Genomic DNA, 57,671 nt, shown 5'->3' with positions numbered 1-57,671 from the left:
GAAGGCGTCAGGTTCGGGTTCTTCATACCCGTAATTTTGCCGGAAGAACGGGCGCGATGGTGAGACAGCGGAGCAAAATCACGGTATTTCGGATTGGCTGAGTTTCGGAATGGCGTTGACATCGCACAGTGGTGTGATGTCGACGAGCGTCGCAAACCGCTTGCTTAGCACTACTGAGATATCGGACTAGACCGGCTCTCGCGTCTTCTCGAGGCCGAGTGCCATTTCGGGAGTGAGTAATTGGAAGTCGGATTCTCCGCGCCGGCGGATCCACACCGGATCGGATGTGTTCCATCGTTCGGCGCTCTGCGTTCGAGTGACCACCTTGAACGTCGCCGTTCTCGGGAACTCACTGCACACGCGGATCAAGGTCGGTTTCTGCTTCGGCCCGAGTTCCGGCCGGGAATCGATGTATTCGGCTACGGCTGCCGGGTCGAAGTTGTCGACGTCGCCGACCGGAATCACCGACGCCATGACGCGGTCGCCGACATCGCTGTCGGGTACTGCGTACACGGACACCTGCGCGAAGCCCGGGTAACCGACGAGCGATCGTTCGATGGGTGCGGCGCCGATGTTCTCGCCGTCCACTCGTAGCCAACCGGAACTGCGTCCCGCGAAGTAGACGTAGCCGTCGACGTCGGTGTACGCCAGATCGCCACTCCAGTACTGGCCGTTGCGCATTCGCTCGGCGTCGGCTTCCGGGTTCTTGTAGTACCCGGCGAATGTGCCTGGGCCGGTGACGTTGACCAGTTCACCGGTTGCCTCGTCGGCATTGGTGATCCGGCCGTCAGCGTCGAAGACTGCAGGCGGGCATGGGGCTCCGGTCTCGGGATCGAGGATCTTGACTCCGTCCGGGAGAAGTCCGAGGGCGCCGGTCCTCGGCACCGGCGCCGCGGAAATCGAAATGCCGCCCTCGGTGGAACCGAACCCGTCGATGACGCGGGCATCGAAGCGCCGGATGAAGGTGGCGACGGCGGGCGCCGAACCCTCGTTGCCGTACATGATCTTCAAGGTGTTCTCCCGCTCGTTCGGCACCTCGGGGGTGGAAGCGATGAAGGACAACGGCTTTCCGACGTAGTTGGAGTACGTGATTCCGTACTTGTGAACGTCGGGCAGAAAGCCCGAAGCGGAGAACTTGCGGCGCATGGCAATTCCCGCACGAGCGTGCAGCGCGACCGTCCACGCCGCCATCATGGCGTTGGAATGGAACATGGGCATCGCCATGTAGACGACGTCGTCGGCGCCGAGCCCGAAACGATCGGCAAGCATGACTCCGGGAGAGGCCAACTTGTGGTGCGTGCACCGAACCGCTTTGGGATCACCGCTTGTTCCGGAAGTGAAAATGAGCATCAACAGATCATCGGGCTGCGCCGTCGACGCGTAGGCCGGCGTATCGGCGAAGGGCGCCAACAATTGCGTCCAGGCCGGAGAATCCACGTTGATCACCCGGACGTCACCGAGATCGACGTCGTCGAGTAGATGTGCCTGGTTGTTCTCGGTGAAGATGACCTGGCAGTCGGAGAGTTGGATGTCTCGCGCCAATGCCGGGCCGCGCCTGGTCGTGTTCAGGCCGGCAGCAACCGAACCCGAGAACGATGCTGCGCCGAGCAATAGTGAGAATTCGGGGACGTTCTCCATCAGAAGACCGAAATGCCGGGGGCGCGTTCGATCGAGCAGCGTGTCCAGCAGCGCTGCTCGATCGAACGAGCCTTGAATGTGCTCGCGCCAGGTGATGACCTGGTCCTCGAAACGGATACCGCGGTCGTCGATCTCGCTGACTCCGAGGAGTAGATCGGAAACAGTGGGGCTCTGACTCATAGCTGCATCATCATCGATTCGTCTCGGACCAGGTCATGGATTTCCACTCGGTGGGACGCACTCAGGCAGGAACTGCGGCAAGTTCCTTGCCCAGTGCGCGAAGCTGATCTGTTGCGTTGCCGAGCAGGAACTCGTGATGCTTGGCCGCGAGGAAGTAGCGGTGAACCGGATGGTCCTCGTCCAGACCAACGCCGCCGTGAACGTGAACAGCGGTGTGCCCGACGCGGTGTCCCGCATCTGCAGCCCAGAACTTGGCCGTCTGCACGGCCCCGTCGGACGGAAGTCCTTCGCTCAGACGCCACGCTGCGGCCCAGAGAGTCAGGCGCACGCCCTTGACGTCGATGTATCCGTCGGCGAGGCGCTGGGCCACGGCCTGGAAACTACCGATCGGACGGCCGAACTGTACACGCTCGGTGGCGTATTCGGCGGTCAGCTTCAGCGCTTGATCGAGCACCCCGTACTGGTAGGCGCTGGAACCGAGCTGAATTCGTTCGACGATCCATGCCGCGATGTCGGATCCTTGGGCAACCGAGCCGAGAACACGATCGGCCGGGATCTGCACCGAATCGAACTCGACCAGGGCCGCACTCGAGAAATCCGTGGTCGATTGCCTGGTAATGCTCACGCCCGCGTCCGACGGTTCGACGAGGAAGACCGCGACACCGTCCTCGGTGATGGCAGGGACGAGGAACAGATCTGCGAGCGGAGCACTGTCGACGGTGATCTTGGCTCCGTCGATGCGCCAACCATCGGCGGTCTTCTCGGCACGCGTGATCGGGTGTGCCGGGTCGTCGTTGTATTCCTCGGCGAGGGCCGCGGTGAGTATCTTCTCACCGGCAGCGGCAGCGCTTGCCCAGTCGTCGCGCTGCTTGTCCGAGCCGAATTCGGCTATCGCTGCGGCGGACCCGACGATGGACGTCAGGAACGGAACAGCTGCGACGCCGCGGCCGAGTTCGGCCAGGATGCTGCACTGCTCGAGGACACCGAATCCGTCGCCGCCCACCGATTCCGGAAGGGCCGCGCCGAGAACGCCGGCCGAAGCCAGTGCATTCCACAAGAGGGCATCGAAACGGTCTTCGGCGGCGTCGAGTTCACGAAGGCGGTCGTTGGTGACCAGTTCGGTGACGACGGATCGTGTCAGTCCGGACAGGTCCTGCTGGGCCTCGGTAAGGGTGAATTCCATGATCGTTGGTCCTTATCGCTTCGATGCGGGAAGCCGCAGAGCTGTCATTCCGATGATGTCGCGTTGCACTTCGTTGGTACCGCCGCCGAACGTCAGGATCAGCGAAGAACGATGCATGCGTTCGATGCGTCCACGTAGAAGAGCGCCGGGGGAGTTCTGCCTGATCGTGGCGGAGGATCCGAGGATCTCCATCAGCAAGCGGTAAGCCTCGGTGGCGAATTCGGTACCGAACACCTTGTTGGCCGACGCCGCTTCGGGACCGGGAGCGTGATCGGTTGCGGAGGCGATTTCCCAGTTCATCAACTTCAGGTACTCGGCCTTGGCATGCACGCGAGCCAGATTGATCTGCACCCATTCCTGGTCGATCATGCGTCGGCCGTCGGGCAGCTTGGTGTTCTGTGCCCACTCGCGGACCTCACGCTGCGCGGTCAGAATCGGTCCGGCCGAGGTGAGGGCAACACGCTCGTGGTTGAGCTGATTGGTGATCAGTGCCCAGCCGCCGTGTTCCTGGCCGACTATCGACGACGCCGGGACCCGTACGTCCTGGTAGTAAGTGGCGCTGGTGTCGGGGCCGGCCATGGTGTGAACCGGGGTGTAGGAGAAGCCTTCTGCGGTGGTCGGGACGATCAGCATGCTGATTCCCTTGTGCTTCTTGGCTTCCGGATCGGTGCGGCACGCCAACCACACGTAGTCGGCGTACTGGATCAGGCTCGTCCACATCTTCTGCCCGTTGATGACGTAATCGTCACCGTCACGGACGGCCGACGTGCGCAGAGACGCCAGGTCGGTGCCGGCCTCGGGCTCGGAGTAACCGATCGCGAAGTGGAGCTCACCGCGGGAGATCTTGGGCAGGAAGAAGGCCTTCTGCTCGTCCGTCCCGAAATGCATGATTGTCGGCGCTACGGAATTGATCGTCAGGAACGGCACGGGCGCACCGGCAATGGCAGCTTCGTCGGTGAAGATCAGCTGGTCCATCGCGGAGCGTTCCTGTCCGCCGTACTCTTTCGGCCAACCCAGCGTGAGCCAGCCGTCCTGGCCCATCTGCGCGACGACTTCGCGGTACACATTGCCTTCGCCGTACTCACCCGTCGTGGCAGCGAGTGCTTCACGCCGCTCGGGAGTCATCAGTTGTGCGAAGTAGGCACGCAACTCCTCCTGGAGCTGTTGCTGCTCAGGGGTGTAGGTGATGTGCATGGTTACCTCTCCATAGAGATACGAATCAAAGCGCCAACCATTCGATTGACACAGGTTCTATCGATGCGTACATCGGCGACAAGGGACGCTCTCGCCGTCTCCGGCGGATCGTTCGACGTCCGTTCTCGGTACTTTTTCGAATCATTGCACACGACTGAAACAGGTTCTAGTGTTATCGCCAGGAACGGTGTGCGGCACAGCCCTGCGGCACTCGTTTCGTATCCGTGTTCGCGCCAGTAGTAGTGAGTAGAGAAGAGGAATCGCCATGGAGGTCAGGGTTGATCTGGACCGTTGCGAGGCAAACGGTGTGTGCGTAGGGATCGCACCCGATATTTTCGACCTCGACGACAACGAGGAGCTCGTGATCAGTTCCGTGCGTCCGCCGGAGGATCGCTGGGAAGATGTCCGTTCCGCGATCGCTCAGTGCCCGCGTGCGGCGCTGACCGAACATCCGTGACGATGGTTGCCCAAAACAAGAACACGTTCTAAAGTTGCGAACTCGTGGGTCACGGCAATCGAGCCGGGTAACTCGACACACGACCGCAGAGAACCGGGAGAGCGCTTCGATGAATGCTGTGAACAGCCCAGAAACCAGTCTCGAAGGCAAGGTCGCCATCGTGACCGGTGCCGGATCGGGGCTCGGAAAGTTCGAGGCCATCGGTCTGGCGAAGGCCGGTGCGTCGTTGGTCGTCAACGATCTGGCCCCGAACGAGGCCGTCGAAGCAACGCTCGAGGAGATCCGCGGTCTCGGCGCCAAAGTCGAATTCGTGGCAGGCAACGTCGGTGAGCGTTCTACCGCCGACGCACTGATGGAAGCAGCGCAGGGACAGTTCGGCAGCGTCGACATCGTCGTCAACAATGCCGGCGTCGTACGCGACCGGATGCTGTTCAACATGTCCGACGAAGACTGGGATCTGGTCCTCGAAGTTCATCTTCGCGGCCATTTCCTCCTGTGCCGCAACGCCGCTGCCTACTGGCGAGCGAAATCCAAGGAAGCCGGGGCGCCGGTGTACGGGCGCATCGTCAACACTTCTTCGGAGGCGGGTCTCCTCGGACCGGAAGGGCAGCCCAACTACGGCGCTGCAAAAGCCGGAATCACGGCGCTGACGTTGTCGGCCGCACGTGGGCTCTCGCGCTACGGCGTTCGGGCCAACGCGATCTGCCCGCGGGCACGGACGTCGATGACCGAAGGTGTGTTCGGTGACGCGCCGGCCGACGGCATCGATCCGCTCTCGCCCGAGCATGTGGCATCGCTCGTCTCGTACCTGGCGTCACCGGCGGCCGACGCCGTCAACGGTCAAGTATTCGTGGTGTACGGACCGATGGTTGCGCTGATGGCGGCGCCCGTCGTCGAGCAGCGGTTCGACGCCGAGGGAGATTCCTGGTCGCCGGAAACGCTGTCCGCGGTGATGGGTGACTACTTCGCTGACCGTGACCCGGCAAAGATGTTCTCGGCATCGGCGGCCCTGCGCGCGTTGGGCTGATCGACGGGTCTGATTCTCAGGTGCGCGACACGTAGAACCGTTGTTCACACTTAGACGGTCTACGTGTCCACTTCCTGGTAGAAATAGCGTGTTCACGAGTCGGTGGGCGCGGCACTCTGCCTGCGTTCTACAACGAGACCAACGGTCTCGAAAAAACTAGACTGTGTTCCAATTTTGCATTCCTGTGAACGATGCGATATTCGATCGACGTGCCCGGTCAAGGCTGGCGCGGTAGCAGGGTCTCGATCCGGCGCCGATAAGCGCTGATCATTCAAAAGTATTAATTTCCAGGATATTTCGGCGAAATTCGCACCGAAAAGGGATGCTTCCCATGGCTCGAACCTTCGGGTTTCGGATCGTCGCCGTGAGGCTACTTCTTAGAGTTGGACACTTGTTTTTGACAGGTGAACACGTTCTAGTTAATATGACCTGAGTCACAAGCTGTCGGGGGCTGGACTATGAGAACAGACAGTACTGCGGCAACCAAGGACGAGGAGGGCGAATGGTAGACCTCGTCGAGGTGCCATTACGAGCGGTCGGTGGCTTCTTTCAGATGTCCGCCCAAACCTTGAGGGCAGTCTTCTCCCGCCCCTTCCAGCGTCAAGAGTTCATCGATCAGGCCTGGTTCGTGGCCCGAGTCTCGATGGTGCCGACGGTGCTGGTCGCAATCCCGTTCACGGTGCTGGTCAGCTTCACCATCAACATTCTCTTGCGCGAGATCGGTGCAGCCGACCTCAGCGGTGCCGGAGCTGCGCTCGGTACCGTCACACAGGTCGGCCCCATCGTCACCGTGCTGATCGTCGCCGGCGCCGGCGCAACCGCCATCTGCGCGGACCTCTCGGCCAGAACCATTCGCGAAGAGATCGACGCCATGAAGGTGCTCGGTATCAATCCGATCCACCGGTTGGTCGTTCCCCGGGTGCTCGCGTCGACGGGAGTGGCGCTGCTCCTCAACGGACTGGTCTGCACCATCGGCATCCTCGGCGGTTTCGTCTTCTCCGTGTTCATCCAGGACGTGAATCCCGGCGCCTTCGTCAACGGCATCACACTGCTCACCGGATTCGGTGAGCTCATGCTCTCCATGGTCAAAGCAGGACTGTTCGGCATGATCGCCGGCCTGGTTGCGGCCTACCTCGGACTCAACGTCAAGGGCGGCGCCAAGAGCGTCGGTGACGCGGTCAACCAGACCGTCGTGTTCGCGTTCATGGCGCTCTTCGTCGTCAACGTGCTCATCACGACCATCGGTATCAAGTTGACGGCCGGATGAGGCACACGGCAGTCGGAGAGATCGAAGTGGACAGAACGACGAACGACGGACGGGAGGAGATCTGATGGCGTTGGCCGCAGCGGGACGCTTCCCGCGCACACGTCGACAGATCGGCTCGATCTCTCGCAGTATCGACAGCATCGGTGATCAAGCGCTGTTCTTCGCGAAGGCTCTCGGTCACGCTCCCAAGGCGCTGATGCGCTATCCGCGTGAAACTCTGCGACTGATCGCCGAGATCAGCATGGGCACCGGTGCTCTCGCCGTCATCGGTGGCACCGTCGTGATCGTCGGATTCCTGACGCTGTTCACCGGTGGCACCATCGCCGTTCAGGGCTACAGCTCGCTGGGCAACATCGGTGTCGAAGCACTCACGGGCTTCTTCGCCGCCTTCATCAACGTTCGCATCGCAGCGCCGGTCATCGCCGGAATCGGCCTCGCCGCGACCATCGGCGCCGGCTCCACCGCGCAGCTCGGTGCGATGCGCGTCTCCGAAGAGATCGACGCCCTGGAGACGATGGCGATCCCGTCGATTCCGTATCTGGTCAGCACCCGCGTCATGGCCGGCATGATCGCGATCATCCCGCTGTACTCACTGGCGGTGATCGCGTCGTTCGTCGCCAGCCGCTTTGCGACGGTGTTCCTCTACAACCAGTCCGGCGGCGTGTACGACCACTACTTCACGACCTTCCTGATACCCACGGACATACTGTGGTCGTTCGCCCAGGCGATAGTCATGGCGCTGGCCGTCATGCTCATCCACACCTACTACGGCTTCAACGCAACCGGTGGCCCGGTCGGCGTCGGTGTCGCGGTGGGTAACGCAGTGCGCGCCTCGTTGATCGCGGTCGTCACGGTCACCCTGCTCATCTCACTCGCCATCTACGGCGGGTCCGGCAACTTCAACCTGTCGGGATAGGCGGGCAAGCGATGACCGTACCCAGATGGCACAAGAAGTTGGCCGCAGCCGGCCTGGTCCTCGGACTCGTGGCGATCGTCGCCGTTGCTCTCACCATGTTCTCGGGTGGGTTCACCAAGAGCACGCCCATCACCGTGACGTCCACGCGTGCCGGCCTGGTCATGGAACCGAATGCCAAGGTGAAGCTGCGCGGAGTGCAGGTCGGCCGCGTCGAATCGATCTCCCTCGTCGGCGACCAGGCAAACCTGAAGTTGGCGATGGATCCGGGCCAGATGTCGAAGATTCCGTCGAACGCCCGGGTGGAAATCAAGACCACCACGGTGTTCGGTGCGAAGTACGTCAACATCGTGATTCCCGACGATCCGTCGACCCAGCCGATCCAGGAGGGTGCTGTCATCGCCTCGGACAGCGTCACCGTCGAGTTCAACAGTGTCTTCGAACATCTTTCGGACGTACTCGCGAAGATCGAACCGGAAAAGCTCAACGCCACACTCGGCGCGATCTCCACTGCACTCAACGGGCGCGGCGAGTCGCTGGGTGAGGTTCTCGAGCTCGGTGACACCTATCTGAAGAAGATGAATCCGGTTCTGCCGCAGCTCCAGGAAGACTTGGTCGGCGCCGCCGATGTCACCAACCTGTACGCCGACGTGGCACCGGATCTGATGCGCATCCTCGACAACGCCACCGCGACAAGCGGATCGATCGTGGCGGAGCAGGCAAACCTCGACCTGCTGTTGCTCAACGTCACCGGCCTCGCGGACACCGGCAACGCGTTGTTGACCGACAACGAGCAGAACCTGACCACCGCCCTCGACACTCTGACCGCGACGACGACCCTGCTCGACAAGTACTCGTCGGGTCTGACGTGCTTCATCGTCGGGTTGAACGACGGCCGGATCAAGTTCGAGCCACTGGCAGGCACCGGGGACAAAGCGGCACTGATGCTGAGCGCGAGCTTCATGTACGGCGCCGAGGCGTACCAGAACCCGCAATCTCTCCCCAAGGTCGCGGCCTCCGGTGGACCCAATTGTTATGGTCTGCCCGAATTCGATCCGAAGGTCGACGGGCATGCCCCGTTCGCAGTCACCAACACCGGCAACGTGCCTTTCGTTCCCAACACCGAACTGCGCGTCACCGTGCCGACCATTTTCCAGTATCTCTTCGGTGACTCCTACGAGCAGGAAGACGGGAAGTGATGAGACCGACCACGGTCAAGCTGCTGATTTTCACCGTCGTCATGGCGGTCATCTTCGCCGGACTGGCGATCGTCTTCAGTCAGGTGCGCTTCAGCAGCAGCAACGGATTTCACGCCACCTTCTCGGACGTCTCGGGACTCAAGTCCGGCGACAAGGTACGTATCGCCGGTGTTCCGGTCGGGTCGGTCACCGGAGTGTCCATCGGTGACTCCAACCAGGCCGAGGTCGAGTTCGACGTCGATACCAAGTACTCACTGATGAAGAGCACCAAAGCGACTGTGCGCTACGAGAACCTGGTGGGCGACCGCTACATGGAACTGCTCGAGGGCGCTGGTTCCACCGAGACGCTTTCGTCAGGTGGATCGATTCCAGTCGACCAGACGTCGCCCGCGCTCGATCTGGATCTGCTGCTCGGCGGATTCAAGCCGCTGCTTCGCTCTCTCGACCCCCAGCAGGTCAACGACCTCTCCGGGGCCCTGCTCCAGGTACTCCAAGGCCAGGGTGGAACATTGGTTTCGCTTCTGGGAAACACCAGTTCGTTCACCAGCACGTTGGCGGACCGAGATCAGCTGATCGGGGACGTCATCACCAACCTCAACGACGTACTCGGCACGATCAACGACAAGGGTGATCAGTTCTCCACCACGATCGATCAGCTCCAGCAGTTGGTCAGTGGATTGGCGAAGGACAGTGGCCCGATCGGTAATTCGATCACCGAGATCGCCGGCGCCACCGGAGATCTCGCATCGCTGCTGCAGGCGACACGTCCGGACATCCAGACCCTGATCGGGGAGACCAACCGAACGATGACGCAGCTGGACCTGGGCAAGGACGACATCAATACCGCTCTCGGTCGTCTGCCGTCCGACTACCGGAAGCTGATCCGAGTGGGCACGTACGGAGCGTTCTTCCAGTTCTATCTGTGCGCCAACACTTTCAAGTTCTCCGGACCTGACGGAACGACGATCATCTTGCCCACGGCAGTGCAGGACACGGGAAGGTGCGCAAAAGTCTCATGACCCCTACCCGTGAACGCAATCCGGTACAGATCGGTGTCATCGGTCTCGTCCTGGCGGTGGCAACAGTGGGTGCCGCGCTTCAATACGATCAACTCCAGTTCATCAACGGCGGCATTCGCTACTCGGCGTACTTCCAGGATGCCGGCGGCCTGGTCACAGGCGACGACGTCACCATGGCCGGCGTGAAGGTCGGCAAGGTCAGCGACGTCGAACTCGACGACCAGAAGGTGCTGGTCACCTTCACCGTTCAAGACGGTGTCGCCCTGGGCGAGCAGACCGCGGCCGACATCAAGACCAACACGGTTCTCGGCCGAAAGTCGTTGGCGGTGCGGCCGGAAGGATCCGGACTGCTGCGCACGGACACGCCGATTCCGGTGGAACGCACCAACTCCCCGTACTCGCTCAACGACGCTCTGGGTGACCTCGGTACCACGGTGTCCGAACTCGACACGGAACAGATCAACGATTCGCTCAACGCGATCTCGGACACCCTGGCCGATACTCCGCCAGAACTTCGCACCGCATTGGACGGAATGACGCGGCTTTCGCAGAGCATCAACTCACGCGACGAGAGCCTGCTCCAATTGCTCTCGCGGGCCGAAGATGTCACCAAGATCCTCTCCGACAGAAGCGGTCAGATCGATTCGTTGCTGGTTGACGGAAACAAGCTGTTTGCCGAACTCAGCTTGCGGCGTGACGCGATCAGCGAACTGATCGTCAACACCGGCGCAGTCTCACGTCAACTGTCAGCGCTTGTGCAGGAGAACGAGGCTCAGATGGGGCCGACCCTCGAGAAGCTGAATTCGGTCGCCGAGGTTCTTCAGCAGAACAAGGACAACATCGCCGGGGCGCTCGACGGCCTCGGACCGTACATCACCGCGCTCGGCGAGACCGTGGCCAGCGGCCCGTTCTTCGATGCCTTCATCATCAACATTCTGCCGAGTAACTGGTGGAAGACCTTGGTGGACACCAGCGTCGCGCCCGAGCAGGTTCCGGGCGACCTGGAAGACTTCTTCCCCGGCATTCCACCGACGATCAGGGGGCCGGGAGAATGACCGAGACCATGACTTCACAGGATTCACAGGGCTCCACCAACCCACGCAAGAAGTGGGTGCTGATCGGAGCGGGTGTGCTGGTCGCGCTGCTCGTGGCGGGTGCGGCTTACCTCTTCATCCCTGGCCTGGGCAAGACCAAGATCTCCGCGCACTTCGTCTCGACGACAGGTCTCTACGAGGGCGACGTCGTGCGAGTGCTCGGTGTCAACGTCGGCAAGGTGACGAAGATCGAACCGCGTGATCGGGACACGTACGTCGAGATGAAGATCGACTCGAGCGTCGACGTTCCGGCAGATGCCAAGGCGCTCATCGTTGCTCAAAGCCTCGTGTCCGCACGCTTCGTGCAATTGACCCCCGTGTACTCCGGCGGGGAACAGATGCCCAATGGCGGCGAGATCCCGATCGAGCGCACCGCCGTTCCGGTGGAGTGGGACGAGATCAAGACCGAACTGACCAAACTGTCGGACGCACTCGGACCGGAGGGTCTGGACGATCAGGGTTCCCTCGGCCGATTCATCGACACCGTGGGAACGAACCTCGACGGCAACGGCGAGTCCATTCGGTCGACGTTGCGCGAACTCTCGGCCACGATGCACACGCTGTCCGAAGGCCGGACCGATTTGTTCTCCACCATTCGGAACCTGCAGGCGTTTGTCACTGCGTTGTCCTCGAGTAACGAGCAGATCGTGCAGTTCAGCGGTCACCTCGCTTCGGTGACAAGCGTTCTCGCAAGCAGCTCCGACGAGTTGGGTACCGCCCTCAGCGATCTCGACCTGGCGGTGGGCGACGTTCAGCGGTTCGTCAAGGACAACAGCGAGGGACTGAGCGAATCGGTCGCGCGTCTGGCCGATGCCACCCAGGTACTGACGGACAAGCGCCCGGAGATCGAGCAGGTTCTGCACTCCGGACCGACGTCGCTTGCCAACTTCTATCAGATCTACAAACCGGCTCAGGGCAGCATGACCGGCGCAATCGCACTGAGTAACTTCAAGAATCCGATCCAGTGGATCTGTGGTTCCATCGAAGGCATCGACAGTGGTAACTCCCAGAACAGTGCCGACCTGTGTAAGCAATACCTCGGGCCGGTGCTCAGCACGATGATCGGCAACTACCCCGGATTCCTGTTCAACCCGGTCGCGGGCGTGCAGGCTTTCCCGGATCAGATCGTCTACACCGAACCGGGATTGGAAGCGGCAAGTCAGAATCAGCCGGAAACTGTCGCAGGACCGATGTCAGGTGCTCCCATGACGAGTGTTCCCAAGGATCTCGCCGAACTCTTCAACATGGGCGGAGGGAACTGATGCGGGTAGCTCGCAAGACCACGGTTGCCGTGTTGGCCACGGCAGTGGCACTCGGCGCCAGCGGTTGTGAATGGAACGGTCTCAACTCTGTGCCGATGCCAGGAACTCAGGGCCGGGGCGAAGGCGCATACGAGGTCCAGATCGAGATGCCGAACGTGACTACGCTGTCGCAGAATTCGCCCGTCCGGGTGGATGACGTTGCAGTGGGAAGCGTTTCGAACATCGAGGTTCAGGGCTGGCACGCTCTGGTGACGGTGTCGCTGAATCCCGAGGTTCAGTTGCCTGCCAACGCGACGGCGAAAATCGGCCAGACCAGCTTGCTCGGCTCTCAGCACATCGAGTTGGCGCCGCCGGTTGGAGAAGAGCCCGAGGGCCGACTCGAAGCCGGTGACCTGATTCCGATCGAGCGGGCGGGCGCTTACCCGACGACGGAACAGACGCTGTCGTCGCTGTCCGTTGTTCTCAACGGCGGCGGTCTCGCTCAGGTTCAGGACATCACGAAGGAACTCAACGCGGCTCTCGGTGGGCGTGAAGATTCCGTTCGAGACCTCCTGCCTCAGCTCGATCAGCTGGTCGGAAGTCTGGACAAGCAACGAGGCGACATCGTTTCGGCGATGGAAGGACTCGATCGACTGTCCTCGACCGTCCAGGCACAGCACGACACCTTGAACAAAGCGCTCGAAGGTATTCCGCCGGCACTCGAGGTTCTTGTCGCTCAGCGTCAGGACATCACCAACGCGTTGACCTCCCTCGGTGGTCTCAGCGAGGTGGCGAGCCGTGTCATCCAGGAGAGCGGCGACGATTTCGCGACCAACGTTCGGGCTCTTTCGCCGACTCTGAAGGCCTTGGCGGATTCGGGTAACGCTCTCACTCAAGTTCTCGGAGTCCTCTTGACGTTCCCGTTCCCACAGAACGGAATCGACAACGTCATCCGCGGTGACTACGCCAACCTGGCGATGACCATCGACATCTCGCTGCCCCGACTCGACGCGAACTTCCTGACGGGAACTCCGTTGGCCGGAACGCTCTCCGGACCAGAAGGTGTGTTGGGTAAGCAGGCGGGGCTCGCCGGACAGACAGGCAACCCGTTGAGCGACCCGCTCAAGCCTGCCGCACCGCCGGCACAAGCTCCCGCCGGACAGGCTCCCGCTGCGCAGGCCCCGGCAGCGGATCCGAATACCATTCAGATTCCGGGACTTCCGCCGATCAACATTCCAGGACTTCCTCAGGGGGCACCGGCACCATGATGCTCACAAAGTTCGTCCGTATCCAGCTCACCATCTTCGCCGTCTTGACGGTCGTCGGTTTGATCGTGATGGCCACTCAGTACGTGCGTGTTCCGGCGATGGTCGGTATCGGCCGTTACGACGTCACTGTCGAATTGCCCGCCACCGGCGGGCTGTACAAGAACTCGAACGTCACCTACCGCGGTCAGACCATCGGTGTCGTGAACGCGGTGGAGCTCTCGGAGACGGGTGTGAATGCGCGACTGTCTCTCGAGAGTGGCGTCAAGGTTCCGTCGGACGTCGATGCTGCGGTCAAGAGTGTGTCGGCGATCGGCGAGCAGTTCGTCGACCTGATTCCGCACACCGACAGCTCCGGAGCGATCGTGGTCGACGGGCATCTGGAAAACGGATCGGTGATTCCCGAAGACCGAACCAGCATTCCGCAGGATGTCGGCGCGATGCTCGATCAGGCAGATCTGTTGCTGCAGAGCATTTCCGACACCAAGCTCAAGACCGTCATCGACGAATCCTTCAAGGCGTTCAACGGTGCCGGCCCGGATCTGCAGAAGCTGATCGACTCGGCTCGGCTGTTCGTCGAGGAGGCGAACAACAACTCCGACGCGACCAAGACGCTGATCGAGCAGGCCGGTCCACTCCTGGACACTCAGGTGGTCAGCAGCGACGCCATCCGTTCCTGGACAAGCAATCTGGTGACGTTCACCGACCAGCTCCGAGCCAGCGACCCTGATCTGCGTGCCGTCATCCAGAAGGGTCCGGCCGCAGCGGCGGAGGCGAATGCTCTTCTGCAAGACATGCAGCCGACATTGCCGATTCTTCTGGCGAACCTCGTGTCCGTCGGACAGGTCGGCGTGATCTACAACAACGCGATCGAGCAGATTCTGGTCATCTACCCGCCGCTGGCCGCAGCGCTGGTCACGGTGGCAGGCTCCGGCCCGGCTGCGGATGGTGCACTGGTGGACTTCCACATGGAGGTCAACGACCCGCCGCCGTGCACTACAGGATTCCTGCCCGCAGAGCAGTGGCGCAGTCCGAAGGACGAATCACCGATCGAGACGCCGTCGGATCTCTTCTGCCAGGTTGCCCAGGATTCGCCGATCGCCGTGCGCGGCGCGAGAAACCTTCCCTGCGAGGAGTATCCGGGACGTCGTGCGCCGACGGTCGAACAGTGCCGTTCCGGCTACGTACCGATGGGCACGAACCCGCAATCCGGGCCTCCGGAACCGATTACCGCGACCCCGAGCTCGTACACGTCGACGCCTTCGGTCTCGGCTCGTCGGTACGATCCGATTACAGGCACGTACATCGGGCCGGACGGAAGGACGTACTCGCAACCGAACCTCGGTGGCGGCGACGTCAGTCTCGAACAGTTCATGAAGGGTCAGCAGGGTTGATGACAGACGAAGATCCACAGGCCGGGCAGCGGGTGCGCCGTCGCGCGTCCCGCAGCGCCGGACCCACGGGTGCGGATGCAGACGCTGCCGCGGTAGTAGTGCCCACCGAAAAGAAGTCGGCCGAACAGAAGTCGGCTGAGCAGAAGTCGGCTGAGCAGAAGGTGGCGGCGCCAGTTGCTTTGGGCAAGCCCGATACTCCACCTGAGAAGGTCGTCAGCGGCGATCAGGTCGCGACCAAGGCTGAGCCGACTGGCACCGCCGAAACCCCCGCAGAAACTGCTGTGGACACCCCTGTTCGTTCGAAGCCCAAGGCCGGGCTGGTAGTCGGGATCGCCGTTGCTTCGGTGATCGCTGTTGCTCTTGCGGCCTTGACGGTGTTTCTTCTCGTCGACCGGAACAAGGCGTCCAATGCCGACGAGGACCGAGCCCGCTACGTGGCCGGTGCCCGGACCACCGCACTGAATCTGACGACACTGCACGCGGATACAGCGGCTGCCGACCTCGACAAGTTCCTCGCCGGCACCACCGACGAGTTCAAGTCGCAGTTCGACGGACGCAAGGATTCGTTTGTCAACGTCCTCGGGCAGGCCGGAGTTCAGACCGACGGCGAGGTACTCGAAGCCGGGTTCGAGAAGTCCGACGGCGATTGCGGGACTTCATTGGTCGCCGTGCGTGCGATGCAGAAGAACGGCGACGAAGCGCCCGCTGAACGCAACTACCGACTCCGAATCACCATGTGCGACGTCGACGGGCAGTTGCTTGCCTCGAATGTGGAGTTTGTGCCATGACCCCAGAAGTAATCCCCGAGACGTCCAAGCCCAAGCGCGTCTCACCGCTCGCCATCGTTCTGTGCGTCATCAGTGCAGTGGCCATCGCGTTGGCGGCAGTGTCGGCCTATCTCTACTTCGGTCCGGGTGGAACGCGTGACATTGCGGCGATCGATCAGACCAGAGACGAAGTGGCACAGGCCTCTTCCGATCAGGCGGTTGCGATGTTCCAGTACGACTACAACAACGTCGACCAGCAGTTGCACGCGGCCACAGACGGTTTGACGGGCGATTTCCAGGGCACGTTCACCAACCTGATCGAATCGGTGATCATTCCGGGAGCCAAGGAAAAGTCGCTGACCGTTCAGGTAGTCGTCCAGGGCGCCGCGGTTCTCGACGCCGAGGCAGACAGTGCGACGACGATGCTGTTCCTCAATCAGATCACTACGTCTTCGGAATCACCCGAAGCCGTCGCCAGTGGTAGTCGCGTCAAGATGAGTCTGGAGAAGCAGGACGGGCGTTGGCTCGTGAACAACGTCCAACCCTTCTGATTATCTGAAACAGGCTGGGGCCGCGGAGATTCACTCTCCGCGGCCCCAGCCTTTGTGCACTGTCCTCAGTGGTCTTGTGCTTCGGCCGGGGCGATCAGCGCCGGACCTGCGGCACCGCCGTGCGCGAGCGCGTCGAGGAACGAGCGTGCCCAGCGGTCGACGTCGTGGGTCAGGACCTGACGACGTAGCGCACGCATGTGGCGTCGGCCGTCCTCTCGCGGTTGATTGAGGGCCTTCTCCATCGAATCCTTGACGTCGTCGAGGTCGTGGGGATTGCACAGGAAAGCCTGACGGAGTTCTGCTGCAGCGCCGGTGAATTCGCTGAGCAGCAATGCGCCGCCCAGATCACTGCGGCAGGCGACGTACTCCTTGGCGACCAGGTTCATACCGTCACGCAGCGGTGTGACCAGCATGAGGTCGGCAGCGACGAAGAACGCGACCAGTTCGTCGCGGGGGATCGGCCGATGGATGTAGTGGACGACGGGGCGACCGACTTCGCTGAACTCGCCGTTGATCCGGGAGACCTTCTGCTCGATGTCTCCGCGCATCTGTACGTAGCTTTCGACACGTTCGCGGCTCGGGGTCGCCAACTGCACCATGACCGTGTCGGCGGGATCGATGCGCTTCTCCATGAGAAGTTCGTGGAGTGCGGCGAGCCTGACGTCGATGCCCTTGGTGTAGTCGAGGCGGTCCACGCCCAGCATGATGTGCTTGGGGTTTCCGAGTTCTTTGCGAATCTGCTTGGCGCGGTCTCGAATTGCCTTGGTGCGTGATAGCTCGTCGAGCTTGCCGGAGTCGATGGAGATGGGGAATGCACCGACGCGGACGCTACGGAAACCTACTTGCACCACACCGAGTTTGGAGCGGACTCCGACGGTTCCGCGTGAAGTCTGCTGTCCGGCAAGGCGTCTGGCCAGGTAGAGGAAGTTCTGTGCGCCACCCGGAAGGTGGAAGCCGATGAGGTCGGCGCCGAGGAGGCCTTCGACGATCTCGGTGCGCCACGGCATCTGCATGAACAGCTCGACCGGGGGAAACGGAATGTGCAGGAAGAATCCGATGGTGAGGTCGGGGCGCAGCATCCGCAGCATCTTCGGTACCAACTGCAGCTGGTAGTCCTGGATCCAGACGGTTGCGCCCTGAGCCGCTGCCTTGGAAGTGGCTTCGGCGAACCGCCGATTCACCTCGACGTAGGCGTTCCACCATTCGCGGTGGTACTCGGGTTTGACGATGACGTCGTGATAGAGCGGCCAGAGGGTGGCGTTGGAGAACCCCTCGTAGTACTCGTTGATCTCCTCGGCGCTCAGCGGCACGGGGTAGAGCTCGAGTCCGTCTTCGACGATGGGGTCGAGATCGGCGTCCGGCACGCCCGCCCAGCCCACCCACGCGCCCTGATTGCTGCGCAGAATCGGCTCGAGAGCGGTGACCAGTCCACCGGGGCTCCGCTTCCAGCGGGTGGTGCCGTCGGGAAGCCGTTCCAAGTCGACGGGCAGGCGGTTCGCTACGACGACGAACTCAGCCTGCCCGGACACGGTGTCACCGGTCGAAGAAGCAAGTGCGCTGTCAGAAAGGGTTGAACTGGTCGAATCCGGACTGACAGGCACGTGGTTCCTTCTCGGTCGGTGAGGGAAAGATTCAGTCGAGCTTGGCGGCGGGAGAGATACCGAGCATCGAGAGCAGCATCCTGCACTCGTCGGCATCCTCCGCGTATGCAGCGACAACGTGCTGCGCCATGCGCGCTGTTTCCTCGGCGACGGTCTCGATTTCCTCGTCCGCGATCTCGGTTTCGACGGTCGTGTTCTCAGCCATCATGTTCCTCTCGTGCTTGCCTGCACGGCGCAAGCAATGTTTCTTACTCGCGACTCTATGAGAACTGGGCGTGTCGACGCTAGTTGCTCATGTATTAGGGTCGACTTACTTATCTCTGTACTCAACTTTATCGCTTCCATCGATGCTTGGAGTTCCATGAGTTCGACCCCCTCGAGTGTGACCGTCGACTCGGACGAGCCCGATAGTGGCAATCACAGCGGTGCTGCGATTTTGCGACGCGTCCTCGTCCGCAACCGTCGCCCGCTCGCTATCGGCACGGTTCTGGTCTGTCTGCACCAACTGACCGAGACGGCGGTGCCGATCTCCATCGGTGTGATCATCGACCGTGCCGTGGAGACTTCGGACACCACGGCCCTGATCGTCTCCATCGTCGGTCTCGCGGCTCTGTTTCTCGTTCTGACGGCCGCGTGGCGCTTCGGTGCACGCTTCATCGTCACCGCGATGCAGCAGGAGGCTCACCGCCTCCGGCTCGAGGTGGCGCACCGCGTCCTCGATCCGCGTGGGGTGCGAACCGATCTGCGTTCAGGTGAACTGCTGACTGTTTCGACATCGGACGCCGAGCAGACTTCGTGGATCGCGGACATCGTCCCGCGCGCGGCTGCGGCCCTGACGGCTGCGGTCGCGTCGGCCGCGGCTTTGGTGTGGATCGACCTCTGGCTGGGATTGGCCGTTCTGATCGGAACGCCGGTCATTCTCGGTCTGCTGCAATTGGCGGCGCCGCTCATCACGTCGAGGGCCACCGGTCAGCAGGCGTCGATCGCGCGGGCGTCGGCGATGGCTACGGATCTGGTCAGCGGATTGCGTCCACTGCGCGGTATCGGTGGTGAGAAGACCGCGTCGGCTCGCTATCGCACAGTCAGCCGTCAGGCGCTCGCGTCGACGATCGGCACGGCCAAGGCGACCGGTATCTACACCGGCGTTGCCGCGACCGTCAGTGCGTTGCTCGCGGTCGGTGTTGCGGGCTTCGCCGGGTACTTCGCGTTGCAGGGCCGGATCACGGTCGGTGAACTGATCACCGTGGTGGGGCTTGCGCAGTTCATCATCGAACCGCTCGGATTGCTTGCGTCCATTCCCGGATACTTCGCGGTGGCGCGGGCGTCGTCGGATCGACTCGCATTGGTCTTGGACGCAGAGCCACTGCGGGGCGCGGGGTCGCAGACCGAACTCGAAGGCACCGACCTGACCCTCGACGGCGTCGAGTACAAGTCGCTCAAGGGCATCGACCTGCACCTGCCTGCCGGAGAACTGCTGGGCGTCGTGGCTTACCAGCCGCAGGACGCCGACGCTCTTGTCGCGGTCCTGTCCGGTCAGCTGGCGCAGGACGCGTATCGCGGAGTGGTGAGGGTTGGCGGAATCAGCCTGTCCGACATGGACTTGCGATTGGCGCGTCGGACGGTGTTGGTGGAGCCGCACATCACCGATCTGTTCTCCGGGTCCCTCGCCTCGAACGTCACTGCGGGCGCCGGTGACGCCGCTGCTCTAGACATTCAGAGCGCTCTGGCAGCGTCGGCAGCGGCGGATGTCGTCGACGCACATCCGGACGGTCTCGACCTCGAAGTGACCGATCGAGGCGCCAGTTTGTCGGGAGGTCAGCGACAACGCGTCGCCCTCGCGCGCGCCTTGGTGGCACAGGCACCCGTGATGGTCCTGCACGATCCGACTACGGCAGTGGACGCGGTGACCGAGGCGTCGATCGCCGAAGGAATCGCAGAACTGCGGCACGAGGGTGCCGGTGGCATCCACACGACGGTATTGATCACCAGCAGCCCCGCCTTGTTGGCTGTGACGGATCGAGTGATCGTCTTGAACGACGGAGTGATTGCCTCGATCGGCACACATTCCGAACTCTCTCGCGGCGACGCGAACTACCGAGGAGCGGTGCTGCGGTGACGGCCACGGACATGACAACCGATATGCCGGCCGGGGAGAACGCCGAGAAGGTGACCGAGCGCGAACTGTTGCCGATCGCGAGTGGTCGCCAGACCTGGAAGTGGTTGCGAGCAGCGCTGGCCGAACACCGGATGCAGAGCCTGTTGGTCCTGATCGTCGCGGCTTCGGCGTCGGCGATGGCCTTGGTGCCGATTTACGTATTCGGTGTCCTGGTCGACCGGGTCCGGGACAACGCGCCCACGTCGACGATCGTCGGGGTGGTCGTGATCATCGCCGCCGCCGCAATCGTGGGCGGTGTGTTCACCGGTGTGGCCGCCTATCTGATCAAGCGACTCGGCGAGACGATTCTGGCGGACCTGCGCGAGCGAACCGTGGACCGGGCACTGCGCCTGCCGATCCAGACCGTCGAGAAGGTCGGCAAGGGCGATCTGCTCTCACGAGTCGGCGACGACGTGTCGGTGATCGCCAAGGCCGTGTCCGACGTGGTTCCCGGCATGATCGCAGCAGTTCTGCTCGTGGCTCTGAGCATGGTGACCATGCTGGGACTCGACTGGCGCCTCGGCCTCGCCGGAATGGTCGCGCTGCCGATGTACGCGCTGGCGCTCAAGTGGTACCTGCCACGATCGGCTCCCATTTACGCTGCCGAGCGGGTAGCGATGGGCGCTCGTTCACAAGCGCTCATCAGCAGCCTCCAGGGTGCCAAGACGGTCCGCGCGTACAGCCTCGAGAAGGAACACCTCGGTCAGATAGATACGGCGTCGGCAAAAGCGCGTGATCTGGCCGTCGGCGTGTTCGGCCTGTTCACGAGGTTCGCCGGTCGCGGTAACCGCGCCGAATTCGTGGGCTTGTCCATGATTCTCGTCGTCGGATTCCTGCTGGTCCGTGAGGACGTCGTGACAGTAGGCCAGACGACGACTGCTGCTCTGCTGTTCCATCGCCTGTTCAACCCGATCGGCTCGCTGCTCTACACCTTCGACGAAGTGCAGTCGGCCGGCGCCAGCCTCGCGCGACTGGTCGGCGTCGTCGAGATCGAGGAAACGGAGCCTTCGACGGATGCAGGTTCCGTTCCGGCCGACGGTTCGCTGCGTCTGGACGACATTCGGCACAGCTACGACGGCGGCCATGAGGTTCTCCACGGAGTGAGCCTCACCTTGCGAGCGGGGGAGCGCGTGGCGCTCGTCGGTTCGACCGGAGCCGGAAAAACGACGCTTGCGGCGATCGCTGCCGGTTCGATCACTCCGACGTCGGGGCGGGTGTCGATCGGTGGTGTCCCGCTTGCCGACCTCGACGACCTACGACGCCACATCGCGATCGTGAGTCAGGAGGTCCATGTTTTTGCCGGGCCCCTGATCGAGGATCTGAGGTTGGCCGCGCCTGAATCCTCGGACGAGGACGTAGCCGCGGCACTGCGGACGGTCGGCGCGTACGAGTGGGTGGAGGCTCTCGACGAGGGAATGCTGACCGTCGTCGGCGAAGGCGGGCACGAGATGACGGCGGCACAGGCGCAGCAGTTGGCTTTGGCGCGACTGGTGTTGGCCGACCCGGCCGTCGCGGTACTGGACGAAGCAACAGCGGAGGCGGGCAGCGCCGGAGCACGGGAACTGGAAGCGACTGCCGAAGCCGCTACGGAGGGCCGCACCACTCTGGTTGTTGCACACCGGCTTACACAGGCTGCGGGCGCCGACCGAGTGATCGTGCTCGAACACGGACAGATCGTAGAAGAAGGCCCGCACCGCGAACTGGTGTCCGCGGGCGGGCGTTACGCACAACTGTGGGCGGCCTGGGAAGGTCGCGACTGAGGGGTTTGTACTGGGGTTTGTACTGAGGGGGTCTGATCAGACGATCAGGTTAGGTACCCGCCGCCGTGGGGGAAGAACTCGGCGGCGGTGTACTCGCTGCCGTCGTCGAGTCGGACGCGCTCGATCCGCAGCCCCTTGTTCTTGCCCGACCATGCGTCGGGGCCCGCGACGATCACCATGCCGTCGTCTTCCTGGATGAACACGCGGCCGGGGGTTCCTCCGTAGTGCCCGCGTGAGACGGACGCCTTCAGGATGCGGATGCGCCGGCCCTTGAACTCCGCGAAAGCGTTGGGGTACGGATCGGACTGTGCCCGGACGAAACGCTCGATGACCTCGGCCGGCCAGGACCAGTCGACGTGGCTGTCCTGCGGTGCACGCTTGTGGAAGAACGTGGCCTGCGATCGGTCCTGCGGCGTCCAGTCGGTCCGCCCGGACGCGATCAGATCCAGGGCGTCGAGTGTGATGGGGCCGATCATGTCGATCGTGCGGTGGAACAGATCGGTGACGGTGTCGGTCGGGCCGACCGTCGTCGATCGCTGCAGCACGATGTCGCCCGCATCGAGTTCCTCGTCCATCAGGTGCGCCGTGAGGCCGACTTCTTCTTCGCCGTTGATCAGAGCCCAGATGAGCGGGGAGAATCCCGTGTACTTGGGCAGCAGCGAATCGTGGATGTTGAGGGTGCCGTACTTGGGTGCGTCGAAGACCTCCGCAGGCAGCCAGGTACGCCAGTTGTTGGCGACGATGATGTCGGGAGCTGCTTCGGCCAGCGCGGCTTTGAAGGCGTCGTCAGGCTTGTTCGCCACGTGAACGGGTACACCGTTCTCGGCCGCCAGATCTGCAACCGAGTCCGCCCACATCTGTTCGTAGACGTGCTCACTCTTCGGGTGTGTGATTGCCAGCACGACCTCGTGATCGGAGTCGATCAAGGCCTGCAGGGTACGGTGGCCCCAGGTTTGGTATCCGAGCGTAGCGACTCTCAACGGGGGTCCTCCTGGACGAGCATGGGCTGGGGTTGCGGTCACACGACCGCCCATCAGCTTAGGCTATCCAACCAAAATTGTTGATCACACGTACGAGGAGGAAGGCTGACATGACGGTCGCCACAATCAACGGAATCCCCATCAATTACCAGGTCAAGGGTGATGGAGATCTGGTGGTGCTCATCATGGGGACCGGCAGCCCCGGCCGCGTCTGGGATCTGCACCAGACCCCGGCGCTGGTGGCCGCCGGCTACCGAGTCTGCACCTTCGACAACCGCGGAATCGCACCGTCCGGCGAGAGCCTCGGCGGCATCACGATGCCCGACATGGTTGCGGACACCGCCGGACTGATCGAACACCTCGGTGGCGGCCCCGCCCATGTCATCGGAACCTCGATGGGCGCCCGGGTGGCGCAGGAACTGACGCTCGCCAGGCCCGATCTGGTTCGCAAAGCAGTGTTCCTCGCCGGCCACGCCCGGATGGATCATTTCCAGCAGGTCCTGACCGAGGGTGAGCGCCAGTTGTTCGACAGTGGCGTCGCTCTGCCGGCCAAATACCGTGCCGCAGTGACCGCGGTGATGAACCTTTCGCCGGCCACGCTGGCAGACGATCACTCCGCGCGCGACTGGATGGATATCTTCGAGTTCACCGGCGGCGCAACGTCACCGGGTGTTCGCGCACAGCTCGGTATGGACCGCGCCTTCGATCGACGGGGTGCGTACAAGTCGATCATGCGCCCCTGCCTGTCCGTCGCTTTCGCCGACGACCGCATGATCCCGCCCTACCTCTCCCGCGAGGTGGCGGACTGCATCGCGACGGCGTCGTTCGAAGAGATTCCCAACGCCGGACACTACGGGTACCTCGAGCGTCCGGAGGCCGTGAACAAGGTGCTGATCGACTTCCTGGCGAAGTAGTTTTCCGCATGCGAGAAAGGGCCTGACCTGCTGACTGCAGGTCAGGCCCTTCTCATATTTCAGGCCAGTGCCAGGAACAGCTTCTCGAGTTCGGCCTCGGTCATCGGTTCCTGACCTTCCGCGCTGTCACCGCTCAGGCATTCACGCAGCCCGGAAGCGACGATCTTGAACCCTGCTCGGTCCAGCGCCTTCGACACGGCTGCAAGCTGCGTGACGACGTCCTTGCAGTCGCGGCCGTTCTCGATCATCGAGATGACCCCGGCAAGTTGGCCGTGAGCACGCCGCAGTCTGTTCAGTACGAGCGCAATGCTCTCTTCGTCGCCGGTCATGGTGGCCCCTTCTCGAGTGTTCGTGCTGCGACCGAGGGTACCCCTGGGGGCATGTCACTGCTTGATCCAGTGTTTGATCCGGCTGCGGTGTCAGATCAACGAGTCGACGGCTGCCCGCAACTTGACGGCGGCGTCGGCCGCCACGGACTCCAGGCCTGGTTCGCCGGAAACCTGAACCATGAGAGCGGGATTCATCGCTTCGACGAAGAACGAATTCTCGGTAGTCGTATCTTCGCGGACGACAACGTTGCACGGCAGCAGGAGGCCGATCTGACGATCCACCGAAACTGCCCGATGGGCCAACGGCGGGTTACAGGCACCCAGGATCAGGTACTTTTCCATGTCCTCGTCCAGCTTCGCCTTGAGTGTTGCCTGCATGTCGATCTCGGTCAGGATGCCGAAGCCCTGCTCGGCGAGAGCAGCACGAGTTCGGGTGACGACGTCGTCGAAAGCTCCGGTGACCTTGGTTGCGATCGCTATCGGTTCTGTGGGTGTTGTCATTGCCCGCTCCTTGTCGTCGGCTTCGGTGCCATTGGCTTCGATGTCGTTGGCTTCGATTTCTCTTGTCTCCATTATACCCCTGGGGGTATCAAGAAGACAGTGATGTCGGGTACACGGTCAGTCATGCGAGAAGCTGATGTTCGGCAGGACGCGTCGTAACCATGCCGGCGCCCACCAGGCTGCCCGGCCGCTGAGGCGCAGGAGAACGGGCAGCAGCACCAAGCGGACGAGCACTGCGTCCAGGAGGACAGCTACACCGAGAATGATGCCCATTTCCTTGGGTGGCAAGGGATCTGCGAGCGCAAAAGTGAAGAAGACCGCAACCATCACCGCTGCTGCCGCCGCAATGACCCGACCCGAATGTGCGAGGCCGTCGATGTGTGCGGTCTCGGGGTCACCTGTGCGTTCGTAGTGCTCCTTGGCGCTCGAGAGCAGGAACACGGTGTAGTCCATCGCGATGGCAAAGATCATGGCGAAGAAGAAGACCGGACCCCACCCGTTGAGAAACCCCTGGGGATCGAAGCCGAGCAGGCCTGCTCCGTGGCCGTCCTGGAAAATCAACTTCGCGATTCCGAATGCGGCCCCAGTGGACAGCAGGCTGACCAGCGTGCCGATCAAGGCGATCAAAGGTGCCTGGAGGGCGATCAGCAGCAACAGGAATCCGAGCGTCAGAATCACGACCACCACGAAGGGAAGGTAGTCGTCGAGCGCCTTCTGAAGGTCGAGATTTTCAGCCGGAGCGCCGCCGACGAGCGCCGATTCCGGCAGTTGCGACCGAAGGTCGGCAAGGATGGTTTCCATCGCAGGATCTGACGGGTCGACGGTGGGAACTGCTTGCAGCATAACCAGATCGGATCCGTCGGCCGCTTGTTGCGTCGGGGTGATCATTGCGACGCCATCCACGCTCATGGCAAGACGCGAGGTGTCGGCTGCATCGTCGGCGGACGTGACGATCTGCAGCATTCCGGGTGCCCCGTCACCGAACTGCTGCTGCACCAATTCGTATCCCTGTCGAACCGGGGCGTCCTCGGGAACCACGGCGATGGAGGGCATTGCAACCTTCAGTCCGAAGACCGGAACGACGAGGGCGATAAGGACGATCACGGCGCCGATGCCGAAAGGCCACGGGTGCTTGTGCAGCAGTGATGCCCAAGCTGCGAACATCGGGGAGCGGTGCTGCTGGCGCTTTGCATACGGTAGTGAACCGCCGTTGACCTTGGCGCCGATCCGGCCGAGCACGGCAGGTAGCAGGGTGAGTGTTGCGGCGAGAACGAAGATCACAGCGAGCATGATTCCGACAGCCATCGTGCGTACGGCCGGGGCTGGAACGATGAGCACCGCAGACAAACTGACCAGAACTGTGAGGCCGGAGAGGACAACAGCTTTGCCGGCGGTGTCCATCGTTTGAGCCACGGCGGCCCGCGGATCCGGATCGGTTCGCAGTGCTTCCCGGAACCTGGCGACGAGGAAGAGTGCGTAGTCGATGCCGAGTGCGAGAGCGAACATCATCGCGAAGTTCATGGCCCACACGGAAATCGGCGTGATCTCGTTGAGGATCACAAGCCCGCCCGCCGAGGCGACCAGACCTGCGAGTGTCAGAAGCAGTGGGAGTCCTGCGGCAACCAGGGAGCCGAAGGCCAACACCATGATCGCGAGAGTGACGGGCCACGAAATCATTTCGGCCTTGATCATCGCTTCGTGATTGGCCTTGTTGAAATCGCTCCACAAAGCCGACGCGCCGGTGGGGTACACCTCGATGGTGTCCGTGGACAATGCAGTGAGTTCCTTGCCGAGTTCGTCTACCGCACTGACCATCTCGTCGGTACTTGCGTTGGCGCCCGCGATCATGATGCCGGTATGTCCGTCCGGGCTGATGGTCATGCCGGCCTGCGGGGCGACCACTTCGCCGAAACGAGGGTCCGCGGAGAAGATTTCCGTTGCCGCCGCCAGCGTTTGCTGCATCGACGGATCGGTGATGGGCACAGAATCCGAGTGAACGACCACCTGCACTGCAGCGGAGGAGTTTCCACCGAAATGCTGCTCGGCCAACTCGCGAACCTGCACTGATTCGGATCCGTTTGCCTGCCAACCTGCGCCGGCCAGGGAGGTGAAGACGCTGGGTGCTGCGGCGCCGAGTGCGACCAACGCGATCAACCAGACGCCGATGACGAGGCGGGTGTGCGCCCCCATCGATCGACCGAGGCGCGCGAGTATGCCGTCGGATTGGGCGGGTGGGTCCGCGGTGACTGTTCTGGTCGCTGACATCTTCGCTCCTGATACGGGTGGGGGTATTCCTGACCGTCACCTGTATACCCCCAGGGGTATGTATCTGTCACGTTTGAGGGTTCTCTATGCTGCTCGTTGCACCGTCTGATCGGAGACAGTGGAACGCACCGCGGTGAAACGAACCACGAGGAGCAGTGATCATGGACGCACACGACTGGGACGAGCGATACCGAGCGGTGACGGAGCCGTGGGGAATCGACCCGGCGGGAACCGTCGCAACACGAATTGCCGGCCTGAAGCCGGGCACTGCGATCGATCTGGCCTGCGGCGACGGCCGTCACGCGCGGTGGATGGCCGGGCAAGGGTGGTCGGTGACTGCCGTCGACTACTCGTCGGTGGCGATCGATCTGGCACGGGCGAGTGACTTGGACAAGGCTGTCGACTGGCAGATCGGCGACGCGACTACGTGGCAACCGGAAGGGGTAGTTGACCTGGTGTTGGTCAGCTTTCTTCACCTCGAGGTCGACGAGCTGGCCGACACGCTCAAACGCGTCGGGGAGTGGCTGACGCCAGGCGGGCGCGTCCTCTATTTGGGGCATTCGATCGAGAACTTCCACCGTGGTGTGGGCGGCCCACCCGAACCGACCATTCTGCCCGGTATTTCCGATCTCGCTCGCGCCGCGGAGGGATCGAGGGTCTACGCCCTCGAACATGTCGTTCGGCCGCAGGACGGTAAGACGGCAATCGACGTTTTGCTCGAATTCGGTCCGTGGGAACAGGTCTGACCAGGGCGGGAGCGCACCTTCACGTTCCTGGGTAGCCTACCCTAAACTTGCGAGGGTGTTCGTCGTTCGATGAGCATGAACGACGATGATCGGATTTCTCGATGTCTGACCACTCTCAGGTAGCTCACCCGTCTGTATCGGGCGGTGGCGATCTGGACGCAGCCCTCCCGGCGACGGCCGCTCAGCGTGAGGTGTGGGTTGCTCAGAACGTCGATCCGAGCAGTCCGGTGTACAACATCGGACTTGTCGTCGAGGTCGACGGCACGATCGACGTCGAGCGCGCGGCAGCGGCGATCAAGGCCACAGTCGGACGCGTCGAAGCGCTGTTCGTGCACTTTCGGGCGGATGCTGACAACCAGCTGATCCAGGTGCCGATTCCGGATGCGCGCTGGGACGTGGAGATTCTCGACCTTCGCGCCGAGGCGGATCCCGATTCGACTGCGCAGTCGTGGATGGACACCGATATGGCTCGGGTCTTCGGTGCGGACGATCTGCTGTTCCGCCAGGTGCTTCTGCGAACTGCTGACGACCGAGTCATCTGGTATCAGCGCTATCACCACAGCGTGGTCGACGGGTACGGCATCTCGCTCATCGTCGCCGACGTCGCCGAGCGGTACGACGATCCGAACCTCGAGACTGCGGCGCCGGTGTGGTCGCTCGATGCGGTGGTGGCGGCCGATCTGGAATACCGGAACTCTCCGCGGTTCCAGCTCGACCGTCAGTACTGGGTCGAACGAGTTGAATCAGGACCGGAAGCGACGCGGATTTTGCATGGGCAGGTGGATGATTCGCTGCCGCCGATCGCGGCGATGCTCACGCTCGACGTCGATCGTGCAGCGCAGCTCTATCGCTATGCCGCCGACGCCGGGATTCGGCGAACTCGCCTGCCCATGGCTGCGCTGATCGCGTACATTGCACGAACCACCGGACAACACGACGTTGTCGTCTCGGTGCCGATGGCCGCTCGGGTGGGTCGCGACATGCGGCGCACTCCCTCGATGGCGTCGACGATTCTGCCGCTCGGTATTCGGGTCGAACGCTCGGAAACCATCGGCCAGTTGGCAACTCGTCTCGATACCGCCTTGATCTCGATACTCAAGCACGGGCGGTACCGGGGAGAGGATCTCGCACGCGACGTGCGAGCAATCGATCCCGACCGCCAGGTCTTCGGTCCCGGCATCAACTCGATGATGTTCGAACACACACTCACCTTCGGCGGCTGCCCGGTGCGCGTGCGTAATTCGGTGACCGGTCGGGTCAGTGACCTGGATCTGAGCGTGCGCGGTGGTCAGGACGGGGAACCGATCGAGATCGACGTCCGCGCCCCGGCCGGATTCGACAGGGAGTTGGCCGATCACACCGCCAGAATCGAACAGTTCCTCGATCGATTCGTGGCCGAGCCGCAGCTTCCGATCTCGGCACTCGACCCCATGTCGCCCTCGGAGCGTGAACTCGTTCTCCATGGGTGGAACGACACCGCAGAACCGCAGCCCGTGACGACGGTGCCGGATTTGTTGCGCAGCAGCTTCTCGGCCGATCGGGGCGCTGTCGCCGTGGTCGACGGCAACGTTCGGCTGACCTACGGCGAGCTCGAAAGTCGGGTATCGCAGCTCGCCGCGCACTTGATCTCTCGCGGTATCGCACCCGAAACCGTTGTGGCGATCGGCCTTCCGAGATCCGCCGAGATGGTGGTGGGGTTGTTGGCCGTCATGTGCGCCGGCGGCGCCTTCGTGCCACTGGATCCGTCCTGGCCCGCAGAGCGCCGCGAATCGGTCCTCGCCGATGCCGGTGCCACATTGGTGCTCACCTCGGACGGTGCAGACGACTCCGTATTGGTCGATCTCTCCGCGTGGGCGTACGAGGACGGGCCTTCGGGCCTGTCCGAGATAATGACCTCCGGCATTCGTATTCATGGTGCCCAACTCGCATATGTCATTTTCACGTCCGGTTCGACCGGACGTCCGAAGGGCGCCATGATCCGCCACGAGGCAATCTGCGCAAGGTTGCTGTGGCAGCGGGAGCGGATTCTCGGGTTCGGGTCCGGTGATGCCTCTCTGTTCAAAGCCCCACTCTCGTTCGACATCTCGATCAACGAGATCCTGCTCCCGCTCGTCTCCGGCGGTCGATTGGTGATCGCGAAGCCAGAGGGGGAACGCGACCCGCAATACCTGCTCGACCTGATCGCCGGAGAATCGGTCACTTTCGTCTACCTGGTCTCGTCGATGCTCGACATCCTTCTGGATCTGGCGAACGGGACTGATCAGCTCGATTCGTTGAAGCACGTGTGGTGCGGCGGTGAGGTTCTCACGCCTGAACTCTTCGATCGGTTCCGCGCTCAACTGTCCACGACGCTGTATCACGGCTACGGGCCGGCGGAAGCGACTATCGGTGTCTCCCATGTGATCTACCGCGAGGACGCGGAACGAATTGCCACATCCATCGGGCGCCCGAACCCCAACACTCGCCTGTACGTGTTGGACGGTGACCTGCAGCCGGTTCCGGTCGGCACCGGCGGCGAACTCTACGCAGCGGGCTTCTTACTGGGGCGCGGATATGTGGGCGCGTCGGCGTTGACCGCGTCTCGTTTTCTCGCGGATCCCTTTGTTTCCGGAGATTTGGCCGGATCCCGGATGTATCGCACCGGTGACTTGGCCCGATGGACCGCCGACGGCACCCTCGACTTCCTGGGGCGCACGGACAATCAGGTGAAGATTCGTGGCATGCGTCTCGAACTCGAAGACGTCGAAGCCGCCGTGATCTCACACCCCGGAGTGCGCCACGTGGCAGTTCTGGTGCGTCAAGCACCCACAGGTGCAAAGTATCTCGCCGCGTACGTGAGTGCAGCGTCGGGGACGAACCTTGCGGTCGACTCACAGGACATTCGCGAGTGGGCGGCGAGCAAGCTGCCCGACTACATGGTCCCGACCACCGTCACTGTCCTCGACGAGTTTCCGCTCACGGCCAATGGCAAACTCGACCGTCGAGCCCTTCCTGAGCCCGATCTCGCCGAACTGAGTGCACACGTCGCCGCGAGAAACGAAGTCGAACAACAATTCTGCACGTTGATCGCGTCGGCGGTAGGTCTCGAATCGGTTGGCGTGACCGACGATTTCTTTGCACTGGGCGGTGACAGCATCGTCGCGATCTCGCTCGTGACCGCGGCTCGTGCAGCCGGTTTGTCGATCAGTCCACGCGAGGTGTTTCAGCTGCGCACCGCCGAGGCGATGGCGCGCGCCCAATCCGGCCGAACGGCTGAGATCGTCGATCATTCGGACGAACCGATCGGCCACGTAGCCACGACGCCCATCGCTGCCAGGGCCCTCGGGACGCCGGACGTAGCACGAACCTTCCATCAGCGAGCGCTGATTCAGACTCCGTCAGCTTTGACGTCCGAGCATGTCGAGGCGGCGCTCGATGCCCTGGTGGCACGCCACGATGGACTTCGTGCGAAGTTGACTTCCGAAGGATCGCTGCTTGTTCCGGCCACCAACGAATTGGCTGTGGTCTTCGAGACCCGTGCACTACCGGTGCCGCTCGAAGAATGCGGACCGCTGATCGTCGCCGAGACCGAGCGAGCCGTCAGGCGTCTGAACCCGGCAGACGGCACGATGGTCAGTGCTGTTCTTTTCACCACTGCGACCGGTCCCGGAAGACTGTTGCTTGTCATCCACCACGCGGTCGTCGACGGTGTCTCCTGGCGCATCATCCTCGAAGACCTTGCGCGCGCGGGTATCGCAGCGATACAAGGCGACGAACCCTCACTCGCTTCGGTCGGCACGTCGGTGAGAAGGTACGCCGAACTCGTTTCGGAGGCGGTCGGAGCCGGGCGACTGGACTCGGAGATCGAGTTCTGGGACTCGGTGACTTCCGCACAACAGTCACCTCTCGGCCGTCGGGCACTCGACCCGGCAGTTGACCTCGCGCGCACCGCCGCGGCGCGATCGATCACCCTGCCTCCGGAATTCGCCGATCGATTGTTGGGCAGTGTCCCACGGGCATTCGGGGCCGACGTGAGCGAAGTGCTGATCACCGCATTGGCCGTTGCGCTGACCAAGTGGAGCGGTGCCGCATCGGTGACCATCGACTTGGAAGGGCACGGACGCGACGAAGACATCGTTCGCGGTGACGGCGCTGCGCACGTCGACCTGACACGTACTGTCGGATGGTTCACCACGGTATTCCCGGTTGCACTCGAGATCGGTACAGCCGCTCCGGATCTCGAAGCGAGCGGCGAGTTGGCGGCGGTTCTCAAGAGTGTCAAGGAGCAACTTCGACGCGTCCCGAACGCAGGCTTCGGGTACGGCGCATTGCGATACCTCGGCAGCTCGGATCAGTTGCGCAGCGTCGCAGCACCCGAGGTGGTGCTAAACTATCTGGGGCGCACTGCAGTTGCAGAGGGGGACTGGTTCCCGGTGTCGATGGACGGCGCTGCCGATCCGTCCATGCCGTTGGGTCACGCGTTGTCTGTCGACGTCGTAGCCGAGGAAGCGGCCGGTGGGCCACGACTGCGGGCCACTCTGACCTGGGCGTCGAATATCTTCCTGCGTAGCGACATCGACAGGTTTGCGCGGTTGTGGCTGGACTCGCTCAAGGCCGTGTCCGGGCTCGCAGCCTTCGGCGGCGCGACACCGTCCGACTACCCTCTGGTGGCGCTCACTCAGGCCGATGCGGACGGGTTGCCGAAGGCAGAAGAGATTCTCCCGCTCACTCCGTTGCAGGAAGGGATCTACTTCCATTCGGCTTTTGCCGATCCGGGGGCTGATCAGTATGTCGTGCAACAGGTCGTGGAGCTGACCGGCGCCGTGGACAGCGCGGCTCTGCGCCGTGCGCTGCAATCCGTCGTGGATCGACACGAGGCGCTGCGCACCGGATTCTCGGTCCTGGGCGACGGCCGGGTCGTGCAGGTGGTGCACCCGAGCGTCGTCGTGGAGATGGCAGTAGTCACGGATGCCGGCGCCGATGTGGATGAACTGCTTTCCGCCGAGCGTGCGCGTGGGTTCGACCTCGCGCAACCGCCGCTCGTCCGTTACACACTGCTCCGTGCTTCTTCGGAGAAGTACCTTCTGCTGCAGTCGATTCACCATGCGGTTGCAGACGGATGGTCGGTCCCGGTGATGCTGCGGGAGCTGATGGCGTCGTACAGCGTTGGCGATTCCGGCGTGGTGCTCCCGAGTCCGGCGCCGTACCGCAGCTACCTCGAATGGTTGGCCGGCCACGATCACGAGGCTTCGGCAGCGGTGTGGAGAAAAGCACTGAACTCTCCCGGGCCCGCGGTCGAACTTCCCGCGCCGAGCGCGAGCAGCAGCGGAATCCATGCTACCCGAGTCGAGCTGTCCGACAGTGATACTCGCGCGCTGTCGACCACCGGACGCTCCCACGGTTTGACGCTGAGCACGCTCGTGCACGGCGCCTGGGGACTGGTGTTCGGCCGAATGACCGGCCGATCAGACGTGCTGTTCGGATCAACCGTATCGGGACGCGGTGGAGACCTGCCCGGCATCGAGTCCATGGTGGGCTTGTTCATCAACACTGTGCCGGCTCGGTTGCGGTTCGATCCGGCAGAGACAGCTGCGCAAGCACTTTCTCGTTGGCAGAGGGAACAATCGGAACTACTCGACCATCAGTACCTGGGGCTACCGGAACTGCGGCGGACCGGCGGACTGGAGCAGAACTTCGAATCACTGGTCGTGTTCGAGAACTATCCACTCGGTGACACGGCAATCGCTGATCCGACGAACTCGGTGCGACTGACGGGAATTCGATTCGACGAGCGACCGGCCTACCCGCTGACCCTGATCGTCGTCCCCGGCGATCAATTGGCGTTGGAATTGAAGTACGACGCTGCTCAGGTGGACGGCGATGCCGCTGCGTCGCTGGCCGAAGCTCTCGCAGTCGTACTCACCGAGCTCTCTCGCGATCTCGACCAGGTCATCGGCCGGATCGCGCTGGCACCCGCACAGCCGGGTAGCATCGGCACGGCCTTGGATCGGCCGCGCGCAACGCTGACCGAGTTGCTGCAGGATCAAGCCGGGCGTACGCCCGAAGCCACCGCAGTGATCTTCCGTGAAGAGTCGTTGACCTACGCCGAACTTCACTCTCGCGCTGATCGTTTTGCGCATCTGCTGCACGAACGTGGCGTCGGACGTGAATCATTGGTGGCGGTTGCCTTGCCGCGCTCGGTCGATCTGATGGTTGCGATACTCGGCATCGGGAAGGCCGGGGGAGCATACGTTCCGCTCGACACCGGCTATCCGGCGGAGCGGCTGACGTACATGCTGGACGACGCCGATCCGGTGTGCGTCGTGGTGTCGGAAGATTCTTCACTCGATTCGGGTTCGGTTCCGCGGGTGACGGTATCGGAGTCCGCGCAGTTCCCAGCCGAACCGCTGAGTGTCCCAGGATCGCCCGCGGATGCCGCGTACATGATCTACACCTCGGGTTCGACCGGTCGTCCCAAAGGCGTTGTGGTCACCAACGAGGGTGTGGTCAACCGATTGCTCTGGGCGCAGCAGATACGTCCGCTGGACTTCTCCGACCGGATGCTGCAGAAGACCCCGTCGAGTTTCGACGTCTCCGTCCCCGAATTCTTCTGGCCGTTCCTGGTGGGGGCAACTCTGGTGATGGCCGAGCCGGACGGGCACAAGGATCCGGGCTATCTGGCCGACGTCATCGTCGAACATTCCGTAACCCGAGTGCATTTTGTTCCGTCGATGCTCGAAGTGTTTCTTGCGGAGCCGAAAGCAGCACTGTGCTCTTCCCTCGAGATCGTCAACTGCAGCGGTGAGGCACTGCCCGTTCACGTTGCGCGCAAGGTTGCCGAGATCCTGCCGAACGTTCTGGTGGACAACCTCTACGGCCCCACCGAGGCTGCCGTCGACGTCAGTTGGCAGCCATCGGTGCAGGACACTCCGGCAGAAGCGGTGAGTGTCCCGATCGGCGCACCCGCCGTCAATACCGGCCTGTTCGTTCTCGATCCGTATCTGCAGAACGTTCCGGCCGGTGCCACCGGTGAGCTGTATCTGGCTGGACCACAACTGGCGCGTGGTTACCATGGACGTGGGGGATTGACTTCCGAAAGATTTGTGGCGAATCCGTACAGCGACGGCGGCTCGCGGATGTACCGGACCGGTGACATCGTGCGGTGGAATGCCGACGGCGTTCTCGAGTACCTCGGCCGTGTCGACGAGCAGGTGAAGGTTCGTGGATTCCGCATCGAGCTCGGTGAAATCGAAGCGCAGTTGGCATTGTGCCCCGGAGTCTCGGCAAGTGCCGTGATCGTCCGAACCGACGGTCCGAGTAACCGCGCACAGGTGGTCGCCTATCTGGTCGGAGATGCTGATGACGCTGCGGTTCGAGGGCAGTTGTTGTCCGTGCTACCGGAGTTCATGGTGCCAAGCGCGTTCGTGCGGCTCGAGTCGCTGCCGCTGAGCCCGAGTGGCAAGCTCGACCGAAAAGCCCTACCGGCACCGGATTTCGCGGCACAGGTGGGCGAAACGACGGGAGTAGTTTCCTCGGGCGTTGCCGACCTCCTCGCCAGGCATTTCGCGACAGTTCTCGGCCTGCCACGCGTCGGGGCACGCGACGACTTCTTCACTCTCGGCGGCGACAGTATCCTGGCGATCCGACTGGTCAACCTGGCTCGTCGTGATTCGGTAGTACTGACCCCGCGTCAGATCTTCGAATTGCGCACTCCCGCTGCGATCGCCGCAGCGGTGGGTGATGTCGCCACGTCGGTTGCCACCGTCACGGCCGACATCGGCGTGGGTGAGCTGGTTCCGCTGCCGGTGGTGCACCGCTTGTCCGAATGGACGGGTGGTACCGATCGCTTCAACCAGGCAGTTCTGATCCACTCTCCGGCAACATCTCTCGATTCGATCACCGGCGCATTGCAGGCCGTGCTCGATCACCACGACGGACTTCGCCAAACCTTGATCCGACATGACCGCGGAATGTGGTCGGCGCGGATCGAGGAACCCGGCAGTATCCGGGCAGCGAACCTTGTCGTACGCGTTGATGCTCGGGGACTGGATGACGCCGAGTTGCGGACGCTCATCACCGAACGTTCCGAGTGGGCGACCAGTCGATTGGATCCGTCTGCAGGACGGATGGTCTCGGTGGTCTGGTTCGATTGCGGCGCTGAGAATCTGGGCCGACTCGCGATAGTCGCGCACCATCTGGTCGTGGACGGGGTTTCGTGGGGAACCCTGCTCGAGGATCTCGCGATGGCCTGGGTGGCCGTCGAGGCCGGAGAGCCCGCAGCATTGGACGCCGTCGGAACTTCGCTGCGTACCTTCTCCCGCACGGTGGCCGAACACGCAAGCAGTGCTCATCGATTTGCCGAACTCGATCACTGGTTGACCGTGACCGCTCCGGGCGCGGAGTTGATCCCCGGTACCGCGAGCTATGCCGTTGTATCCGGAGGCGCGAGGCGCACGGTCACGGTGGACGGAGCAATCTCCGAGGCGGCACTCGGAACGGTTGCGGCAATGCTGGGTGCCGAGGGAACGGATGTTCTGTTGGCTGCGTTGGTGATGTCGGTCGAGCGCTGGCGTCGTTCCACCGGTCGCAGTGAGCGCGAACTGCTGGTCGATCTCGAAAGGCACGGCCGCGAGGAATTGGTACCCGGGACCGATCTGTCGCGAACAGTCGGCTGGTTCACCACGATTGCCCCGATGCGACTGCTCGGCGGAACCGACCCGGTGGACACGCTGCGCGAGGTGAAGGAGAGCCTGCGGGCGGCTCCGGACGGCGGTATCGGCTACGGGATGTTGCGGTACGTGAATGCACGTACGGCATCGAGATTGGCGGGGCGCTCCGAATCTCAGATCCTGTTCAATTATCTCGGACGTACGACGACAGCTGGATCGACAGCATGGTCCCTGGCAGCGGAATCCGAAGCCATGTCCACCGATCCCGACGCAGACATGGGAGGTCCGTATCGGCTGATCGTGAATGTCGTCAGCGTGGATTCGGAACTCCGTGCCGACTTCGCTTGGGCAAGTGAAGATTTGTCCGAGGAGGATGCGCAGTCACTCTCCGACGGCTGGGTTTCGGCGCTCGGCGATCTGGCGGCTGCGGCCGCGGAGCATGACGGGCCTCCCATCCTGACCCCGTCCGATGTGCCGTTGCTCGACCTGAGTCAGGCCGAGATCGACGCGATAGCCGACGCGAGCCCGGCCGGTGTCAGCAGCATCCTCCCACTCTCACCGTTGCAGGAAGGCCTGTACTTCCAAGCCGGCTACGCAGGCAGCAGCGACAGCAGTAGTGGTGGAGACATCTACACGGCACAGTTCTCGATGGATTTCGGGCACACCCTCGATGTCGACAAGTTGGCTGCGGCCGCCCGGACACTTCAACGACGAAATCCCACGTTGCGAGCGGGATTCGTGAGCGAAGGACTGAACGAGCCCGTGCAGTTCTTCAGTGCGGGACTCGATGTTCCCGTCGCCGTCCACGATCTCCGTCAACTCGACGACTCGGCTGCTCGTGAGCGCGCCGAGGCCGTCGCCGCCCAAGACAGAGTGACTCCATTCGACCTGACCGCGCCGCCGCTGTGGCGTATGAGCGTGCTGCATCTGCCCGGCGGACATGATCGACTGGTGATCAACAGGCAGTTCCTGTTGTGGGACGGCTGGTCCAACGGCCTTGTCGTCAGCCAGCTTCTGGCGCTGTACGACACCGGCGGGGACGACAGCGCATTCGGCGAACCCGAGGGGTCGTTCGAGGCCTACCTCGCCTGGTTGGCCGACCGCGACGGTGCAGCCGCCGACGCGGGGTGGCGCGGAGCGCTCGCAGGACTCGAGGAGCCGACGCTTGTTGCCGAGCCTGCGCCCGGCGTCGAACCTCAGCTTCCGGATCGCCGCGATGCGGTTCTGTCGGAACCGCTTTCGCGTGCATTGCGTGAGCGCGCTGCCGCGTCCGGGGTCACGTTCAATACGGTACTGAACGCAGCGCTGGCTCTGGTGCTGGCGTCGGCCACCGGTCGACAGGACGTCGTCTTCGGCTCCACGGTTGCCGGAAGGCCACCGGAGGTACCGGGAATCGACACCGTGGTGGGCATGTTCCTCAACACCGTTCCCGTTCGGCTGCAACTGGATCCGAACGAGAGCGTCGAGGAACTTCTTCGCCGAACGCAGGCGGATCGTCTTTCGCTGATGCCATTCGACTACCTCGGATTGGCCTCGATCCAACGTGTTTCCGAGCATCGTCAACTGTTCGACGTGCTGATGGTCCTGCAGAACTTCGTGGACGAGAAGCAGGTCGACGCACTCAATGCCGCACACGACGTGAGCGGCAGCGACAGTATCGATCACACGCACTATCCGCTGACCGTGGTTGTCACCCCGGGTACCACCGTCAACATCAAGTTCGAGTTCCATCCGCATCTGGTGACCGCGCGCCGAGCCGAGGACCTGCTCGGTCACTTCGTCGACCTGCTCCAGAGTTGGTCGCAGGATATGACAGGTTCGGTCGTTGCGACGCCGATTCCCGCGGTAGCGCAGCAGACGCAGATCCGAGAGTTGCCGGAGCGCACCATTGCCGACCTGTTCGAAGAGGTGGCGTCGGCGCAACCGAACGACACGGCACTCGTGTTCGGGAAGCGTCGGATGACCTACGCCGATCTCGACGGCGAGATCAATCGGATGGCGCGGTTGCTGATCAACTACGGCGCCGGGCCGGAAAAGATCGTGGCTCTTGGTCTGCCTCGCTCGGTGGACATGGTCGTCGCGCTCTTCGCCGTATTGCGCACGGGTGCTGCCTATTTACCTCTCGAACTCGACCATCCGGCCGAACGGTTGGCCGTGATGATCGACGACGCAGATCCGGTCGTGTTGCTGACGACTGTCGCCGCCGCACCGAAATTCGAAGGCGCGGACGTCCGCACCGCGGACATTCGGACCATCGTGCTCGACGAGCCGGACACTGCGGCAAGGCGACTGACGATCTCGGCGCGGGCACTCTCCGCGGCGGAACTCGGAGCATTCGCCCCGGGAGCACCGCATCGGCTCGACCACCCCGCGTACGTCATCTACACCTCCGGTTCGACCGGCAAGCCCAAGGGCGTGGCCACCGGTTACCGCGGCCTGACGAACATGCAGTTCAACCACCGAGAGGCGATCTTCGAACCGGTGATCGCCGCGACGGGCCGGCGCCTGCGGATCGCGCACACCGTGTCCTTCGCCTTCGACATGTCGTGGGAGGAACTTCTGTGGCTCGTGGAAGGTCACGAGGTCCACATCTGTGACGAGGATCTGCGTCGTGATGCCGAGGCGCTCGTTGCATACTGCGACGCACAGGAAATCGACGTCGTCAACGTGACACCGACCTACGCGACGCACCTGATCGACAGCGGGCTGCTCGACGACGGTGTGGGACAACACCGTCCTCCGCTGGTCCTGCTCGGCGGTGAAGCCGTTCCGGATTCGGTGTGGAACAGGCTGCGCGAGACCGAAGGAACCGTGGGCTACAACCTCTACGGTCCGACGGAATACACGATCAACACTCTCGGCGGCGGAACGACCGACAGTGACACCCCGACGGTCGGCAAGCCGATCTGGAACACCGCCGCGCACATTCTCGACGGCTGGCTGCGACCGGTCCCCGATGGAGTTGCCGGCGAACTGTACATTGCCGGAGCCGGTTTGGCTCGCGGCTACCTCGGACGCTTTGCGCTCACGTCCGAGCGCTTCGTCGCAGATCCGGCCGGGACCGGAGAACGTATGTACCGCACCGGGGATCTGGTTCGGCGACGCGCTGACGGCAACCTGGACTTCCTGGGCCGCACCGACGACCAGGTGAAGATCAGAGGTCACCGCATCGAGCCGAGCGAAATCGTCTCCGTTCTCGAATCCGACGAGCACGTGCGGCAAGCAGCGGTCGTGGTCGACGTCGGGGCGGGCGGAGTCAAGAGGCTCGTCGGCTACGTGACACCCGTGCAACTCGGCGCCGTGCACGACTATCGCGCGCAGGCGCGAGTTCTCCTACCCGACTACATGGTTCCGGCCGTGGTGATCGAGGTGGAGTCACTACCGATGACCGTCAACGGCAAGCTCGACGTCAAGGCACTGCCCACGGCCGATTCGGTGCTGGGGGAGCGGAGTGGGGAGTCGATTGCACCGCGGAACCACACGGAAGAGGTTCTCTGTGAGCTCTTCTCCGACGTACTCGATGTGGACGACATCGGTGTCGACGACAACTTCTTCGACCTCGGTGGGCACTCGCTTCTGGCCACCAAACTGATCAGTCGAGCTCGGATCGCCATTCCGAACAGTCTGACCATGCGTGATCTCTTCGAAGCGCCGACCGTCGCGGAACTCGCGGAACGCATTGTGGTCGAGCAGGGATCGACGCGACCGATGCTGGTAGCGAAGCCGCGGCCGGACCACCTTCCACTTTCTGCCGCTCAACAGCGTTTGTGGCTGATCGGACAGATGGAAGAGAACTCCGCGGCCTACAACTTCCCGATCGTGCTCCGCTTGGACAGTGCATTGGACGCGGACGTCTTCGCCGCGGCGCTGGGTGACGTCGTTGGACGACACGAATCCTTGCGTACGGTGTTCCGGTTGGTGGACGGAACACCGCAACAGATAATTCTCGAATCGGCGAAGGTTCCGGTCGAGACAGTTCATTCACGGGAATCCGGTGTCGCCGGCGAAGTTGCAGTGGCAGTGGGCCGTCCGTTCGACCTTTCGAACGAGATTCCGATCCGCGCCCGTCTGATCCGAGTAGACGGTGCCGTAATCGTCGTGATCGTCCTGCATCACATCGCAACGGACGAATGGTCCGATCGGCCGTTCCTGCGCGATCTGATGTCTGCCTACTCCTCTCGGATTCAGGGCGAGGAGCCAGCGTTCGAACCGCTACCGGTTCAGTATGCGGACTACACCCTGTGGCAACGGGAATTACTCGGCAGCGCCGACGATCCGTCGAGTGTCCTGAGCACGCAGTTGGACTTCTGGGCGAAGAGTTTGGACGGAGCCCCCGAGGAACTGCTGCTTCCCACCGACCGGAGCCGACCGGCCAGACCGAGTTTCTCCGGTGGCGCAGTGGTAACACGGTTGGGTGTGGACACAACTGCCGCACTGCGAGATCTGGCGCGCGAGAGCCAGAGTTCGATGTTCATGGTCCTGCACGCGGCGTCGGCGGCGTTGCTGACTGCGCTCGGAGCGGGTGAGGACCTTCCCCTCGGCGCTCCCGTAGCCGGACGTAGTGAACAGGGGCTCGACGACTTGGTCGGCTTCTTCGTCAATACGATTGTGCTGCGCACGGATACGTCGGGTAACCCGACGTTCCGGGAGTTGGTGGATCGCATTCGCGAGGGAGACCTCGAGGCCTTCGCCAACGCCGATGTTCCCTTCGAAACTGTGGTGGAACGCCTCAATCCGTCGCGCACCTTGGCACGCAACCCGCTGTTCCAGGTCATGGTCGGCTATCACAGCCGCGAGGAGATGGGCGGGGATCCGTTCGAACTCGAGGAGTACACGGCCAAGTTCGATCTGGTGTTCAACTTCACCGAGTACCTCGGCGACGAAGGCTGCATCGACGTCCGACTCGAATACGGCAGCGACCTCTTCGATCGCGAAACAGCACAGCGAATTTCGAACCGATTGGAATCGGTGATCGCGGCAGTCGTGGAATCGGCCGACATTGAGATCGGCGACATCGACATCTTCTTGCCCGGCGAACTCGAACAGGTTGTCACCTCGTTCAATGACACCGCCGTCGACGTGCCGGAGGAAACGTTCTACGACGCCTTCGCGCGTGGGGTCGCTGCTACACCCGAGGCGATTGCGGTGCGCGACGAGGCGGGGCAGGCCACGTACCGCGAGCTCTCCGAGCAATGTGATCGGATAGCCGGCGTGCTGTATCGGCGCGGGGTCTCGGTCGAAGACGTGGTGGGACTTGCCGTCCCGCGTTCGGTGGAGATGGTCGCGTCGGTCCTCGCCGTGCTCAAGCTGGGGGCAGCGTATCTACCCCTGGATCTGAGCCACCCGAGCGAGCGCATCGCCTACATGCTCACCGATTCTCGCACGTCGGTACTACTGTCCACCTCGGAGGAAAGCTCGCGGATCGAGGATGTGGCCGGCGTCGAGCGAATCCTCTTGGACGATCCGCTAATCCTTGCGGAACTGGAAGAGGCAGCGATCGTCGAAACTCCCAGGCCACCAGTTGGCGTCAACCACGCGGCCTATGTCATCTACACTTCGGGATCGACCGGCAAGCCGAAGGGCGCCGTCCTTTCTCATGACGGTATTCCGAGTCTTGTTGCGACAGCCGAGGTTCGGATGCGACTGGTACCGGGTTCGGTGGTGATGCAGTTTGCTTCGGTCGGCTTCGACGTTGCGGTATTCGAATTGGCGATGGCTCTGTGCACGAGCAGCACCCTGGTGATCGTGCCGCAGAGCGCACGAGTGGCCGGCCCGGCGTTGACCGATTTCATGACGAGCAATCGCGTGACTCATGCAATCATCCCTCCCTCGTTGCTGGCCGCCCTGCCGGCGGGATGTGAAGTACCGCAGGGTTGCACGGTGTTGGTCGGAACCGAGACGGTTCCGCCCGAGCTGATCGGGCGATGGGCGGAGCGGCTGAATTTGCTTGCTGCGTACGGACTCACCGAAGCCACGGTGAACAACACTCTGTGGCAGGCGGAACCCGGTTGGAACGGTGCTGTGCCCATCGGAGTCCCAGACCCCAACGAACAGGCGTACGTGCTCGACGATCAACTGCGTCCGGTTCCGCCGGGAGTATCCGGCGAGCTGTACATCGCGGGACGCGGCCTGGCGAGAGGCTACCTGGGCCGGTTCGATCTGACGGCACAGAGATTCATCGCCGATCCCTTCACCGCGGGCGATCGCATGTATCGCACCGGCGACCGAGCGCGGTGGCGCTCGGACGGGAACATCGACTTCCTCGGCCGCGTGGACGATCAGGTCAAGATTCGCGGTTTCCGAATCGAATTGGGTGAAATCATCGGAGCTCTCAGTGCCCATCCTTCGGTGAAGCAGGCAACGGTCGTCGCGGATCGGCAGGGCGAAATCACGCGCCTGGTCGGTTACGTGTCACCCGAACCCGGTGCTGTGGTGGACACGACGGCAGTGCGAAATCTCGCTGCAATGTCGTTGCCCGATTACATGGTCCCGACCATGGTTGTCGCTCTCGATGGTCCGCTCCCGTTGACGCCCAACGGAAAGCTCGACCGCAAGGCGTTGCCCGCTCCGGACTGGTCGGAGTTGGCGGGTGATGTTGCTCCTCGCACTGCCGTGGAGTCCACGGTTGCAGCTGCCTTCGCGGAGATATTGCAACTCCCGAGCGTCGGAGTCCACGACAGTTTCTTCGAACTCGGTGGACATTCGATGGCTTCGATGAAACTCGTCGGTCGCATTCGTGAAGCGTTCGGCGTGGACGTCAGTATTCGAGACGTGTTCGACGCACCGAGCGTTGCGGAGTTGGCGGCAGTCGTTGCGCGTTCGGAGGGTGGACGCCCGGTCCTGGCGCCGGCGGCGAGGCGTCCGGAGACTATGGGTCTGTCTGCGCCGCAACGTCGTCAGTGGGAGTTGTTCCGCGCAGCCGGCGAGCACCCGCAAGCAAGCCACGCTCTGGCGCTGACCCTGAAATCGAAGATCGATCCGGAGATTCTCGGGCACGCCTTGGACGATGTGACGTCGCGGCACGAACCCCTGCGGACCACCTTTGTCGAGGTCGACGGCATCGTCGTGGCAAGAGAATCGGTGCGGCCGACTGTCGATGTGGTCGATGTCGGCGCCGGCGATGTAGGTCGAGTGGTGTTCGAACTGGCTCAACTTCCGATGGATCTGCGTGAGCAATCGCCGTTGCGGGTTCATCTGGTGCTCGGTGAAGACGGCTCTCGGACACTGCTTCTCGTCATGCACTACATCGCCGTCGACGAGTGGTCCGTAGTGCCGCTGCTGGGAGATCTGGTCTCTGCTTATGCAGCCAGGTCGCAGGGAGATCAACCGATCTGGGACGAGCTTGTGTTGACCTACGCCGACTACACCGTGTGGTCGGACGAGCTGTTGGGAGACCCCCTGGACGTCGACAGCCGTGCGTCGAAGCAACTTGCGTACTGGCAGGATGCGCTCGACGGAATACCGACCAGTGTGAATCTTCCGTTGCCGGAAGATGACTCGGAACCTCGGGGCGACGTGGTCTCTGTCGCCATCGACGCGGATCTGCACGCCAGAATCGACGCGCTGGCTGCGCGCACCGGGACGAGCATGTTCATGGTCCTTCAGGCTGCGCTGGCAGCCGTTCTCACGAAGGCTGGGGCGGGTACCGATCTTCCGATCGGTTCATTGGTTGCGGGCAGGTCGGATCCCCGTCTCGAACCGATGATCGGATCCTTCTTCAATGTTGTTCTCCTGCGCACGGATACGTCCGGTAGTCCGACGTTTGCAGAATTGCTCGGTCGGGTGAGGGAAGGCAACCTGGAAGCGCTGAGCAATCAGGACGTCTCGTATGTGTATGTCGAGCAGGCTCTGGGTAATCCGGCGTCCATGAGACCTCAGGTGATGGTGATCCATCACCAACAGGCGGATTTGGACGGGCTCGGCGACTTCGGTTCTCTCGTACCGATTCCGGTGGGAGTGCCCGATGCGGATTTGACGTTGAGTTTTTACGAGCCGGTGGGCGAAGGGCCTGTTTTTGCAACTCTCGGGTTCCGTGCCGACCGCGTCGATGCGGGCGCGGTCCGTGAATGGGCAGGTCAGCTGGTCGACGTGATCGAGGCTGCGGCCATCGCCGAAGGGGATGACGTGAGTGAAGGGGCGAAACTATGACATACGTCGCATCGCTCCGCGGGGTCGACCGCTATACGGGGGCTCACAGTATTGATACCCTCACCTCATTAAGGGTAGCCTTTGCTACTTACTTCGGGACATCGATTGGCGACCTTATCAGGTCGTCCCGTCGGGGATGGACTACCTGTAATGAGTGAATCACCGAGAGACTCCAGCGCCGAACCCGCCGTGGTCGACATCGTCGGCGTCGGGTTCGGTCCGGCCAACCTCGCGTTGGCCATCGCTGTCGAAGAACACAATGCAAATTGTGCAGCCGTTGATCGGGTGAATGCGCGGTTCTTCGAAAAGCAGTCTCAGTTCGCGTGGCATCCCGGGATGCTGCTCGACGGTGCCACGATGCAGATCGCGTTTCCGAAGGACCTGGTGACGTTCCGTAACCCACAGAGCGGATACAGCTTCTTCTCGTATCTGTTCGAGCAAGGGCGACTGGTCGACTTCGTCAACCACCAGACCTTCTTTCCCACGCGCCACGAGTTCAACGACTACCTGTGCTGGGCAGCTCGACGAGTCGACGCGGATGTGCAGTTCGGTACAACCGTCGACGGGGTCGAGGGCATCAAGAACTCCGACGGTGTTGTCGATCGCTTTGCGGTTCGCACAGCCGACGGTGAGACGGTGATCGCTCGCAACATCGTCGTCGGCGCCGGACTGAAAGAGCGGATCCCGGAGTGGGCAACGCCGTCGTCCCGGTGCTTCCACAACCACCAGTTCCTCTTCCACCTCGAAGCGATGCCTGAGCCCGTGCACAACAGGTTCGTTGTTCTCGGTGCCGGTCAGAGTGCCGCGGAGATCGTCGACTACCTGCACGCGAACTACCCGAACGCCGAAGTCCACAGTGTTTTTGCCCGCTACGGCTACAGCCCCGCAGACGACAGCCCGTACGCAAATCGCATCTTCGATCCCGAAGCCGTCGATCAACTGCACGGCGCCAACGCCGCGGAACGACGTCGACTTCTCGATCTGCACCGCAGTACCAATTACTCGGTCGTCGACATCGAACTGATCAACAAGCTCTATGCCACCGAGTATCAGGAGATGGTTCGTGGGCCGCGGCGACTGTTCATGCGTCGGGCCTCGGAGATCACGAGTGCCGTGGAGACCGAATCCGGCATCGAACTGGCCGTCCGCAGCAACCTCGACGGCTTGACCGACACGCTGTCGTGCGACGCACTCATTCTGGCCACGGGTTTCACCCCGGCGCCGCTGGACAATTTGTTGGGTGAACTCGTGCCGGATTCGTCCGTTCCGCGTAACGTCAGTCGGGATTATCGACTGGCTGTAACGGAGGACGTGACAGGCGGTATCTATCTGCAGGGTGGGACAGAACAGACTCACGGATTGACGTCGTCGCTGCTGTCGAACGTGGCAGTGCGGGCGGGGGAGATTCTGGCGTCGGTGCTGAGCCACCAGAACCGAACTGGTGCGCTTGCTAGTCTGGGCGCACAAGACACGTACGTAACGAGTGAGGCGAGATGAGCACTAACCCTTTCGATGACGAAGACGGCCGCTTCTACGTGCTGGTGAACGACGAGGACCAGCACTCGCTGTGGCCCACGTTTTCCGAGGTCCCCGCCGGCTGGCGCGTGGTGTTCGGTGAAGACAGCCGCAAGGCGTGCCTCGAATACGTCGAGGCGAACTGGACCGACATGCGTCCGAAGAGCCTGCGCGAGGCAATGGAAGCTGATCAGGCTGCCGGCGGAAAGCACGCAGTCGAGAGCTGATTCTCTCACTGCTCGGAAACCCCCGAGTGAACCGAAAGAGCTGGGCACCGTCAGGTGCCCAGCTCTTTCTGCTTGAATCTCTCTTACTTCTCGGTGACGGGAACGCGGCGTTTGCGCTTGCGGACCATCGGTCGGCGTAGCGAGTCCACGCGCATCAGGATTCGTGGACGACGCAGTGTTCGTGCTCCCCATTCGCCGAGCGTCACGCCAGCAGCCAGGGCGCAGCCGATACCGAATGCCGACAGCAAGGCAGTCAGACCGATCAGTACCTGGTCGTTGAGCAGCGCGTACAGGCCTCGGTACAGCGACAGACCGGGGAGCAGGGGAGTGATGCCTGCGACCGCGACGACCAGTGGAGGCGTCAGGGCGCGGCGAGCCATCAGACCACCGGCAAGACCGACGACCGTCGCCGCGATCGCTGCGGCGATCACGGGGCCGACGTCGAGTGTTTGCACGAAGATCGACACACCGCTGCCGGCCGCGCCGCCCAGGAATGCCGCGGTGAGTGCACGCCGCTCGGCGTAGCAGGCAAGAGCGTAGAAGACCGACGCACACGCGCCGGAGAGCATGAGGATCGGCAACTGCGTGATGGTCGATACTTCCACGTTGATCGGTGGAAGCGTCGAACCCAGCATCCCGGTCATTCGCAACGAGATCGCGACGCCCGCGATGATGCCGCCCGTCATCATCACCACTTCGAAGAATCGCGCGACGGCCGTGATGGGCGCACCCATGATCGCGTCCTGGACCGAGCCCACCAGCGACAGCCCCGACAGCAAGACGACCACTCCGGCCGCGATCACCAGCGACGGCCGGATACTGATCCCCAGCTGATCCTGAAAGGTATAGAGCGTCGCGGCGGGCGCAGCCGCGATGAGACCACCGACAACCTGCTGGAAGAAGAACGGCAACCCGAACCGGTTCAGTACGCGGTTGACCCGATCGATAACCATCGTCGTCAGAAACGCGACTGTGGCAACAAGGAACCCGCCGCCGAGCAGGACGGAGACCGAAGCCGCCATCGCTGCCCAGGCCATGGTTGCGGTCCATCGGTTGTACGGGTGCGGCGCCGTCGTGATGGCTGTGAGTGCGTCGTGTGCTTGGTCCGGTGTGATCGCCTCACGGCGGATACGACGCGTCAGACGGTCGACAGCCGCCAGTCGCGTGAAGTCCATCGAGCGGTAGTGGACGATGCGCATCGTGCTCGCCGGCGGTCGCGTCGGGCCGCGATAGGCAGAGAGCACAATCGAGTTGTAAGTGACGTCGACGTCACACTGGGCGAGGCCGTAGGTGGCGGCGATGAACTGCACCTGCTCCGCCGTGTCCATGGCCGCGGTCCCGGAGGCGAGGAGGACTTCGCCGACCCGAACCGCCAGGTCCAGAACTTCTGCGACGACGGCGTCGTCGGTGAGGTCGATCGGTTGTAGCGGCGCGGGAGCCGACGTGACCGTGTCGACGGTGGCTTGGCGGTTTCCCGTCAGGCGTGTGAGTGCTTCGGTGAATTTCGCCATCAGGGGGCGGAGTGGGAGTTGCGCATGGGGCCCACGCTATCTAACGTGACCCGGGCGCGGCCACCGTGACGGCTTGGATATGATGGCTCCGCAAAGTCAGTCGCGGCAACGCGTCGGTCTTCGCCTCCTTAGCTCAGTGGTAGAGCACTCGCCTTGTAAGCGAAAGGTCGTCGGTTCAATCCCGACAGGAGGCTCCGAAAGTAGAGGCACTCACCAAGATTCTGGTGGGTGCCTCTGTGTTTGCCGAAGCACTGTGGTTGCCGAGATGCAGTGTTTGCCGAAGCACTGTGTCTGCGGAGATGCTGTGTCTGCCGGGTTCAGTTGGTCTCAGGCTTGTTCGTGGCCTGGCGCGGATCGATCGCGCCGTCGATGTACTGCTGGGCGATCACTCGCAGTTTGACGTTGCTGCGCTGTGAGTCCTGGATGAGGATGCGGAAGGCGCGGTCGGCATCGACGCGGTGGGTACCCATGATGATGCCCTTGGCCTGTTCGATGACGCCTCTCGATTCGAGTGCACGCTCGAGGTCCATCGCGTGCTTTCTGGCGATGTCGAGGCGCTGCGAGCTGTGCAGCGCGTAGGACGAGGTGACGGCGAACAGTTGGAGCAATGCCACGTCGGCGCCGGTGAAGCCTCGGAGGTCATGGCTGTAGAGATTGAGGGTTCCCAGTGGGCGATCTCTACCGGGCAATGGCATCGACAGAAAGCTGACGGCGCCGACTGCTTTTGCCGCGCTTGCGAATTGAGGCCACCGGCTGTGGGCTTCGCTGGCATGCGCACGTACAACTGTGCCCGTGCGTGACGACGTCACACTCGGTCCGTAGTCCAGTCGGAATTGGATCGAGTCGACGGTGCGAACAAGTTGGTGGGTGGCGGCTACGGTTCGGAATGTCGAATCCGAACCGCCGATGGTAATTCCGGCCATGTCGGCGTCGGCGATGAGATCGACGGCGTGTTTGCAGACCTGTTCGAGAAATTGCTCGGCCTGGGCATGTGGATCGAGGTGCGCGTACAGCGATTGCAGGGCGTCCGAGGCGGCGTCCAGGCTGTCCTGCGACGCAGAATTTCGGCCCCCGGTAGGGCCGCGGTGTTCTCTGGCAATGCGCGGCGCCGTCATTGTCTCAACCACCCTTCCCCATCACGTCGCAGGCATGTCCGATTCGTCTTATTGTTGCACCGGACTAACTGTTGTGCACTCTGTTTGGGTGGACAAGTGTCTGGTGGGGCAGACGGTTATGCGGGTGGGATACGTATGCCTAATCGTGATGTTTGGTTCAGTCATTTGCGGGTAGTGCGCCGAGAATGGAATTGCGTTGTCCTGCAACAGTTAACGCGGAAACTGCGACCGCGGTACAAGTTTTCTCCGCAATGGCGCGCAGGTCGCGAACTTGGCCTATTGTCAGCGCCAGCGCACAATCTTGTACGCGTAACCCGCAGACAGTGAAGGGGATACGACGATGAACGGACTGATCGCGGCTCTGAACAGTGGAATGACCGTTGGCTTGGCCAACACGATTCTGACTTTCGGCGGAATCATCATCAATCTCAACATCGTGATCAACAACTGACCGCGTAATCGGCGAGTAACCGTTTGTTATGCCGATTCGATCGGAAGGTCCGGCCCTGGGCGCTCGCCCTTGCTCTTGAGCCAGCGATTGGGAAGCTTGCCGGCCAGTTCTCCGAGTGGACCGACTGCAGCACTGAGGATTCCGACTGTTTCCTGCAGTACCTCGATGCTGGCGCTCATTCTCTCGAGGTTGGGGGCGAGCGAAGTCAACGTATCGGACAGTGCAACGATCTGGTCAAGCGGGCCGCCTTCGGCGATGAGCCGTTCGAAGGCGCCGTTCTCCGCCAAGAGCGTTTCGAGGATGCCGTTCTCGGCCAGTGCGCGATCGATGACACCGTCCTTGGCAGTCAGGCGTTCGACGGCACCGTCCTGTGCGGTCAGTCGTTCCAGCGGACCGTCCTCCGCCATCATTCGGTCGAGGAGACCGTCCGGGGCGAGCAACCGTTCCAAGGCGCCGTTCTCGGCGAGCACCCGATCCAGCGGTCCGCCGGGAGCAAGAAGTCTTTCGAGTGGTCCGCCGGGAGCGAGAAGTCGTTCGAGAGTGCCGTCGGGTGCAGTCAGTTTGTCGACCGGGCCGCCGGGTGAGAGAAGGCGATCGAGCGGCCCACCGGGGGCCAAGGCCTGCCCGATGGGCCGATCGTCTGCAGTAAGCGATGACAACTGCTGGATCATCTGCATGGGTCCGCGAGGGCTGGCCAGGCCTGCAGCACCCGCCGTCACGGCACCGGTATTACCGACGGCGATACGGACGGTAGTCACCGTCAGCTCGGCGATACCCAAACTGATCTCTGCGGCTGCAATGCCCGCGCGTAGGGGAAGCGTGAGCATCTCCAGCAGTTTCATGCGTTAACTGTAACCGGTAACACACAAACACTCATCAGGATCGCCGGTCAGTGAAGGACCTTCAGACCGACCACACAACCGACGATGCCGAGGATCAGCAGAATCTTGACGACTGACGTGGACTCCGCGCCGGTGATCATCGCGTATCCGACGGTCAGGGCGGCGCCGATGCCGACCCAGACCGCGTACGCAGTTCCGATGGGAAGGGTGCGCATTGCATACGCGAGGCCGGCCATACTGACGATCAGGCCGAGGATGAAGACAACGGTGGGTGACATCTTGCTGAATCCGTCGGACTTACCCAGCGCGGTAGCCCAGACAGCTTCGAAAAGTCCGGAAATGACGAGCACGATCCATGCCATGGTGAACAACTCCCAAGGCACCGTCTTTTCGCTGGCCGGGTACGGTGCGCTCGTCCGGATGTCGTCGTTGACCACCCAACCATAGCAACAGAATTCTGTGTTCCGACCCGATCAGCTGGCGATTTAGGTCACCACAGCCGTTCGAACTCTCTTCAGATGGATGGTCGACATGGCCACCACGATCGTCGCCGTCGCAGCGAGAACAGTCAAAGGAATCGGCGTGGTCACGGCGGCCGGACCGTGTTCCTCGAGCGGAGCGGTCGGCCACCCGAATTCCTGCGAGACAGGGTCCAGGAAGGTCGCTGAAACCGAGAACAAGGTAAGAGTGAAGGGAAGTACCGACCCGCTCGCGACTGCTCCGACGGCAACAGGCATGCATGACGCGACGGCCAGTCCCAGCGCAAGCGGGAGGACGAAGACATAGGCGACCGTGGTCAGGGCGGCATCCAGCAATCCCGAGAGTGCGGTCACGGCAAGCAGTCCCAGCCCGAGTTGGGGCATTGGTCTTTTCCAGCCGACGGCGACGCCCAGCGCCAGCGCAGCACCCACCGCGGGCACCGCCCAAGTCCAGTCGGATGAAAAGGAAATCGAGCTGATCGAAACCGCGCCGATTGCGAGTCCGGCGAGTATGAAGCGGCCGTCGTGTTGCGGCAAACGCCAAGCCAGTGCGACGGTAACGGCAACTGCGATCACCACCGCCGTCACCCAGGACCCAGGCGATGTCGACGTCGAGCCCAACCACGCATACAGGGCCGTGAATGCCAGGGGCAGAACAACTCCCAAAGTCGCCAGGCGTGTGTCGACGTCGTCCGTCTCTTGACCTGATCGTGCGACCGAGGCGACTCCGGCTAACAGAAGGGTTGCAGCGAGCAGTATCCAGACGGGAACCGTGGACGGCACGGGGTAGGTATCGCCCGGAAGTGTGAGCGACCACCTTGCGACGCGATCGCGCCACAAGTCTGCGGCGCCGAAGTACAGGGTCGTCGCGGTCACCCCGAGTGCGAGAGCAATTTGTGCTGCGCGGTGACTCTTCGTCGGATATGCCGCCGCCGCGAGGAAAGTGCCGGCTCCCATTGCGTTCAGGGTCACCGATATCGAGGCGGAGACAGGGACGAATGCTGGTAACGCGATGACTAGGGCGCCAACTGCAGCGAAGACACTCGCGAGTCCGCCACGTCCCCAGCGATGTAGTAGCGCAACACCGACCGCCGCAACCACAGCGGCAGTTGCGCCCGCCCACTGCGGCGTGATCACCACCGAGGTGAGGCCGTCGTCGGAGAACGAGAAGTCGTCAACTCGGGACTCGGCCACTGCGTACGCGGCCACCACACCGCCGACCAGCGCGGACGCCACCGAACCGTAGAGCTGAGCGATTTGAACTGGGCTACGTTGCTGCATAATTCGTCGAATTTTTGCACAACTCGCCGATACGACTGATCGTCACATCGCCGTGCGGATCCATCCACACCGGTTCCCCGTCTCGAAGTCGAGGGACAAGCAGATGGCGCCCTCGGCTCGGCCACTGAACGAAGTCGTATCCGGCCAATTTGGTCTGAACGATATCGGCGACCCACACCGCAGCGTCCGCGAATGCAGTATCCATCGACAGTGCGTTGAAGTAGCTGAATCCGCCGATGTCACGTGCGCCTTGCCAGCCGATCGTGACGTTGTAGTCGCTGTTGATCGAAAATTCCCAGATCAGACGATCGACAACAACTTCAGCTCCGAATCGCAGGCAACGCAGATCTTGGGCTACAGCCGCGAGGGCTTGTGCCCAAGACTCCGGTGGCGCGAAGCCGGGATCCTCGCCGGGATCGGAGTTGTTGGTGAACAGAGGAATACGCCAGGTCAAGCATTCCATGTTCCACAGTCATTCCATGTTCCACAGTGGAGGTAGTGACATGCCGCATCCTTCCGGTTCGTGGGCCTGTACCCCAGCTTTTCGCCTGCACTCAGCTTTTCACCTGCACTCAGCCGTTCACAGGAAGCTCCCAGGGAACATACAGCGAGAATCCAGTGGCAGGGGAGAAGATGGTTCTCGTGACCGACAAGACCCCCGAAGCCCGCATCCTCGTCGTCGACGACGAACCCACCATCGTGGAGTTGCTCTCCGTGAGCCTCCGATTCCAGGGTTTCGAGGTGGCGACTGTTTCGAGCGGAGCCCAAGGCCTGGACGTCGCACGGACATTCCGTCCCGACGCGATTGTTCTCGACGTCATGATGCACGGGATGGACGGCTTCGGTCTGCTTCGACGCCTCCGTGCCGACGGTGTGGACGCACCGGTCCTGTTTCTGACGGCGAAGGATTCGCTCGACGACAAGATCAGCGGCCTGACCCTCGGCGCGGACGACTACGTGACCAAGCCGTTCAGCCTCGAAGAGGTCGTGACGAGGTTGCGGGTCATCCTGCGCCGCGCCGGCCGCGGGGTCGCACCGGAGCAGTCGCCGCGGGTGAAGTTCGCCGACATCGAACTCGACGACGACACCCGCGAGGTCTGGAAGAAGGGCGAGTTGGTTGCACTCTCACCCACCGAGTTCACACTGCTCCGATACTTCATGGTCAATGCCGGGACGGTTCTCAGTAAGCCTCGAATTCTCGACCACGTCTGGAACTACGACTTCGGCGGGGAGGTCGGAGTTGTCGAGTCCTACGTGTCCTACCTGCGGCGCAAGGTGGATACGGGGGAGACACCGCTGATTCACACATTGCGTGGGGTCGGCTACGTGATGCGTGAACCGCGGCAATGATCGCCGCCGCGGAAAACGATCAGCTTCCGAAGCGGGGTCGTTTCCGTCTCCATTCACTGCCGCTGCGCTTCACCCTGGTTGCGGCCTTGCTGGTGTTGGCGGCACTGGGTCTGTTGGCGTCTGGCGTCGCGGTCACTTCTGCTCTCGAGAATTCACTGACCCAGCGAACCGACAAAACGCTGTACGAGGCGGTCGACGGCTGGGCAAAGCCTCACACCAGAGATTTGCAGCCACCCAGCGATGTCGGTCCGCAAACTCGTCCGCCCAGTCCCTTCTTCGTTCGGACGGTGACCGCGGACGGGAAGGTGATCACTCTCAACGACAAGTCGACGACGACCGAACCAGACCTGTCGAAAGATTCCACCGACGGCCCGATCACCGTCGGATCGAGCGACGGTTCGGACGTGAACTGGCGCGTGCTCACGACGGTTCGCGAAAACACGACCACGACTATCGGTGTGCGACTGACGGATATCGAACAGACCGTCGACGACCTGGTCGGCCTGCAACTCGGCATCGGCCTGGTTGTCCTGCTGATCCTCGGCGGCGGAGCGTATTTCGTGGTTCGTCGGAGCCTTCGTCCGCTGGTCGAGGTTGAGGAAACTGCCGCTGCCATTGCCGCCGGCGACCTTCATCGACGGGTCCCGGAGCGTGACGACCGCACCGAGGTCGGCCGATTGTCGGTGGCGCTCAACGGAATGCTCGCGCAGATTCAACACGCATTTGCCGCGACCGAGGCTTCGGAGGAATCAGCACGGCGTTCCGAGGAGAAGATGCGTAGGTTTGTCGGCGACGCGAGCCACGAGTTGCGCACACCCTTGACGACTATTCGTGGGTTCGCCGAGTTGTATCGCCAAGGCGCCATGACTGATACGGAAACGCTGATGAACCGGATCGAGGGCGAGGCGTCGAGGATGGGACTTCTGGTCGAAGATCTGCTCATGCTGGCAAGACTCGACGAACAGCGTCCACTCGAGAACAAGCCTGTGGATCTGCTTGCAGTTGCGGCGGATTCGGTACAGGCGGCACGAGCGATCGCACCGGATCGAACTGTCGAACTTCAGATGACCGGCGGCCCAGGCCTGCCCGAAGTGCATGGTGACGAGGCCAGACTGCGTCAGGTAGTTGCCAATCTGGTGGGCAACGCGATCAAACACACGCCGCCGGATGCGCAGGTCACCGTTCGTGTCGGTACGACCGAGAACTCCGCGGTGGTCGAGGTTTCGGATACCGGTCAGGGTTTGAGTGACGAGGATGCCGCGCGGATCTTCGAGCGTTTCTACCGCGCCGACACCTCTCGCACCCGTGAGACCGGGGGCGCCGGTCTCGGCCTGTCCATCGTTTCGGCGTTGGTTGCAGCGCACGACGGAACCGTCAGCGTCGAGACCTCCCTCGGGCAGGGGACGACGTTCCGCGTCGAATTGCCGCGTGACCCGAAGGACGACTGACGCCGGATTACCGCAACCGGTCCCCTCAGAAGTAGGTGTGCACCGTACCGACGACGCGGTAATCCGAATCGACCTCGGGAATCAGTGACCACTTGTCGAATGTTGTGCAGGGATGCGAGATTCCGCAACCGAGCAGATCGCCGACCTTCACGTCGAAGTCAGCCGGAACGTCGACGTACGCGTGCTGGTCGTTGAGTGCGGTGATCGTCAGCTCTCGCGCTGATCGGTTGGATCCGTCGCGTCGGCGCCACAGGACTATGGGAAAGCCTGCGTCGGAACCGACATCGCGGCGGCCGAAGCCCAGGATCACCCGTCCGGGTTCAGGTATGGAGAGCACTACGCCCCAGACCTCTGCGGCTCCCTGCAGAGTTCGCGGACCGTCAGCCCACGGCGAAGTTTCGGCATAGAGACCGTGATCATGGGTGATATAGCAACCGCTGCGCAGCACGATGCGTACACCGTTGTCGAGTGCCCACCGTCCGGCCAGTTCGCGCACAACGAGATCGTGAAATGCGCTGCCGCCGAAAGTGACCAGTGGCCTGGGAGCCTTCGCGGAGTTGTTCTCGAAGAGGTTCTCGGCCACACAGATTTCCGTGAAAACCCGCGCGGATTTGAGATACGAATCGACGGAGATACGGCGGGCTGCTACCGAGGCTCCGGGCATCATGCCCTCGAACCCCTCGACTCCGGTGAGTATCAACGAAGGTGCCTGCGATGCTGCGCGTGCGACGTCGAGTGCTTGCTCGACAGTGCGAGCGCCCGCGCGTCCGCTGTCGTAGCCGAGTTCGACGAGAACCCGGATACGGCTGGCTGGTGAGACTTTCGCGATCAACTGTTCCATCAGGCGGACGCTCTCGACCGAGTCCACGAGGGTGGTGACGAAGAAATCGGGGTCGGTGGCCTGGGCGTCGCAGATCCACCGAATACCGGCGGGATCGAGAACCTGGCTGGCGATGATGATGGTGTCCACACCGAACTCACGCAGAATGCGTGCCTGCGCAACGGTTGCGGCTGTCATCGCCCAAGCCCCGGCGTCGAGCTGCCGTCGAACCAGTTCGGGGCTCATCGTGGTCTTCGCGTGAGGCGCCAGATCCACATCGTGGTCGGAGCAGAACTGCGCCATGAGGTCGACATTGTGCGCGATCGCTGCACGGTTGAGTGTCATCACGGGTAGCAGGAGGTTGCCGTCGAGTGCCGAGATCCCCAGCGGCTCGAGGTCGGAACCGTCGCGACCTTCGAGGTCGGTGCCGAAGGCCTTGTGCTGCCAACCGATCGGGGGGTTCGCGAAATCCGTCATGTCATCGATTGTGCCGTTGATTGCAGACGATGTGTTCATGTGTGGTGACTTTCTGTCAGAACTATGCAGGTCAGGATGAGATCCGGCTACGAGCGGCGTACCGGGCGACCAGGCAACGCGTCCTGGACCACGACACCGTCTTCGACGACGGGTACTCCGCCGACCAGCACGCGGCTGATACCGGTGGAGGGGCGGGTGCCGTCGATGTACGTGGCGTTGTCGGTGATTCGCTCGGGGTCGAAAACGAGGATGTCCGCGTCGCTACCGGGGCTGATCCGGCCTTTCGTCGCCATCGAGGGAACCGACTCCTCCAGAATCTGCGCAGGGATCAACGAGCAGCGCGCGATGATCTCCGACAGCGACAGCAGCCGACGCTCGCGGTACAGCGTACGAATCGCTCGCGCATAGGTGCCGGCGCCGCGTGGGTGGCCGAGTGCCTTCTCCGGCAATGGCCACTGCAACGCATCGGCAGCGGTACGGCCTGGCCAGGTCAGTGGCATCGCGTCGCTCGCGATGGCGGCACGGTCGAAAGTCATCGCGCGTTCGAGGAATTCGCGCTGCACGGTGTCGTTCTCGTCGAGGAACTCCACAAGTACCAGTCCGCCGGGGTCCGTTGCCCGAAGATGTTCCAGCTGCTTGCGGTCCGCGATACGTTCACCGGTGGGCACGAAAGTCAGCGATCGTGGTGTCAGATTCATCAGATGCAGCTTGTCTGGATCGAGAAACGCAGCTCCGACGGCCGTCGAGCCTGACCCGTACGGATACGCCTCTGTCGTGACGCGAGATCCGGCTGCCTGGACCTGAGCCACCACGGACAGTGCATGGTCGACGTGCATTCCCGAGGTGCTGTTGACGTGGCAGTAGTGCATGTGCGCGCCGGTTTCGGCTGCTGCACGGGCGATTTCGACGGCGCCGTCCACCGGGCTCGACGGATCGGCCGAGATGAGTGGGCGCGCATGGGTGTAAGTGGGAACTCCGGCTCGGGCCGCGAGATCCGCCACCTGCAGGTACTCGGCCGGATCGGATTTCGGGGCGTATCCGACCACCACGCCGATGCCGAGAGCGCCTGCAGCGAGATCGTTTTCGAGGAGTTCGAGAATGTGGGCGCGCTGGGAGGCAGTGGGTTCGCCCTGCCAACTCGGGGAACCGACATGGTGCAAGAGAGTCCTGATGTCGCCATCGGGATCGGCGCCCGAGAGTTCGATCATGCGTGCGTGCGCCCACGACGTCGCGTAGCCGTAGTTGATCGGGCGCCCCTCGGCACCGGCACGCGCATATGCCTTCGCAACAGGAATGACGCCTGCCTCCAGTTCGAGGGCCGTCGTCACTCCGTCCAACGCTTGAAGTCGCTGCTCGGCGATTTCCTGTCCGTGGCTGTGCAGGTCGATGAATCCGGGGCAGATCACCTGACCGGTCACGTCGATCGTCTGCCGAGCCTCGATCGCGTCGTGACCCCACGCCGAGACCTTGCCGTCGGTGATCGCGATGCCCCGAACCTCGTCGGTCCCCGATGCGGGATCGACGACGCGGCCGCCGGTGAACACGATGTCGTGGACCTGCATCAGCGCTGCACTCCTGTCGTTGGTCGAACCGCCTGGCCCGGCGAATGTCCCGATGGTTTCACGGCTCGGGTATCGGATTCTGGTGTGAACGTCCCAAATGGAGGCCGACTCACCGTTCGACCGGACAAGAAACGAATGCAGTCGAGTGTGAAGGTGA

Annotated in this window: 39 protein-coding genes, 1 tRNA gene and 1 riboswitch (1 of these 41 only partly in view); of the genes, 22 read left to right on the top strand and 18 right to left on the bottom strand. The window is 62.6% G+C overall.

Annotation, left to right across the window (positions count from 1 at the left end):
- The 4 genes from EEB12_RS30475 to EEB12_RS10810 form a co-directional block, all read right to left on the bottom strand.
- Positions 1-26, bottom strand: partial view of a hypothetical protein gene (locus EEB12_RS30475; protein ID WP_019746984.1) — the 5' end (the start) only. 130 nt of this gene lie to the left of the window's left edge; 26 of the gene's 156 nt are visible here — the first part of the coding sequence; the start codon lies at positions 24-26; its stop codon lies off the left edge, out of view.
- A gap of 160 nt (positions 27-186) precedes the next feature.
- Positions 187-1,818 (bottom strand): long-chain-fatty-acid--CoA ligase, encoded by a 1,632-nt coding sequence (locus EEB12_RS10820; protein WP_141487753.1) that lies wholly within the window; start codon positions 1,816-1,818, stop codon positions 187-189.
- A 61-nt stretch (positions 1,819-1,879) separates the two neighbouring features.
- On the bottom strand, positions 1,880-3,001 hold the full coding sequence (locus EEB12_RS10815; protein ID WP_020968503.1) for an acyl-CoA dehydrogenase family protein: 1,122 nt from the start codon (positions 2,999-3,001) through the stop codon (positions 1,880-1,882).
- Positions 3,002-3,013: 12 nt separating this feature from the next.
- Entirely contained in the window at positions 3,014-4,195 is a 1,182-nt protein-coding gene (locus tag EEB12_RS10810; protein WP_003945878.1) for an acyl-CoA dehydrogenase family protein, read from the bottom strand.
- Between the two features lie 265 nt (positions 4,196-4,460).
- Between EEB12_RS10810 and EEB12_RS10805 the strand changes: the two genes are divergently transcribed.
- The 12 genes from EEB12_RS10805 to EEB12_RS10750 all read left to right on the top strand — a co-directional run bounded on the left by EEB12_RS10805 (position 4,461) and on the right by EEB12_RS10750 (position 16,389).
- Positions 4,461-4,652 (top strand): ferredoxin, encoded by a 192-nt coding sequence (locus EEB12_RS10805; RefSeq protein ID WP_007734330.1) that lies wholly within the window; start codon positions 4,461-4,463, stop codon positions 4,650-4,652.
- A 109-nt stretch (positions 4,653-4,761) separates the two neighbouring features.
- Positions 4,762-5,679: a 3-oxoacyl-ACP reductase gene (locus tag EEB12_RS10800; protein ID WP_007734334.1), complete on the top strand. Its 918-nt coding sequence runs from the start codon at positions 4,762-4,764 to the stop codon at positions 5,677-5,679.
- A 502-nt stretch (positions 5,680-6,181) separates the two neighbouring features.
- Positions 6,182-6,946 carry an MlaE family ABC transporter permease gene (locus tag EEB12_RS10795; RefSeq protein WP_003945687.1) on the top strand — a complete coding sequence of 255 codons (765 nt, stop codon included), beginning with the start codon at positions 6,182-6,184 and terminating at the stop codon, positions 6,944-6,946.
- Positions 6,947-7,010: 64 nt separating this feature from the next.
- The gene (locus EEB12_RS10790) at positions 7,011-7,862 is read left to right on the top strand and encodes an MlaE family ABC transporter permease (RefSeq protein WP_003945759.1); all 852 of its coding nucleotides are present in this window, start codon (positions 7,011-7,013) and stop codon (positions 7,860-7,862) included.
- Between the two features lie 11 nt (positions 7,863-7,873).
- Entirely contained in the window at positions 7,874-9,058 is a 1,185-nt protein-coding gene (locus EEB12_RS10785) for an MCE family protein (RefSeq protein WP_003945815.1), read from the top strand.
- On the top strand, positions 9,058-10,077 hold the full coding sequence (locus EEB12_RS10780) for an MCE family protein (protein ID WP_019746999.1): 1,020 nt from the start codon (positions 9,058-9,060) through the stop codon (positions 10,075-10,077). The genes EEB12_RS10785 and EEB12_RS10780 overlap by 1 nt, the downstream gene beginning before the upstream one ends.
- A complete protein-coding gene (locus tag EEB12_RS10775) occupies positions 10,074-11,132 on the top strand; it encodes an MCE family protein (RefSeq protein WP_003945728.1) in 1,059 nt (352 codons plus the stop codon). The genes EEB12_RS10780 and EEB12_RS10775 overlap by 4 nt, the downstream gene beginning before the upstream one ends.
- A complete protein-coding gene (locus EEB12_RS10770; RefSeq protein ID WP_019747000.1) occupies positions 11,129-12,433 on the top strand; it encodes an MCE family protein in 1,305 nt (434 codons plus the stop codon). The genes EEB12_RS10775 and EEB12_RS10770 overlap by 4 nt, the downstream gene beginning before the upstream one ends.
- Positions 12,433-13,680, top strand: coding sequence for an MCE family protein (locus EEB12_RS10765; RefSeq protein WP_020968506.1), 1,248 nt, complete (start codon positions 12,433-12,435; stop codon positions 13,678-13,680). The genes EEB12_RS10770 and EEB12_RS10765 overlap by 1 nt, the downstream gene beginning before the upstream one ends.
- Positions 13,677-15,071 carry an MCE family protein gene (locus EEB12_RS10760; RefSeq protein ID WP_019747002.1) on the top strand — a complete coding sequence of 465 codons (1,395 nt, stop codon included), beginning with the start codon at positions 13,677-13,679 and terminating at the stop codon, positions 15,069-15,071. Before EEB12_RS10765 ends, EEB12_RS10760 begins: the two co-directional genes overlap by 4 nt.
- A complete protein-coding gene (locus EEB12_RS10755; protein ID WP_141487752.1) occupies positions 15,071-15,859 on the top strand; it encodes a hypothetical protein in 789 nt (262 codons plus the stop codon). Before EEB12_RS10760 ends, EEB12_RS10755 begins: the two co-directional genes overlap by 1 nt.
- Positions 15,856-16,389, top strand: a complete 534-nt coding sequence (locus tag EEB12_RS10750) for a twin-arginine translocation pathway signal (protein WP_019747004.1) — start codon at positions 15,856-15,858, stop codon at positions 16,387-16,389. Before EEB12_RS10755 ends, EEB12_RS10750 begins: the two co-directional genes overlap by 4 nt.
- A gap of 65 nt (positions 16,390-16,454) precedes the next feature.
- Here EEB12_RS10750 and EEB12_RS10745 read toward each other — a convergent pair whose 3' ends face one another.
- On the bottom strand, positions 16,455-17,918 hold the full coding sequence (locus EEB12_RS10745; protein ID WP_020906320.1) for a trehalose-6-phosphate synthase: 1,464 nt from the start codon (positions 17,916-17,918) through the stop codon (positions 16,455-16,457).
- A gap of 103 nt (positions 17,919-18,021) precedes the next feature.
- Positions 18,022-18,195, bottom strand: coding sequence for a hypothetical protein (locus EEB12_RS30470; protein WP_020968508.1), 174 nt, complete (start codon positions 18,193-18,195; stop codon positions 18,022-18,024).
- Between the two features lie 156 nt (positions 18,196-18,351).
- On the opposite strand from EEB12_RS30470, the gene EEB12_RS10740 reads away from it, so the two are divergent.
- Both EEB12_RS10740 and EEB12_RS10735 read left to right on the top strand, forming a co-directional pair.
- Positions 18,352-20,106 (top strand): ABC transporter ATP-binding protein, encoded by a 1,755-nt coding sequence (locus tag EEB12_RS10740; RefSeq protein WP_141487751.1) that lies wholly within the window; start codon positions 18,352-18,354, stop codon positions 20,104-20,106.
- An 11-nt stretch (positions 20,107-20,117) separates the two neighbouring features.
- On the top strand, positions 20,118-21,905 hold the full coding sequence (locus tag EEB12_RS10735; RefSeq protein WP_410055707.1) for an ABC transporter ATP-binding protein: 1,788 nt from the start codon (positions 20,118-20,120) through the stop codon (positions 21,903-21,905).
- A gap of 44 nt (positions 21,906-21,949) precedes the next feature.
- Here the strand turns inward: EEB12_RS10735 and EEB12_RS10730 are convergent, their stop codons facing one another.
- Entirely contained in the window at positions 21,950-22,885 is a 936-nt protein-coding gene (locus EEB12_RS10730) for a methionyl-tRNA formyltransferase (RefSeq protein WP_020906323.1), read from the bottom strand.
- A gap of 110 nt (positions 22,886-22,995) precedes the next feature.
- Between EEB12_RS10730 and EEB12_RS10725 the strand changes: the two genes are divergently transcribed.
- Positions 22,996-23,799, top strand: coding sequence for an alpha/beta fold hydrolase (locus tag EEB12_RS10725; RefSeq protein WP_141487750.1), 804 nt, complete (start codon positions 22,996-22,998; stop codon positions 23,797-23,799).
- A gap of 59 nt (positions 23,800-23,858) precedes the next feature.
- On the opposite strand, the gene EEB12_RS10720 is transcribed toward EEB12_RS10725, so the two are convergent.
- The 3 genes from EEB12_RS10720 to EEB12_RS10710 form a co-directional block, all read right to left on the bottom strand.
- A complete protein-coding gene (locus EEB12_RS10720) occupies positions 23,859-24,128 on the bottom strand; it encodes a metal-sensitive transcriptional regulator (RefSeq protein ID WP_007734349.1) in 270 nt (89 codons plus the stop codon).
- 90 nt (positions 24,129-24,218) lie between these two features.
- The gene (locus EEB12_RS10715; protein ID WP_141487887.1) at positions 24,219-24,629 is read right to left on the bottom strand and encodes a DUF302 domain-containing protein; all 411 of its coding nucleotides are present in this window, start codon (positions 24,627-24,629) and stop codon (positions 24,219-24,221) included.
- A 117-nt stretch (positions 24,630-24,746) separates the two neighbouring features.
- Entirely contained in the window at positions 24,747-26,894 is a 2,148-nt protein-coding gene (locus tag EEB12_RS10710) for an MMPL family transporter (protein ID WP_141487749.1), read from the bottom strand.
- Positions 26,895-27,055: 161 nt separating this feature from the next.
- Here EEB12_RS10710 and EEB12_RS10705 point away from each other — a divergent pair, with 161 nt between their 5' ends.
- From EEB12_RS10705 to EEB12_RS10690, 4 genes are all read left to right on the top strand, one after another.
- Positions 27,056-27,640: a class I SAM-dependent methyltransferase gene (locus EEB12_RS10705; RefSeq protein WP_097388244.1), complete on the top strand. Its 585-nt coding sequence runs from the start codon at positions 27,056-27,058 to the stop codon at positions 27,638-27,640.
- Between the two features lie 101 nt (positions 27,641-27,741).
- Positions 27,742-44,436, top strand: coding sequence for a non-ribosomal peptide synthetase (locus EEB12_RS10700; RefSeq protein ID WP_141487748.1), 16,695 nt, complete (start codon positions 27,742-27,744; stop codon positions 44,434-44,436).
- A 150-nt stretch (positions 44,437-44,586) separates the two neighbouring features.
- Positions 44,587-45,933 (top strand): lysine N(6)-hydroxylase/L-ornithine N(5)-oxygenase family protein, encoded by a 1,347-nt coding sequence (locus EEB12_RS10695; protein WP_020906329.1) that lies wholly within the window; start codon positions 44,587-44,589, stop codon positions 45,931-45,933.
- Positions 45,930-46,178 (top strand): MbtH family protein, encoded by a 249-nt coding sequence (locus EEB12_RS10690; protein WP_003945538.1) that lies wholly within the window; start codon positions 45,930-45,932, stop codon positions 46,176-46,178. Before EEB12_RS10695 ends, EEB12_RS10690 begins: the two co-directional genes overlap by 4 nt.
- An 83-nt stretch (positions 46,179-46,261) precedes the next feature.
- Here EEB12_RS10690 and EEB12_RS10685 read toward each other — a convergent pair whose 3' ends face one another.
- Positions 46,262-47,689 carry a threonine/serine exporter ThrE family protein gene (locus EEB12_RS10685; protein WP_019747016.1) on the bottom strand — a complete coding sequence of 476 codons (1,428 nt, stop codon included), beginning with the start codon at positions 47,687-47,689 and terminating at the stop codon, positions 46,262-46,264.
- A 122-nt stretch (positions 47,690-47,811) separates the two neighbouring features.
- Here EEB12_RS10685 and EEB12_RS10680 point away from each other — a divergent pair.
- Positions 47,812-47,883 (top strand) — tRNA-Thr (locus EEB12_RS10680).
- A gap of 123 nt (positions 47,884-48,006) precedes the next feature.
- Here EEB12_RS10680 and EEB12_RS10675 read toward each other — a convergent pair.
- The 5 genes from EEB12_RS10675 to EEB12_RS10655 form a co-directional block, all read right to left on the bottom strand.
- Positions 48,007-48,804: a GAF and ANTAR domain-containing protein gene (locus EEB12_RS10675; protein WP_020968516.1), complete on the bottom strand. Its 798-nt coding sequence runs from the start codon at positions 48,802-48,804 to the stop codon at positions 48,007-48,009.
- A gap of 477 nt (positions 48,805-49,281) precedes the next feature.
- Positions 49,282-50,097 carry a hypothetical protein gene (locus EEB12_RS10670; RefSeq protein WP_019747018.1) on the bottom strand — a complete coding sequence of 272 codons (816 nt, stop codon included), beginning with the start codon at positions 50,095-50,097 and terminating at the stop codon, positions 49,282-49,284.
- 47 nt (positions 50,098-50,144) lie between these two features.
- On the bottom strand, positions 50,145-50,459 hold the full coding sequence (locus EEB12_RS10665) for a DMT family transporter (protein ID WP_020906330.1): 315 nt from the start codon (positions 50,457-50,459) through the stop codon (positions 50,145-50,147).
- Positions 50,460-50,473: 14 nt separating this feature from the next.
- Positions 50,474-50,539, bottom strand: a riboswitch (guanidine-III (ykkC-III) riboswitch).
- 43 nt (positions 50,540-50,582) lie between these two features.
- Positions 50,583-51,857 carry a hypothetical protein gene (locus EEB12_RS10660; protein ID WP_141487747.1) on the bottom strand — a complete coding sequence of 425 codons (1,275 nt, stop codon included), beginning with the start codon at positions 51,855-51,857 and terminating at the stop codon, positions 50,583-50,585.
- A complete protein-coding gene (locus EEB12_RS10655) occupies positions 51,844-52,320 on the bottom strand; it encodes a hypothetical protein (RefSeq protein WP_410055701.1) in 477 nt (158 codons plus the stop codon). The genes EEB12_RS10660 and EEB12_RS10655 overlap by 14 nt, the downstream gene beginning before the upstream one ends.
- 170 nt (positions 52,321-52,490) lie before the next feature.
- Here EEB12_RS10655 and EEB12_RS10650 point away from each other — a divergent pair, with 170 nt between their 5' ends.
- Positions 52,491-53,207, top strand: a complete 717-nt coding sequence (locus EEB12_RS10650; RefSeq protein WP_141487746.1) for a response regulator transcription factor — start codon at positions 52,491-52,493, stop codon at positions 53,205-53,207.
- Positions 53,204-54,655 (top strand): sensor histidine kinase, encoded by a 1,452-nt coding sequence (locus EEB12_RS10645; protein WP_141487745.1) that lies wholly within the window; start codon positions 53,204-53,206, stop codon positions 54,653-54,655. Before EEB12_RS10650 ends, EEB12_RS10645 begins: the two co-directional genes overlap by 4 nt.
- A gap of 25 nt (positions 54,656-54,680) precedes the next feature.
- Here the strand turns inward: EEB12_RS10645 and EEB12_RS10640 are convergent, their stop codons facing one another.
- Both EEB12_RS10640 and EEB12_RS10635 read right to left on the bottom strand, forming a co-directional pair.
- Positions 54,681-55,952, bottom strand: a complete 1,272-nt coding sequence (locus tag EEB12_RS10640; protein ID WP_234550787.1) for an alanine racemase — start codon at positions 55,950-55,952, stop codon at positions 54,681-54,683.
- An 86-nt stretch (positions 55,953-56,038) separates the two neighbouring features.
- Complete coding sequence (locus tag EEB12_RS10635) at positions 56,039-57,514, bottom strand: amidohydrolase family protein (RefSeq protein WP_030534689.1); 1,476 nt, start codon at positions 57,512-57,514, stop codon at positions 56,039-56,041.
- Between the last annotated feature and the right edge of the window lie 157 nt (positions 57,515-57,671).

The sequence above is a fragment of the Rhodococcus sp. WS1 genome, from assembly GCF_003797745.1.
In the GTDB taxonomy this organism is placed as follows: domain Bacteria; phylum Actinomycetota; class Actinomycetes; order Mycobacteriales; family Mycobacteriaceae; genus Rhodococcus_F; species Rhodococcus_F erythropolis.
The sequence above is the reverse complement of the archived record's forward strand: the minus strand, read 5'-3'. Positions and strand labels throughout refer to the sequence as shown.

What these genes read in the sequence shown, in the direction of transcription:
- EEB12_RS10820 (WP_141487753.1), bottom strand. Translation starts at nt 1,818, where the DNA reads ATGAGTCAGAGCCCCACTGTTTCCGATCTACTCCTCGGAGTCAGCGAG.
- EEB12_RS10815 (WP_020968503.1), bottom strand. Translation starts at nt 3,001, where the DNA reads ATGGAATTCACCCTTACCGAGGCCCAGCAGGACCTGTCCGGACTGACA.
- EEB12_RS10810 (WP_003945878.1), bottom strand. Translation starts at nt 4,195, where the DNA reads ATGCACATCACCTACACCCCTGAGCAGCAACAGCTCCAGGAGGAGTTG.
- EEB12_RS10805 (WP_007734330.1), top strand. Translation starts at nt 4,461, where the DNA reads ATGGAGGTCAGGGTTGATCTGGACCGTTGCGAGGCAAACGGTGTGTGC.
- EEB12_RS10800 (WP_007734334.1), top strand. Translation starts at nt 4,762, where the DNA reads ATGAATGCTGTGAACAGCCCAGAAACCAGTCTCGAAGGCAAGGTCGCC.
- EEB12_RS10795 (WP_003945687.1), top strand. Translation starts at nt 6,182, where the DNA reads ATGGTAGACCTCGTCGAGGTGCCATTACGAGCGGTCGGTGGCTTCTTT.
- EEB12_RS10790 (WP_003945759.1), top strand. Translation starts at nt 7,011, where the DNA reads ATGGCGTTGGCCGCAGCGGGACGCTTCCCGCGCACACGTCGACAGATC.
- EEB12_RS10785 (WP_003945815.1), top strand. Translation starts at nt 7,874, where the DNA reads ATGACCGTACCCAGATGGCACAAGAAGTTGGCCGCAGCCGGCCTGGTC.
- EEB12_RS10780 (WP_019746999.1), top strand. Translation starts at nt 9,058, where the DNA reads ATGAGACCGACCACGGTCAAGCTGCTGATTTTCACCGTCGTCATGGCG.
- EEB12_RS10775 (WP_003945728.1), top strand. Translation starts at nt 10,074, where the DNA reads ATGACCCCTACCCGTGAACGCAATCCGGTACAGATCGGTGTCATCGGT.
- EEB12_RS10770 (WP_019747000.1), top strand. Translation starts at nt 11,129, where the DNA reads ATGACCGAGACCATGACTTCACAGGATTCACAGGGCTCCACCAACCCA.
- EEB12_RS10765 (WP_020968506.1), top strand. Translation starts at nt 12,433, where the DNA reads ATGCGGGTAGCTCGCAAGACCACGGTTGCCGTGTTGGCCACGGCAGTG.
- EEB12_RS10760 (WP_019747002.1), top strand. Translation starts at nt 13,677, where the DNA reads ATGATGCTCACAAAGTTCGTCCGTATCCAGCTCACCATCTTCGCCGTC.
- EEB12_RS10755 (WP_141487752.1), top strand. Translation starts at nt 15,071, where the DNA reads ATGACAGACGAAGATCCACAGGCCGGGCAGCGGGTGCGCCGTCGCGCG.
- EEB12_RS10750 (WP_019747004.1), top strand. Translation starts at nt 15,856, where the DNA reads ATGACCCCAGAAGTAATCCCCGAGACGTCCAAGCCCAAGCGCGTCTCA.
- EEB12_RS30470 (WP_020968508.1), bottom strand. Translation starts at nt 18,195, where the DNA reads ATGGCTGAGAACACGACCGTCGAAACCGAGATCGCGGACGAGGAAATC.
- EEB12_RS10740 (WP_141487751.1), top strand. Translation starts at nt 18,352, where the DNA reads ATGAGTTCGACCCCCTCGAGTGTGACCGTCGACTCGGACGAGCCCGAT.
- EEB12_RS10735 (WP_410055707.1), top strand. Translation starts at nt 20,118, where the DNA reads ATGACAACCGATATGCCGGCCGGGGAGAACGCCGAGAAGGTGACCGAG.
- EEB12_RS10725 (WP_141487750.1), top strand. Translation starts at nt 22,996, where the DNA reads ATGACGGTCGCCACAATCAACGGAATCCCCATCAATTACCAGGTCAAG.
- EEB12_RS10720 (WP_007734349.1), bottom strand. Translation starts at nt 24,128, where the DNA reads ATGACCGGCGACGAAGAGAGCATTGCGCTCGTACTGAACAGACTGCGG.
- EEB12_RS10715 (WP_141487887.1), bottom strand. Translation starts at nt 24,629, where the DNA reads ATGACAACACCCACAGAACCGATAGCGATCGCAACCAAGGTCACCGGA.
- EEB12_RS10710 (WP_141487749.1), bottom strand. Translation starts at nt 26,894, where the DNA reads ATGTCAGCGACCAGAACAGTCACCGCGGACCCACCCGCCCAATCCGAC.
- EEB12_RS10705 (WP_097388244.1), top strand. Translation starts at nt 27,056, where the DNA reads ATGGACGCACACGACTGGGACGAGCGATACCGAGCGGTGACGGAGCCG.
- EEB12_RS10700 (WP_141487748.1), top strand. Translation starts at nt 27,742, where the DNA reads ATGTCTGACCACTCTCAGGTAGCTCACCCGTCTGTATCGGGCGGTGGC.
- EEB12_RS10695 (WP_020906329.1), top strand. Translation starts at nt 44,587, where the DNA reads ATGAGTGAATCACCGAGAGACTCCAGCGCCGAACCCGCCGTGGTCGAC.
- EEB12_RS10690 (WP_003945538.1), top strand. Translation starts at nt 45,930, where the DNA reads ATGAGCACTAACCCTTTCGATGACGAAGACGGCCGCTTCTACGTGCTG.
- EEB12_RS10685 (WP_019747016.1), bottom strand. Translation starts at nt 47,689, where the DNA reads ATGGCGAAATTCACCGAAGCACTCACACGCCTGACGGGAAACCGCCAA.
- EEB12_RS10675 (WP_020968516.1), bottom strand. Translation starts at nt 48,804, where the DNA reads ATGACGGCGCCGCGCATTGCCAGAGAACACCGCGGCCCTACCGGGGGC.
- EEB12_RS10670 (WP_019747018.1), bottom strand. Translation starts at nt 50,097, where the DNA reads ATGAAACTGCTGGAGATGCTCACGCTTCCCCTACGCGCGGGCATTGCA.
- EEB12_RS10665 (WP_020906330.1), bottom strand. Translation starts at nt 50,459, where the DNA reads ATGGCATGGATCGTGCTCGTCATTTCCGGACTTTTCGAAGCTGTCTGG.
- EEB12_RS10660 (WP_141487747.1), bottom strand. Translation starts at nt 51,857, where the DNA reads ATGCAGCAACGTAGCCCAGTTCAAATCGCTCAGCTCTACGGTTCGGTG.
- EEB12_RS10655 (WP_410055701.1), bottom strand. Translation starts at nt 52,320, where the DNA reads ATGGAATGCTTGACCTGGCGTATTCCTCTGTTCACCAACAACTCCGAT.
- EEB12_RS10650 (WP_141487746.1), top strand. Translation starts at nt 52,491, where the DNA reads ATGGTTCTCGTGACCGACAAGACCCCCGAAGCCCGCATCCTCGTCGTC.
- EEB12_RS10645 (WP_141487745.1), top strand. Translation starts at nt 53,204, where the DNA reads ATGATCGCCGCCGCGGAAAACGATCAGCTTCCGAAGCGGGGTCGTTTC.
- EEB12_RS10640 (WP_234550787.1), bottom strand. Translation starts at nt 55,952, where the DNA reads ATGACGGATTTCGCGAACCCCCCGATCGGTTGGCAGCACAAGGCCTTC.
- EEB12_RS10635 (WP_030534689.1), bottom strand. Translation starts at nt 57,514, where the DNA reads ATGCAGGTCCACGACATCGTGTTCACCGGCGGCCGCGTCGTCGATCCC.